This is a genomic window from Sphaerothrix gracilis Ecp01, from assembly GCF_030405905.1.
GTDB classification, from domain to species: domain Bacteria; phylum Cyanobacteriota; class Cyanobacteriia; order Phormidesmidales; family Phormidesmidaceae; genus Sphaerothrix; species Sphaerothrix gracilis.
This window is the reverse complement of the sequence record NZ_JASATW010000032.1, coordinates 1-56,925: the sequence shown is the minus strand read 5'-3', so window position 1 is coordinate 56,925 and position 56,925 is coordinate 1. Positions and strand designations below refer to the sequence as shown.

Genomic DNA, 56,925 nt, shown 5'->3' with positions numbered 1-56,925 from the left:
GTTTAAGGCGTCTCAGGCGCAACCTGTTCTATCTATAATAAACATGTTCAAATGTATAAATTTGTATAACATGTTTTATACGCGCAAACGCCTCTAAATAATACAAGTTGTTTACGCACAAGCAACTTGTATTAAAATTGCCCATTCAATGAGAAGAGAACATGTTAATACGATCGCTGAAAGGTAAGCGAACATAGGGCGATCGCCTATAACGTCTCCATAACGTCTTTGTAATAAGTAAGCTGGCTCTTTGTTTGATAAAAGATAAGCGATCGCTAGCTGTTCTTGAGACACGAGCGTAGTATCGCTCTGAGAACCTACTCAAAAGCGCTAAACGGCAATATCTCTGTCGAATATCTTCAAGTGCGATCGCCCAAAGGAATAAAGAGCTAGGGTTCAGAGCATTAGCCAGCTTAGATCACCGAGAGTTAGGAAGATCCCACTTAGCCTGATATTGGACAGTAGTATAAGAAGCTGGCACATTTGCTCTGATGCAGCGCTAGTCAATCAGAGCGTTACACTAAAACCATTCCCGTAACCTTTATCCTTTAACGAGGTCGCCAGTTGCTATGACTCAAGCGATCGCTCAGCCTCTCAGCTTTCTAGATTTTCTAGAAGCTTGTCCTGATGATGGTAAACGCTATGAACTGGTCAATGGTCAGCTTGTTCAACTGATGGCAACCCGCGCCCACGATGATGTTGCGGACTTTATCTACGATGCGTTTCGCGAGCAGGTTAAGCACAGCCAGCTTAACTATAAAATCAGCCGCTTTGCCTCTGTGAAAACAACTCGCGATGATGGTTTAGTCCAAGGGCGAACGCCAGATGTAAGCGTGATCGATAAGGATCTGTGGACGTCTGACCCGAAGGCGTATGCAGCTTTAGAAGAACCGATTCAACTAGCGGTTGAAGTCAGCTCAACCAACTGGCGCGATGATTATCTCTACAAGCTGGCCGAGTATGAAGCGCTCGGCATTCTGGAATACTGGATTGTGGACTATCTGGCGATTGGCGCAGCTCGCTATATTGGTTCTCCCAAGACGCCTACGATTTCCATCTATACGCTTGAAAATGAAGAATATCAGCTGCAGCAGTTTTGCGGCAGCGATCGCTTGGTGTCTCAAACTTTCCCCGCGCTAACCTTGACAGCGGCAGAGATTGTTGGAGCGGCGGGAGCGTAGGCAGGCGATCGCATCAATTCAGCCAGCAGGCTGGTTACTATTAGAACAGAGCATTGAGTTTACTAGACTCTGCAGGTACTCCCCTCATGATTACGCTTCAGCTTCAACAATTGGATGTTCCTTCAGGTCAACGGCTGCTCATTCGCAATTTAGACTGGCCGCAATTTGAGCGTATTTTAGAAGAACTGGGTGAAACCCGCGCCTCGCGGATTGCCTACAGTCACGGCACGTTAGAAATCAGAATGCCTTCTCCAGAGCACGAAGTTGATAAAGAGCTATTGGGCGATCTGGTTAAGATTTTGCTAGATGAGCTAGAAATTGACTGTGAGTGTTTTGGCTCCACCACCTTTCAGCAAGCCGCTATGGAGAGCGGCATTGAACCTGATCAGTGCTTTTATATTCAGCATCAGGCGCAAATGCGCGGCAAGCGGCGTGTTGACCTGAGCATTGATCCGCCGCCAGATCTAGCTATCGAAGTAGATGTTACTTCCAAAACTCAGCTTGATGCTTATGTAGCACTGGGCGTGCCTGAACTCTGGCGCTATGAGAAAAATCGGCTGAACATCTACACGCTGCAGGCCGGAGAATATCAATTAGCCATTACCAGCCCGACCTTCCCAGCCCTGCCCATTCTGGAGCTGGTCGCGGAAGTCTTTGAGCAGAGCCTTCAGAGCGGTAGAAGCCCTGCTTTGCGAGCTTTCCGCAAGAAGATTCTCCAAATGATTGATTGAACGGCTCTGCCGAATACAAGGTTATGAACCAACCATCATCTGTACCCCCCATGAACCCTGGGACGCAGGAACTTTGAAGCGACCCTATCGCGGCGGAAGTACGGCAGCTAGAGCGCTTTAGATAAATTGCTACCAGCAAAGTATCTAAACCGTATTTTGAAAGTATTTCAGCCGCGAGGCCGATCATGCCCAACAAAATAATCCCGCCGATCATGCCTCCTGGTCCCAGCAGGGCTAGAGCGGCTGTAATCGCGGCGGCTCCGGTTAATCCAGTCGTTGCCATCATAATGAGCAGAACAATGACTGGCAAACCAAGCCCTGCAGCTTTGTGTACAAACTCATCCATCTTATAAAACCTCCGGTAGGGATAGGCGATCGCACCTGCACTGCCACACTTCGTTGACCCTATTGGGCTAGAAAAATCTTGCTCTATCACCGCAAAGACTGCCATCAAATGCATACTGCCAGGAGAAGCTACAGCAACCTTGATAGGCCAAACCAGAGCAGTCGTCGCCAACGGCATAGCAGGCTGTTAGTACATCTGTAGAAACAAAGACCACTGGCGTATCAAAAAACGCCGTTGCTTCAGGATCTTGGGCCGGATAATCCTGCTCTGTCCACATCAATAAAAACCACGAGCGCTTGTCCTCAGCCACCCAGGTTTCATAAGTGATGCCAGCACTGTCACCTGAAGTTTTCATAGCGAAGCCAGCAGCTTCCAAACCAGAGATAGATTGGGCAATCGCGGCTGTGTTGTGGGTAGTGTTAGTTTCTAGCTGACGAGTGGCCGCCTGCATTGAACCTGTTAAGGCTAAAGCGATCGCAGAAGAAAGCAGCGGAATAGCAGTTCGCATCGTAGCAAGATATATGAGATTGATCTCTGTATGCCCATTTCTTGCGTAAATACGACGATTTTGATTTGACGTGAATTGATTTTTTGCCAAAAGTAAAGGTGTTCTAATGCTCTAGCTGTGACAGAGATACAACAGCTACGCGATTGCTACACGGCGTTGTTTGGTTATGATCTGCAAGCGCTATACCAAGTTTTGAAAGCACAGGAGCAAAGCAGCGATCGCCGCACTGCAAAGTATCTCTAACGCTCTCACCACTTGCCTCCGCGAGATCGCAGCTTCGGCTTGCTCAACGGTGGCCTGAACACGGGCGATCACGGCGGCGTCTTCAAGGTAGCTGGGGTAGAGCGGCTGAGTGGCCGGTGGCAGCGGGGCGCTGATGGTGGAGGTTTGCAGCCGTTCGAGAAGGAAGCAAACAGTCTTTTATCGACAATGAAACGAGTGGGAATGAGAGACAATAGAAGCACAGGGCGATCGCACTATTGAGCTTTGGCTTAGTCTCTAGGCGATCGCAAATGCAAAGCTTACAAGCCTTGTTGGGAGTTATCTCCATGACTTACACGCAAGCTAAAACTCTTTCTTTTGAAGCGTTCATTGCTCACTATGGTGATGACTCTCGCTACGAACTGATCGATGGAGAACTCCGAGACATGGAACCGACCGGGCCACATGAAGCCGTTGCAGGCAAAGTCGCAGGCTGGCTCTATTCTGAAATTCTCCGACTCAATCTCCCTTGGTTCATTCCTAAAAACTGTCTGATTAAACCGCCTGCGGCTGAAGCAACCGCTCTCAGGCCCGATGTGATTATTCTCGATGAAGACAAACTTCCTCAAGAACCACTCTGGCATCGCGAGCCCATCATCACCAATGGCAGCACCATCAAGCTAGTTGTTGAAGTGATTAGCTCTAACTGGCAAGATGACTATGCTCGCAAAGTTGAAGAATACGCACTGCTCGGCATTCCTGAATACTGGCTTGTCGATTTTCGTGGCCTGGGTGGAACCGCTTTTATTGGTAAGCCCAAACAACCTACTTTCACGCTCTGTCATCTCAACGGGGATGAGTATCAGCAGCGGCAGTACAGATTGAAACAATCTATCGCTTCACCGCTATTCCCTGAATTGAAACTCGCCTTGGACGATGTGCTCCCTCGATAGTGCCTAGCCTCAAAATAAAGGCGATTGCGGGCTGTTTCCGTAACAACACAGCATCGTCTGGCACTAGAAAATTTCACTCGTGACACGCCTCAACAGCGATCGCTGACATGACTTATAGGTCAGCGATTGAGCAAAAGAAGGCTCAGGAACTGCCGGAGAGCGATCGCCTATCCCTACAAAAAAGCTCCAGCGATCGCTGGAGCCGGAGGAGGAAGGGTTTGATCTGACCAAGCTAAAAATTTAATGGCTGTAGCGAACACCGCGATAGGTTAGCTCTACCGGCTGTCGCCGCTGCAGGGTCTGCACTTGGCGAATGGTGAAGTGATGACCTAGAAAGATACCGGGCTGCTCTGAAACAGTGGTTTCTAAGCTGGGGGCTGTTGTTTGGTAGCTTTGACCGCGATACTTCAATTGCATGATTTCAACTCCTAGAATGGGGGACTTGTTTGAGGTGTTCTGTTTCACCTGTTTAGAACTTCAGGGTCGGCTCCGCCTTTTACCATCGTTTCCCTGTGACATTGAGCAGATAAGCGTGTGTTTCTGGTTACTTGGGGTCATGACTTAGCGCACATCGCTGATTGAACTGGGCAAAGCCGCGATCGCCTCTCTACCCTCACAAAAAAAGCCCTAGCCATAGAGACTAGAGCCTTGATGCGGCGATGATTGAGACAAGGAGCCGCGCATCAAGCTGGTTAGAGACGAAAAAGCCCCCGCTGTTGAGTCGCTGGGGGCTTTTCTCTGGTGGGCGCGGCGTGTGACTCGAACGCTAGCCGATGAAAGGCTTAAATGGCTTTGTTGTTCAGGTGGTCGCGGCGCAGCTGGTCAAACTTGGTTTCTTCCTTATTGTCCAAGTGCTCAGAACGCAGCTGGTCGAACTTATCAGTGGACTTGCTCAGGTTCTCACGACGCAGGCGGTCGAACTTGGAGAAGTCTTCTTTGTTGTTCAGGTGGTCGCGGCGCAGCTGGTCAAACTTGGTTTCTTCTTTGTTGTCTAAGTGTTCAGAGCGCAGCTGATCGAACTTATCCGAGGACTTGTTATCGAGATGCTCTTGGCGGGCCTGGTCAATGCGGCTGGCTGATTCGGCGGTGATGGCCTGGGCCGGAGAGATAGCTGCGGCAGAGAGGGCAAGAGAGAAGATAGCGAAGGTGATGCGTTTCATGATTTAGCTCCTTAGTTTGCGTTTTTGACTTCAATCATCTTGAGTCCTACTATGCAGGCTCTCTCTGAGACTTCTCTGACTCCAACCTGAGAATGACTTAATGGCTAACTGAGAAGTCTGAGAGTAAGCTGACTGGCGGCTCATGTGTCTAAAGGTAGGCAGCAATAGGGCAGATTTCGGGTAGCTCAACGGCTGCTTCGGGCGATCGCCGCTGTAAAAGTAATTCGTAATGGCAGTACTCTTTGGGCTTAGTAGGGCTCTAAGCCTCTATCCTGATAAACACTACTGAGGTCTCAATCACTTTCTGCTCTGGTCTATGGCTAACGACATCATTCGCGATTTCCTGATTCAGGCCGGTCGCTTTCCTTTGCTCAAGCCCCATGAGGAAATTGAGCTGGCTAGGCAGGTGCAGCAAGGCTCTCAGCAGGCTAAACGCCGCATGATTGAGGCCAATCTCAGGCTGGTCGTCAGTATCGCTAAGCAATATACGGAGCGCAACTTACCCCTTGAAGATTTGATTCAGGAAGGGACGCTCGGTCTTGCCCGCGCGGTCGAGAAGTTTGACCCTGATAAAGGGTTCAAGTTCTCGACCTACGCTTACTGGTGGATCCGCCAAGGGATTACCCGCGCTCTCTCGCAAACCAGCACGACGATTCGATTACCGATTCATGTGCGCGAAAAGCAGAGCAAGGCCAAGCGGCTTTACCGCGATTTCTCCCAGCAGCAGGGCCGGGTGCCGACAACAGCTGAATTTGCCCAACTGCTGACCTCAATCGGCTGGTCTTTTGATGAGTGGCAGCAAGCTCAGCAGCTTCACCGCACTGCTAGTCTCAATATGCGAGTGGGCGATAGTGACAATAATGAACTAGGCCACCTCATTGCTGATGATGCTGATGTGATGGCGACCTTGGAGGCTTGGGATCGCCCTCGGCAGATTCAAAGTCTTTTTCAGGCGGCTGACCTCTCTGAGCGAGAGCGGACTATCGTTATGCTCAGATATGGACAGGAACTGAGCTTCCAAGATATCAGTCAGCGTTTTCAGCTCAGCCGTGAGCGGGTTCGGCAAATCTGTAACCGCTCTATTCAACGTATTCAGGAAGCTCACAGCGCAGAATTGAGCTCTAGTTAGCTAAAGGTGCTAGCTAACTAAAGTAGCTTTCTGGCCATTCATATGCCCCATAGGCGTCTTCATTCCACTTGATGACTGATAGGTCTTTGCCGACGTTCTGGCGGTAGGTGTGGCCTTGGGCTGCGCTGTAGGCTTCTAGCTCATCGTTGTTCTTCACCCACATGTTGATGGCTTGCACGTTCCCTTTTGCAATCTTGCGCAAGGAGCCGGCGTTGATGGCAATCTGCTCTTCTAGCGGTCTACCAGCGTTATACTCCTGGATGGCTTCGACGCTGCGGCGCAGGCGCTCTTCAAAGGCTCCCCGCTTTTTGCTGCTAATCAGGTCGGCGTTGGGGGTGCTGCGGATGTCTTCAACCGGCGATCGCCTCGGTTTAGTACCTTCGGGGTAGAGGTGGATGAGTTCTCTGCTGGAATATTCTTCAAGCACTTCGATCCGCTCTTCGGCGGCTTTCAGGCGTGCGCTGAGCCGTTCGTTTTCGGCTTTGAGCTTTATAGTCTGTTTGGCCAGGGCGATCGCTTCAATGACGTTCTCTTTGGTGCTGCCAGTACCGAAAAGGGTTTCTAGATCGTCGATGATTTGTTGGTCAAGGGTAGGGCGTTTAGTGATGCGGCTCTTGGGCTGGATTTTGAGGGGAGCGTCTTCTCTGAGGCCCTTAGTCGTGACTTCGCGGCCTTGAGCATTTATGCAGTAGTAGTCGTCGTAGTTGGCGGCGGTACCTTTGCTGTCGTGAACGAGTTGGAGTTCGACGAAGCGTTGGAGCTTTTGGCCTTCGCTGCCGTAGAGGTGATAGCCAATATTGGTGCCAGCGGCTCTGAGGTTGTGGGCGCTCAGTTCAGTTTCGGTGAAGGGTGGGGCGATGATGGTGCCGTAGACGCGGTTGACGGCCCGGTTGATCGTGCTGTTTTTGCGGCTGTCAATTTCGGCGGGGCGGGCGTCTTTGAGGGTTAGAACATTGGGGTCGCGGCGGACGCGGTTGAGGGCGTCGATAAACAGCATGGTGTCGGTGAGGCACCAGATCTCGGCGGTGACTTTGCTGCCGCGCTTTTTCAGGGTGGTTTGGATGTGCAGGCGGTATTTGGAGAGGGCTTTGAATTCGGCGAGCTGCAGGATGTCGCTGGGGCGGGTCTGGGAAGCCATCAGCAAGCCGGCGACGACTTCTCGCCAGTCTTTGGAGTGGAGAGCGCTTTCGGTGGCGGCTAGGGCCGCGTCCATGTCGAAGGGGGTGGAGTTATCTTGATCCGTGTCGGTTTTGGTTTTGTTCTGCTGGCGGCGGACTTCGTAGTCCTCTGCCGGGGCCATCATCAGGTTCAGCGCTAGGTGTTGCGTGATTAGGCCCTTGGAAGTTTGGCGCTGAACTAGCAGGGCATCAGGGATCTTTCGCTCGGCAAAGCAGGCTTGGATCGCTTTGCGGTAGGCGCTCATGTAGGTGGTGCGGGCGCTGGCGCCGCTGTAGTGCGCTAGAAACCAGGCCAGTTCGTCATCACAAATCTGCTTGACGGTTTCAGGTTTAGTCGCTTGCACTAGCTTGGCCAGAAACAAACAGATGTGGTGCTGCACTTCTGCGTTGGAGCGTCTCAGACGGGCGTATTGTTTGAAGTCTTCGACGCTTTGGGCGGTGGCAGTAGGCATATACTCATGTTCTATATGTGGCGCGTCTTTATTGTATAGAACATGTTCTTCGTTTTCAAGTTGAGGAACTTGTCTTTGACGTTTGTTTCTCAGCACCGCGTCGAACATGTTAGACATGGCTCACGATCTCCTTGCCTAAGGCCACATATTCTCCCCAGGCGATGCGGGCATTTTCATCGGTGACATCGTAGACGGGGACGCCTTTGAGAGCCGCTTTTTGGTAGGCGACAAAGCGGCGAATGCCTTGTTTGAAGACCGGGATGCCGACGCTCTTGAGGCCGCTTCTGGCCTGCTCGGTGGTGCTGCGCTGGCGGCTGTCAATCATGGTGAGAACGACGCCGTAGCGTTTGAGCGTCGTCAGGCTATCGACGGCGTTGAGCACCGCTTCTATAGCCATTGAGTCTACCGTACAGGGCAGCACTACCAGATCGGAGCCTTTGGAGAATTCTTCAATATCGGCTTTATCTGGGTTGCCTTCGGTATCGATGACAATATGTTCCATTCCCTGGGAGGCTCTGGGAGCTGACATCAGTGAGCAAACCTCAAACGGCAGTTGGCCGCGTTTGCTGACGCCGAGGCAAAACTGGTTTGGATCCCCGTCAACCACTAGAACCCGCTCTGACTTGAGCGTCATGCTGAAAAAGGCCGCTAGGTGCAGGGCGGTCGTCGTCTTGCCGATGCCTCCTTTGAAGCCGGCAACTGTAATTATCATGTTTTACCACAAATAAAACATGTTCTCAGTATAGAGGAAATCAAAAGGAAATAAACAAAGGGCGATCGCTCTCTTGGTTTCTTCGTCAAGAGCGCGCCTGTTTTTTCTCTAAATTCTGAGCGATGAATAAGCTTTATCAGCCTAGAAATACTCTCTTACAAAGGCAATTTGTTCTAACTTGAGGATCTTGTTTGTGAGGAAAGCCACGTTCGCCGCTCTAGTCTCTGCTTCAGCTCTAGCTGGCCTCCAGCTACCCGGTCTGGCTCAAGTAGATGAAACCATTAAGTCAGGGCCTGAAATCAATCAAATTTCTCAGGAAACAACACTGCTGATTATTGGGGTTGAAGGCAATAACAGGGCGCATGGTTCCGGCTCTTTAATTGCTAAAGAGGGCGATCGCTGCGTAGGGGTAACCAATGCTCATGTTGTCGCTTTTGAGGATAGCCGAGACTTTGAGTTTGCAGTCAGAACCGCTGATCGTGAAATTCATCCTGTCAGCGAGATTCGTGCTTTTACTCAAGAAGACCTAGCCCTAGTTGTCTTCGAGTGTGAGCAAGATTACGAGCCTATTCCACTAGCAACTTATCAGCTCTCACCTGGACAGGATGTGTACCTCTCCGGTTGGCCAGCAGACTCAACTCCAGACGGTAGCTACGTCAGACAATTTACTAGCGGATCGATCTCGACCTTATTGGATCGACCCGTGAGCGGATACCAGGTTGGCTACACTAATGTGACAAACAGTGGAATGTCGGGCGGCCAAGTTTTAGATGCTGCTGGTCGCCTAGTTGCAATTCATGGTGTAGGGGCGATTCAAGATGCACGGGGAATCGCAGCACGGCTGAACGTTAGTGAAAGTGTGGCCTCTGAGCTAGCCGATAAAACGGGTTTCAACTATGGCATTCCAGTGACGACCTTTTTGGCAAGAGCATCTCAAAGTGGTCTCAACTATCCTTTCAATATTGTTTACTCAGCACCGCAAAACCCTGCTAACGGCCCCGTTGCTCAGGGAGACTATACTTATCAACCAGATGCCAGCAGGGCAAACGCATACTCGAAGATAGGTGATACTTCAGGATAGCTGTTGAGACAGAAAAGCCGATGAATGTCCCCATCACTGAGTCAGGGTCGCTGTTAGCCCACTTCGAGCGGTTAGAGGATCCCCGCGTCGAGTATCTAGTAGAGCATCGACTGATAGACATCATTGCGTTGACGATATGTGCCGTCATCTGCGGTGCCGATAGCTGGGTAGAGATAGAAGCTTATGGTCATAGCAAGGCTGAGTGGCTCAAAAGCTTTCTATCTCTACCAAACGGGATACCCTCGCACGACACCATCAGTCGTCTGTTTGCGATGCTGGACCCAGATCAATTGCAAAACAGCTTTGCCAGTTGGATTGAGGCGATTGCGCAGCTAAGCGAAGGCGAGGTTGTGGCAATAGATGGCAAAAGCGTGCGCCGTTCCTACGACCGAGGCAAAGGGAAAGGGGCAATTCACATGGTCAGCGCTTGGGCTAGCGAAAACCGCTTAGTGCTCGCTCAGCTCAAAGTTGATAGCAAGTCCAACGAGATCACAGCTATCCCCCAGTTGCTGAAGGTGCTCGACCTCAAAGGCTGCATCGTCACCCTTGATGCAATGGGGGCACAAACGGCTATTGCCCAGCAGATTGTCGCACAGGGGGCAGACTATATCCTCTCGCTCAAGGGCAATCAGGGGCACCTGCACGAAGATGTTGAGCAGTTGTTTGAGTGGGCTAGCCGGCAACAGTTTGAGGGCATTGCCCACGAGTACTATCAGAGCCTCGATAAAGGGCATGGTCGCATCGAGATTCGGCGTCACTGGCTGCTGGAGTCGGTTGAGCACCTCATTGGTGCTGAGCGCTGGCAAGGACTCAAGCGCGTCGGCATGATTGAGTCGCAGCGGCGTATTACTGGCAAGCCTACCACCGTTGAGCGTCGTTACTACCTGCTGAGTCTAGAGGGCGATGTCAAACGCTTTGCCCTAGCAGTCCGTAGCCATTGGGGCATTGAGAACCAGCTTCACTGGTGTTTGGATATTGCTTTTGATGAGGATAACTCGCGTATCCGTTCAGGTCACGCACCAGAAAACATGAGCCTGATTCGGAAGATCGCCCTCAACTTGCTCTCTAGAGAGTCCTCTGTCAAAGTCGGCAAGAAGGCTAAGCGCCTCAAAGCCGGTTGGGACAACGACTATCTGCTCGAAGTCTTAACTGCTTGAGCATGCGTTTTCCCTGCAGATGCCAGCGATCGCCTTGACTTTAACAATGTCTTGAGCAACGTCACGCAGACATTAGACACCTTAGAACATGGCATTGGCACCGTTTGTCGATTGTTTGGGTGCTAAGTCTTAGCTGTACAAACTTTAAAAGGGCGATCGCTTGAAGTTTTGCTAAGCCCAAGATTACAGGAGAGGCTTGGCACATGAGGCGTTTACGCCCTTTAAGGCTTTTAGCTTAGTAGATTGATATAGCAATTCAAACAATTTGCATACTATATAAATAGTAAAAACAGTATAAACAGTTAATTCGATTCTCGCGGTCGTCCAGTTTTGACTTTTTCAAGGTCTTGGACAACAGAGCAAAGGTCTTCATCGCATAGGTATGTGAGGGCGTGCAAGCCTGCGCGGATGACTTCGCTTTTGTTGGCGCTGATGGCAAGTCCTAGACAGCGCTGCTTGAGCTGGGCGATTAGCTCATAGTCATCGGGTGGAAGGCTGAAGCTGTCGCGGATCACTTTTTGCGATCGCGGTTTGGTTGTTTTCGGCTGAGGGGAGCTTTCTGGTTCTGCGATAGAAGTCTTGGGCTGGGAGGACTGGCTAGTCTGAGTGCTTAGCAAACTTTCGGCTTTTTCAAAGCGAGAACGAACGGCTTCGTCTTCAGCCTTAAGAGACTGTGTCATGCGGGACTTCATGCTGGGCTTGGGCATTGTGTTTTGAGCGTTGAAACAGTTTTGAAGATATATACAATTAATACCGTATATACAGTTTATACGGCTGCAGCATCAAGAAATTGAGCGAAATAGATATACGGTATAGACTTTATAAATCGTTTTAACCATAAAAACCGTATATACGGTTAAAACCATTTAAGCCATAAACAATGACAGCGAAGATTATCACTATAGCCAACCAGAAGGGCGGCTCTGGCAAAACGACGGTCAGTATGCAGCTTGCTGGCACGATCGCTAAGCGTGGCTACAAAGTCTTGGTGGTGGATGCGGATCCACAGGGTACGGCTACGCGGTGGGCGGCTTCAGCGGATGATGAACTGCCTTTTCCAGCGTCGGTGGTAGGGCTGAGTGCGGCGAGTGAAAAAGTGCACCGAGAGGTCAAGAAGTTTATTGGTGATTATGAGTTCATCTTGATTGACTGTCCGCCAGCGGCAGATTCTCCGGTGCCGCAAAGTGCTCTGCTGATTGCCGATTTGGTTTTGGTTCCGGTGATTCCTTCGCCGCTGGATATGTGGGCAGCGGTGGGGATTAAGCAGGTGATTTTTAATGTCAGCGACTTGAATGAGGCGCTGCAGGCGCGAATTGTGCTGAATCAGTGTCAGCCGAATACAACGCTGGCTAAGGAGACATTAGAAATTTTGCCTGAGTTTGGTATTAAGCTGGCGCAAAGTCAGCTTCGGCACAGACAGGTTTATCGGCAGTCAGCCGTGTTTGGGCAAACGGTGCAAAATTTTGGCAGCAAAGCGGCAGCAGCGATTGACGAGGTGAATGCGCTGACTGATGAGGTATTCAAGCTTCTTGGCGTTAAGCAAAAACGATTAAAATAGTAAATACCTTATAAACCGTATATACGGTTTATAAAAAAAAGCGCAGAGGGCAAGAGGGCAAAAAAGCAGAGGGCTACTGAGTCCTGGGCGCAACGCACACCACCCGAAAACCGAGGTCGTCGATCGTGATGCCGGGATAGTTCCTGACGCGGAAAGCAGAGCGACAGTTCCTAGCATCGCGGTCCCAAGAACCACCGCGCCTTACTCTCTCTAATTTTCTCCTGCCAGAAGATAACTGGGTACCGCCATCACTGGGAGCACTTTCGTAGTTCTCATGCCAGTGATCTAAACACCATTCCCATACGTTGCCATGCATGTCATGTAAACCATAGGCGTTTGCCGGAAAACTACCGACAGGGGTTGTTTTACCACGTCGTTCTCCCCGTGGCCCGTTGCCATAAGCATCGCCCCGATAATTGACTACCTCGGTCGTAATCGTCTCGCCAAAGTGAAAGGGCGTAGTCGTCCCGGCGCGACAGGCATATTCCCACTCGGCTTCGGTGGGCAGACGGTATTCACGGCCCATTTTTATAGAAAGTCGCTGGCAGAATTCAACGGCATCGTTCCAAGAGACACATTCCACTGGGCGATCGCCACCTTTGAAATGCGACGGGTCTGGATTGAGCGATCGCTTGACCTGAGGATAAGCCGCTACCGCTCGCCACTGCACCTGAGTCACCGGATAGCGACCCATCAAAAATGTCGGCACCGTAACCGAGTGCTGGGGGCCTTCTCTTGATAATCGCTCTGGCTCGCGATCGGGCGATCCCATTGTGAAGGTGCCGGAGGGAATTAGCATGAGATCTAGGCTGATGCCGTCGCCTAGGTTCTCAGTAAAGCAATAGTTCTGTTTACGCTCTCGGTGAGTGATCAGGTTTGGCATGGAGAAGGAATCTAGAGGGGAACAGGCAACTCTTCAGCTAGGCTTACCAAGCTACCTGCTCCGGGTTTATTTTTGGATGCTGGTGCATCGCTGGAATAGGTCTGGACTTTTCGTAATAACGCCCGACAGATATCCCACCTGCCAGTTCTGACTCTAAAGAGTGCTGGGCGCAACGCAGACCACCCGAAAACCGAGGTTGTTGTTCGTGTTGTCGGGATTGTTCCTGTTGCGGTAAGCAGAGCGACAGTTCCTAGCATTGTTGTTCCAAGAACCACCGCGTTTTTGCGGCCTATCCCTTTTGTGGAATAGCGGCTTAGCAGTGGGGCGAATCAAACAGTAGACGAGTTTGATAGCGCAAAACGTCAAGCGGAGTATTGAGTTTTTGAAGCTGAGACATTTTTTCTCTAGCATAGCGAGCCTGAATCAAGCCTTCGAGCAGATCGTATAGCCCCGAAGCGATACGATTGCCGAGGTTAAATTTATGATCGCGAGGTAAGCGATTGAGAATAGGAATGTACCACTTGATCAGGTCGTATGTTTTCTGAATGATGGGTACCTCTGACATGGTCTCAAGACGGCAGAAAGAAAGCATTGTCAATCTACTGCCAATTCGCACAGACTGAAGGTAAATTTTCCTAAAATATTTATACCTTATAAACCGTATATACAGTTTCTTGCATAAAAGCGCAAAGGGCTAGAGGGCAAAAGAGCAGAGAGCTACTGAGTCCTGGGCGCAACGCACACCACCCGAAAACCGAGGTTGAGGATCGTGAAGTTGGGATAGTCCCAGCTGCGGTAAGCAGAGCGACAGAACCTAGCATCGGCGTTCCAAGAACCACCACGTATTACTCTTCCCAATTCTCTCTTGTCAGAAGATATCCAGGCACTGCCATCACTAGAGACACCTTGGTAATTCTCATGCCAGTGATCTAAACACCATTCCCGCACGTTGCCATGCATGTCATGTAGGCCATAGGCATTTGCCGGAAAACTGCCCACACGAGTTGTTTCACCGCGTAATTTTCTTTCCGGCCCATTGCCGTAAGCATCACCTGCGTAATTAGCCACCTTAGTCGTAATTGTCTCGCCAAAGTGAAAAGGCGTGGTTGTACCGGCGCGGCAGGCATATTCCCATTCGGCTTCGGTGGGCAGACGGTATTCACAGCCTGTTTTTATAGAAAGTCGCTGGCAAAATTCAACAGCATCGTTCCAAGAGATACGTTCCACTGGGCGATCGCCACCTTTGAAACGAGATGGATCTGCTTCTAGCGATCGCTCGACCTGGGGATAAGCCGCTACCGCTCGCCACTGCGCCTGAGTCACCGGGTAGCGACTAATGAAAAACGGCTCAACCGTGACCTCGTACTGTGGCCCTTCATCGTCGTATCGTCCTGTCTCGTTTGGTGGAGAACCCATTTGAAACTGGCCGCTCGGAATCGCCACCATTTCTAAAGCCACATCTGGCGCTAGCAGTTCCGCAAAGTAGAAAGCCTGCCGCTGCTCTCGCCGCGTAATTTTGTCACGGGCGTTGACAGTCACCGTCTCAAACTCAAAGGGCTGTAGCTCATCTGAAACGGTCGCTTCATCCTCAGCAAAGGTAAAAGTCACCACCTCAAACTCTTTTAGCTCCAGTACAAGGCCCGCCTGGGTTAGCGCCGCCACAACAGAAGGCGTTTCATCAATCGGCTCTCCCTCAGCCGTCTGGTCAGCCCAGTCCAGCAAAATAGGCCGAAACGAGGAAGGCAGCCAATCCGCGTAGCTCTCGACCAAAGCGGCCAAACGCAGCCGTTCTTTGAGATCTTCGGTGGATGCCAAGTGCTGAAGCTCTCGCTGAATGGCTTCATAAGCCGCGCCAGGGTTGAGACAAGCTAGGGCTGTCCAGTGGGGATGATCGCCAAGCCGCAATGGGCGATCGGTATTTTCAATCCCTAGCCGGTAGCTAATATAAGCCGTCATGAACGCTTCTAGTTCATATAAGCGCGGCTCTCCAAAGCGACTACGGAGCCGCTGAAGCAGATGCTGACGGAGTTCTCCAGCAATCTCATAAAGGTCGTAGCCCACTGGATGCCATAGCCCTGAAAGCAAAACATCTGCCGCCCCATACCAGGGGCACGCCATCACAAAGTTTTCGCGCAGACAGTAAACCAAATCCGTCGTGAGCGCCAACGGAAACGCCGCATGACAGGCCAGATCTAGCGCAGCCGTGCCATAGCGCTGCTCAAACGCCTGAATTTGGCGCTGGGCTATCGATTGCGAAGGCTGGGAGGAAGTGACCATAAGGGCATCTTAGCGGGCGATCGCGCTTGAATAGCCATTTGTAAACTGCTCTGGGCCAGCGGCACCATGCGCCCCGTCAAAATCTTATCAATGAGCTGAGCTGAGGTGTGTGCCCAGCGATGGCGCGGCAGCGGATTAAGCCAAAGCAAATCATGCACACAGGGAAACACTCGCGTCAGAAAGCGGGTAATGCCTTGGACAAGTGGAGCGCGGTAGGTACCTGTCGCTGCACCGACCTCACTCACGACTATCATCACTGTACTGGCTCTATGCAAACGCGAGAGCACTGTACTCAAAGCCGTGGCCTGACTGGGAAACTGCCCGTCATACAGATAGTTATCCGGGTAGCCGGTAAAGCGATAGATTTGACCAGGGCCGATTCTGCCCTCTTGTAAAGCTGTCAGTAGTGGCTGCAGCGCCGGGCGAAAGGGACGCATAGCTTCGCTATCGTCTACTAGCAGTAGTAGATTGGCCCGACGAACTCGGGTAGGGCGCAAGACGACTTCGCTAAAAAAGCCAACCCGACTGATCTGATCAACTGTGGCCTCTAAATCTAGCTCGTAGGCAGAGCTGTCTTCTAGCTGGCGCTGCTGCAAGCGTTTCCATAGGGGGGCGATCGCCATTAGCGGCAGTGGTAGATCCACAGGGGTCAACTGAAAGTGAGTTTGCTGCTTTGATGGCTGAACAGCAGGAGGCCGGGTTTTGGCCGCAACGGGAGCTTGAATTTCAGAGGCAGCGTCTTGAGAGACTGTCCGGCGGGGCGGCACCTGTGGCAAACGCGATTGAAATGATTTCTCTGGAGCGGGTTGGCGGGGCACAGGCCGATCAGGTGGCTGGAGCTGCTGGCGGCGCTGCTGCACGTAGCGATCGAAAAGCTGATCAAAGCGATCGGCATCAAAGATGGGGTCAGGCTTGAGCCAAAGGAGTTTGCACACGCGCCTAAGATCTGACCAGCTCTTGAGACCAAAGCCCTGATTGAGTGCTTGTTGCAGCAGATCGTATTGCTCTAGAGTCAGCGCTAGCCCTGCCTGCCGGAGCTGCTGAAATAAATCTAGAAACGGCGGTGTCAGCTCACTCATCGCCTTGAGCCGGGAACTGCGTTCGGTAGAGATCCTGATCCGGCTTCGTCTTGAGCAGAATGCCCAACAGGGGCGATCGCTTGGCTAAGTTTTTTAGAGCGGCGGTGGCCTCTGCGACGGGTTTGTTGAGTAGCGCCATCAGAAACTCTAGAAACTCGCTAGTACCGGGCGGGCGGCTCCCTGGCTGATCGCTCAATAAGACTTTTACTTGCTCAAAGTGGGCGATCGCCTCTTTGACCAGTTTTTGGCGATCGGCGGGTACCCGGCCAAAGCGCTTTTTGATAATGGCTAGTAGTTGAGCCTGATCGGGAAAGGTGACATAGAAATAAAGGCAGCGCCGCAGGAATGGCTCAGGTAGAGGCTTTTCACGGTTACTGGTAATGATGATAATGGGCTTCTGCGCCGGTGAAGAGATAGACTCTCCTGTTTCTGGAATTTCAAAGCGTAGCTCGTCCAATTCAAGCAGCAAGTCGTTTGGGAAGTCGCTATCGGCTTTGTCGATTTCATCGATTAAAACCACAGGGCGATGCGACTGCACCTGCAAAGCCTCTCCTAGCGGGCCAAACTCGCGGTATGATTTGCGATCCTTTAAACGTTCTTTGAGCTGATCGCTTTCTCTTTTACCTAAGTAGTCTTGCAGACGCTCTGGATCGGAGCCGACGAGCTGGGCATCTCGCAGACGGGCTACCGCATCGTAGCGATAGAGTCCATCTCGCGCTCGGCCAATCGACTTCACGTTCCAAATGAAGTAAGGCCACCAAAGAGAGTTTTCTCTTTCATCAGCTTGTTGAGACAAATTCTTTTGGGTCAGCTCATAGGCTACAGCGCCCGCTAGGCGTGTTTTGCCGCAGCCGGGTTCTCCCTCTAGCAGTAGCGGACGCTGCAGGGCGATCGCCAGATTAACCGCTTCTTTGAGATCATCGCTGGGTATGTAGGGATGGTAAATACGTCCTTTGAGATCTTCGACGCCTGCTTGGGGCGGCTGGTAAGCATCAGCGCCGGTGTAGGTGTAGTCAAACTCAGGCTGATTCATCCGGCTAAATTCCAGTAGGGGAGCATCTGAGCAATATCGATCTGACCAAAGGCATCACATATATCTTCGAGCTTATACAGAGGCGGACTGCTATCGCTTGTTAAAAGGTCAACTTGCTCTTCATACGGTTTAGTCGAACGGTCTTGTAGTAACTTGGATACCGCCTGAAGCCTTAACCAGAAAGTTATATCAGCGGCTTCAATACTTCGTAAAGGTGGTAGCTCCACAACACAGTCTGAATATGGACAGGTATAGCTAGCCGATTCAGTCAGGATGAGAACAAAACATCCCTTTAGCAAGCAGGGAGTCTCACTCATCTGAGCTTGTAGAGGCTGCCAGAACTCTTCAAAAAATAGCTTGAGATTTCGCCTCAACCCATCAATTCCGTACACGACCATCACAAATGGCTTAGTTCGAGCGCGATCGCATAAAGCTTGAAAAATCGCAATTCTCTCCACGGTCGATCCATCAACCGTTGATACGTTTAGCTTTTGGGCTAGACTTATCCAAAACTCATCAAAGTTTCGACGTAGTGTCGTGCTAATTTCCAAGGGATACCTTTCAGCAATCTCGTAGCTAGGAATTTTCAAAAATAATCGCTTAGCTAACCACTTCTGAATTCGAGGATCATCTGCTCTCACTAAAAATGCTTTAACTGTTCCGTGACGTAAAGTATCACGGAAAGCCTGAGATTGTTTGTCATAATCGAGCTGATGCAAGCACTCGTCTAAATGCTGCTCTGGAACAATCTGAAATTCAGAACCGCTTGGAATACCAAGCTGCGATCGCCAATCACAACATTTCAGATAAAGATAATCAAATAGATCAGGAAACTTGTTGTTTTCGCTTTTGTACGTGACCTCAGCATCAAAAATTTGATAAACCTTAGTCATATTACGTTTAAAGTTGGTCAAGCTATTGGGATCGTCAGGATCAAGCTTTTCCAATGCTTTTTCATCACCATACTTGCTAAAAACTTCAAGGTTTTGATAGCTAAATCTTAGCAATAGCTTTTCTGTGGGTGCCTTTGGCAGTTCGTAGTCATAGGCAATTTTTTTCAAAAAGTCGTTCCATAGCTCATCAAGCACCATACCAGCAAGCTCTATCTTGTGTAGTCTTTATTTTAAGTAGAATATTTTTTCTACAGCTCAGCACGGGTCAACTTTGTTTTCAACTCAGGTCCATAGTGAGTCTTTCTTTTTGAGCGCGATTTGTAGAACATATTGGTGATTTTCACAGGTGTTTATTCTTGCGATCATCGTGTTGTCGATGCAAATACAAGTAAAACACCATGACCAACAAGCCTCTGCACTTAAAAAGCCAATCCACCCGCTATTCTGGCATAGCGGTAGAATCAGCCGCAAAGCAGGAACTCCTGCGTCAAGCCCGGTGGGAGTTTAACCTACACTTCACTGTATTGGCCGTATCTCTACTAATCAGTACAACAGGTGGAATCCTACTGCTGGCCGGTAAGACAACAGAAGGCGCAGCCACAGCTTCTGCCGGACTGGTCTCAAGCACTTTCTGCGCTCAGCTTGGTAGGGAAACTCAGGAAAAGCTAGAGCGGCTGACGCCACCCGACCAAAACTCCGACCGGACTTCATCTTAAAGACGCATCTCGATTTGGGACATGATGGGCGATCGCCTGATGATTTTCTGAGTAAAGCGATCGCCCTACTGTCTGCAAACTCCTGGGGCAGGCCCTAGCTAAATTTGTGTGCGATCGCCTACTGATAGAGTCTTTGTGTCATCACCACTCAAGACATCACGCTTTGACTCCTTTTAAGGTTACGCGACCGCAATTAGCCGGAACTCTAGTGTGACCTGATGTATAACTACCTTAGTAGGGCTTAAAGGTCAGTTTGTGAGCCAGCATGATAGCCACGCCAAATATACTCCACGTATTTTTTCGACAAAAACAGAACAGCTAGCCGCGCGTCCTTTTGCCTCGCCTCGAACTTCAACATCGACGCCCGACCTGCAAGCCAAAGTTGAGAGATCTAGGGCTGTTGGATTTAATCCTGACAAAATCAGTCTATTTCCGGCTACCCAGGTCAGTACAGGTGACAGCATTCCTACTTTACAGAAGGATGATAACGAGAAGTCTAAGACTGGCCCCGGTGAAGTTGCTCCACCTACCTATGGCGGCGTCGTACCGATTCCAACGGGGTTGGATGCAGGGCAATGGTACAACCTAGACCGCGAATATAATCCAACTGATCCAAGCCGCTCTTTCTGGAAAGCATCTGTTTACAATACGCGAGAAAACAACTATTGGGCCTACCGCAGTATTGCCCAACGACATGCTTTCTATAAATTTGCTGACGCTTATCTCAACTCTGTAGACAAGGCAATTAAAAGCCAGTGGTTTGAAGCGGCTGCAATTGTCACTGGAAAAAATGCCGTAGGCGCTGCTGAGCGCATTAATCTCTGGTATCTCTCTGACAATACTGATCAGTTTTTACAAGCTGGCAATAAGTTCTTGTTCAAGTACAACATGAAGAACTTTAGCTACCTGATGCAGGGTAAAGATATTCCTGGTATGGAAGGACTGCGCGGTCAAGATCTAGACAATGCCTTAGTTGAGTTTGAGCAAACTAAAGTTCAAGAGTTTACTGATAATTACAGCGGCGATGGCTCTATTGAAGATATGACGGCTGAAATCAACAGCGCTTTCGATGCCTACCTAGCCCCTGATCTAGTGAAAGCGGTGATTGAAGAAAGCTTTGAAAACAAAGGCATTGAGTTTGATTTTAAGAAGTATCGACACCGGGTTATTTTAGGGCAGCAAATGGTTGATAAGCTCTACAAGCAGGAAAATCATTAACATAGCTTCTAGAACATAAAGCGATCGCCCTTTACACAAAGTCTTCGCGATCGCCCGACTCAGCCACTAAGCCTGAAAATTCCGTGAGCAGTCCTTGCATTTATAGCGCTTGCGGCCTTTGCTGCCCTTGCCGTTACGGGTCAGATTCTCTGAACCGCAGTCGGGGCAGGTGACTTGGGCCACGATCGCCTGATGACCTTCGCCAACGGCAATCCCCTCAGCTTTAGCCCGGTCGTACCAGTAGCCGGGTGGCGGGGCCTGCATCAGGAAGGTGTCGCCGCCGTTCGGCAGGCGCACCAGCAGCACGTACTGCTGCCTAGCGGCGAGACGGGCTTCGTATTCTTTGGTCAGGGTTTTGCGCTTGGCGTCGAGGATCTTGCCGTCAAGTTCGCCGCTGTCTTGCAGGACTAAGGCAATGTTGCCGCCGGTGTAGAGGTTCAAGGACTGCTCGAAGTCGTCGCGGTTGAGGCCGATGCGAGAGCACAGCGGGCTTTGGGTGACGTAGAGCACTTTGATGCCTTTGCCTTTTTCCAAGGTCAGTCCTCTGCCGACTTTGAGGCCGGTGCGAATGGCTTTCTCCACACTTTTGGTCACGTCGCCTTTCTTGTTGCCGTCGGCTTCGAGGGCGTCGTCGTGCAGGATCTCTAGCTCGTCGATCGCGAATAGATGGGGGTCGTAGCTGGGTAGTGGTTCACCTTGGTCGGCGCACTGGCGGGCTTCCGTCAGGCGAGCTTCAATCAGGCGGCTGAGTTTGGTAACGCCTGTCAGGCATTCGCTGAAGCCTTTGTAGTCGGGGGAGTGGCCCTGCCAGGGGGTGAAGGGATACTTGGGATCGAGCAGCGTTAGGCCCATCTGTCCCCGGTAGAGCAGCCGGTAGATGTTGAGGATGTTGTCGAGCAGGGTGGACTTGCCGCTGTCGGTGGGGGCGTTGATGCGGACGTGGTTGGCCTGGGCGATCGCCTCTAAGAGCTTGTCTGATGGCGGCTCAGTGATCTCAACGGGCAGGTCGATGCGGGCGTCTTTCAGCTCAAAGTGGATGCAGCCGGATTCGATCTTGGGCTCTGGTTTTTTGACTAGCTCAAAGGCAAGCTGGAGAGATTCTAGGTGGTCTTTGATGCCTTCTAGGGTGGTGGCTCTGGGACGCACCCAGATCAGGGATTTATCGAGCTGGGCTTGACAGCGCTCGGCGTCGAGGATGATGCCACGGGCCAGGTAGAAGTCAATCAGCTTGTTGCCGATGATGTCGGCTTTGCTAGCACCCCGGAAGGGGGCGGGGTTGCGGTACTGGCGCAGTTCACCGTAGAGCTTTTCGGTTTCTTCCTGCTTAGCCCGGTAGGCTGCGCCAAACTCGGCGCGGGCACCGCCGAACTCTTGGGCGTATTGGGCTAGGGCGGCGTCTAGCTCTTCGTAGAGTTCTTCGTAGGGCTGTACTACTTTGCTGAACTCTTCCTGCAGCCGGGTGTCTCTCTGGGCGATCGCGGCTCTGAGCTCTTCGATCTGGGCATGGAGGAACTGTTCGCGCTGGCGGTGTTCACTCTTGAAGTGTTTAATCCGCTCCAGCTTGTCGGCTTCGAGGGCGTGCTGCCGTTTTTCTAGTTCGGCTTGGAATTCGGCGCTCAGCTGGGCCTGAAGCTGCTGGCGATCGCGCTCTGACTGCTCGGCTTGTTGCTGGCGCAGGCGCTGGATCGCGGTCTCGGTCATGTCGGCTTTGATTTCGGCGGCGGTGGCGCGGGACAGGTACTCTGGGCAAAGCTGCTCGTATCTGGCAATCATCTTTTGGCCTTGGTGGGCAGCGGCAATCAGTTCGTGGTTGCACTTGAGCAGCTGTTCGCCGCAGGCGTGCTTTTGCTGTTTCTCTTGCTCTAGGGTTGTCACCTGTAATTTGAGATCGTCTATCTGGCGGCTGCCCTGATAGATTTGCGCCTGCAGGTAGGCTCTCTCGGCTTGGAGGGCTTTGGCAGCTTGGTCGCGAAGGTGTTGCTGCTCGGCGGTTAATTGCTGGAAGCGCGCTCTGATTGACCCACCCACCAGCAGCGTGGCGGCGCTGTAGCTGCCCGTGGCCAGGGTGGCGAGTTGTCCCAGTTTGCGGCTGGCGGGCATGAGGCAAAGGCTTAGCGACAGGGCTAGGGCTGAGGCGGCGGCGACCTGATGGTTGAAGATTGGTTTCATAATGGAGATATCCGTTTTAGGGCGGTGATGGCGGGACAAAGGGCGCAATCCTTTGTCCCGCTCTGGGTTAGCTCAGCACTTCGATTTGTTTGGGCAGCAGCTCTCGTTTTTCGGCGAGCATCCGGCGGGCGTGTTCGATGTCTACCTGTAAGCCTTCGAGCCGCAGGTCCCAGGTTTGTTGCTGCAGGGGCAGGGTGGCCTGTTCCCCTTGCAGGGTGATATTGAGTCCTTCTAGCTTGGCCTGTTCGATCTGGGTGGTGGTTTGGGCCTGCTGCAGTTTCACCGTTTGGGTATTGAGCTTTTCGTAGAGGACGGCGTTTTTGGCGGCTGAGAGCTGGCCTTGGACGCTGATGCCTTCAGCCACCTGGAGTTCGTTGGACAGCGTCAGGTTTTGCTGCACAATTTTGACGGCGCGGATCTGGCCTTGGATCTTCTCTAGCCGCTGGGTGTATTCCACTTCGCTGATGGAAGGGACGGGGCTGGAGGCGGTAAACAGGTCGCTGGGCAGGTAGTCAGCGGCTTGGAAGTGAGTGGCTGCTGTTGAAGTTCGAGCCGGAGTAGAGACCATGCCAGACTTCGGCACTCTGGTTTTGGCTCTGGTCTTGGTGGTGGTTGCCATGATTGTTGCGTCCTAATTTCTTAGTTTTTTGTGGCTGAGGTCAGCCTCAGCGGATAGCCTCAGTTTCTTGAAAGCCAGACGGGCTTACAGTTTCGGGTGTCGTGTGAGATGGACTACGGACATAGCCACAAATCAGCCAGCCAACAATCCCCACGGCAATTACGCCGATGAGGATGACTCGCCAGCACCAGCCTTTCCCGACAGGGTTCCGGCTTCTGCAGCCTGCACAGTCGATTTGAATGCAGCCTGCTTAGTTTCTAGGGCGGCGTAGCCAAGCTGGACGCCGCGAAGCTGGAATTCTTGTAAAAGAAGCTGATCGCTGACGCTCATCGCTTCGCGATATTGAGCGTTGAGCTGCTGCGATCGCTCATATTGCTGCTGCATCTGGCTGATCACCTGTTGTTGCTGAGTTTCAAAAGCGGCTAGGCGTTGCTGCTGTAGGGCTAGGTAAGTAGTGTCATTCCCAACTGGAACGGGACTCGAAACTGACGGCAGAGGCAACGATGCGCTGATGTGCAGGGTTAAGCCTTCGGTTGGCTCACTCACCAAAACCTCAGTTGGGCTGAGCGGAATATTTTTGGCTAAAAATTGCTGGCATGCAGCGGCTTGAGCTGCTTCCGACAGTCCTTCAGATGTGTCAAAGCCATTTTCATTCAGCCAACGGCGCACGCTGGTCTTAGGCAGTTTGTGTATTTTGCAGAATCTACTGAGCGATTGCATTGTGTAAAGTCCTTTGAATCATTACTAGTACTGGCTTGGAACGAGTTGAAACAGCTCTGCACAGAGCCAGATAGAACCAAGCCTGTTTTTATGCTGTTTCTATTTGTTCCAAGCATAAACTATCATAAAAGTAACTTAAGTGCTATAAAAAAGCTATCTTCGGAAGAAGATTATAGCGAAGCCGTTACGGACTAGTAGTATTAGGCTAGATAGATAGATGGCTCAAGCCTTTGTGAGTAAGCGATACTTTGTCACGCTACCTGACGGGATAGCTGCGGCCCTCGACAAGTGGGCTGAGTCTGAGAACAACAAGCCAACAACTCTAGCTGCTTTCTTGATAGAGAAAGCAGTTAGAGAGGCAGCAGATAAAGCGATCATCCCGCCTATTAGTCAAATTGAGAGTAAAAGTGAGAGTTCATGACCACAGATCGATTAGACCGAATTGAGGCAATGCTAGAAGCGCTAGGTCAGCGTCATCTGGAAGCTAACGAGAGACTCAGTCGTATCGAGTCAATCACAGAGAGCAACGCTAGAGCAGCCAATGAGAGACTCAGTCGTATCGAATCAATTACAGAGAGCAACGCCAAAGCAATTACTGCTAACAGCAGCGCGATCGCTGAAACTCGCAAGATAGCTGATAGCAACGCTTGTTCCATCGAAGCTTGGGCACAAACGATTCAAGACGACCGAGCCGATCGCGAAGAAGAAGATTCCCGTATTCGCATCGATCTAAGAACCACTCACGACATGATCAGCGGACTGATACAAGAGCGGCGTACTGACTGGGCCGAATGGCGACGGCAGCAAGAAGAAAGAGATCAGCGCTTTACCAATCTGCTAGAAGACGCTAGAGAAGATCGCAAAGCCAATCAAAAGAAGCATGAAGAGATGCTAGCCCGCATGGATACTGACCGCCGGGAAAACCAGAAAGACCATGATGCAGCGCTGGAGAATATTCAAGTGCTCTTAGTCGAAATTGCCCGTCTCTGGCAGCGACTAGAAGCTTCCTAGTAAAGCCAGCGCAGATCGCCTAGAATTAACCCCAAACGCCCCTAAAGGAGGTGATGTCTACTGAAAGTTCCTGAAAGCAAGTCCCTAAACACGAGAAAACGCTAGCAACGACACCGGCAAGTGAACTGCTAACGCTCTCTGAGACCAGAAGCCATGTCCCGAAGGACAGTGGCACGGGATTTGTTTATTAAATTCTCATCATCATACTAGCGCTATTGGATCGTTTTGAACAAGAGTGCGCCTGTTTGCTGTGCCATTTTTTTTGAAAATTTCCACTTCGACTTGTTAAAAGTGGCTTTTTCCAGGCAAACCCAATGACGCCACAGCCTAGCCCCGGTGATGAGAACGCCTCATTTCTGCATCGCCCAACGCTAATGACTTTGAAACATGCCCTTCGAGTTTCAGCCGGAATGCTGTAGCCGTTCAACCACTCTCAGCATTGATAGGGAAAGCGATCGCCCCTTACACATTCACCCTCACCACTGGCACGAGCTAACAGTTGACAGCGCTATTCTGCCTGAGATAGCGTCTCTCAACTTCCGCAGCTTGTCAGGCGACGGGATTATCGAGTGGCTAGCAGGTGATGAGCTAGCGCAGCTCAGCGGCTACTCCAGCCAGTACGTCACCACCCCGGTCAAACGCATCTTTGAGCGCTACCAGTCAGTTATCACGGGCGGCTGGGCCTTTTCAGGACTCGATCCGCTGCGCCGCTTTGGGCCGATGGAATGGGGCTGCTTCAAGCCTGATAGCCCTCGCCTCAGCCAAGACGGTAAGCCCGTTAAGTACGAACATCCCGCTAAAACTCAGACGCGGCTGTTCATTCCCAGGCCCTCTGGGAACGTGGGACTCAAGATTGCCCGCAGACACGGTCTTGAGAGCGCCTACAGAACGCGGATCCCAGACCTCAAGCTAGGCGACTGGGATGAAGGCTTTTTTAGCTGGTGGCTGTCACTCGATCCTGACATTGCGCCAGTTGTGATCACAGAAGGCGCTAAGAAAACCGCCTCCCTGCTCAGTCAAGGCTATGTCGCCGTCGGCATCCCCGGTGTCTGTCAGTGGAACATTCCCAAGACCCGCGAACTGATACCTGAACTCGAAGTCTTTGCCGCTGCCGGGCGAACCGTCCGCATTTGCCTGGACGCGGATACCAAACGCAGTGCCCGCCGCACCGTTGAGCGTGAAACCGCCAAGCTGGGCGCTGCCCTCAGACGCTATGGCTGCAAAGTCGAGGTGATGAGCTGGGATCCCAAACTGGGCAAGGGCATTGATGATGTCATCGCTAGTCACGGCCCTGAAGCTATCGAAACAATCTATGCCTCGGCCATTCGCTTTGAATGCTGGGCACTTAGAAGGCAATCCGCCTTGACGTTCCAGCCTAACTGGGTGGCCCCTGACGGGGTGAAGTATCTAGAGAGCGACCTAGAAGCAGACTGGTTTGACGAAGAACCTCGCCTCATTCCCTTTCCCAAAACCGCCAAGCTACTGGCAATGAAAGCGCCCAAAGGCACTGGCAAAACTACCGTGATTAAACGGCTAGTGGCTGAGACTCACGCTAAAGGTCAACCTGTTCTGTTTGTCTCCCACCGGGAACAACTGACTCAGGCGCTCTGCGATCGCGTTGGGGTCTTAAGTATCTATGACGTCAAGGACGCCAGCCAGCAGAACCGAGAACAGGCACAAGCCGATGTCCTTGCTCACGGCATGGGTCTTTGTATCGCCTCGCTGCACCCAAACTCACAGGCCCAGTTTAGAGCTGCTGACTGGGAAAACGCTCTCATCATCATCGACGAGACTGAGCAGGTTATTTGGGAAATGCTCAACTCCAGCACCTGCCGCAAAAATCGCATCGCCATCATCCGCGAGTTTAGATCCCTGATGGAAGCCGTGCTCTCACCTGAGAGTGAAGGCCGAGTCATCCTGGCTGACGCTGACCTCAGCAACTACTCGGTCAACTTCATTCGCGGTATAGGGCAGCAGCCTCACATAGAGCCGTGGTTGGCGCTGAGCCACTGGCAAGCAGGCGGTTATGACTGCCGCTCCTACGAGCGCCCCGAAGATCTGCTGATGCAGGCTGAGGCTGCTATTGAGAGAGGGGAAAAGATTTTGGTGATGACCGACAGCCAGAAGGCCAAAGGCCGCTTCAGCACCAGCGCCCTGGCCGCCCGCTGGCAGCAGATGTACCTGAACAAGCGGATTCTGGTACTCGATAGCAAAACCCTTCACCGCAAAGACCATCCCGCTTATGGGGCGATCGCCAGTGGCAAGCTAGAGGAGCTGCTGAGCCAATACGACATTGTGATCTGCTCCCCCTCAGTCGAGACCGGCATCTCCATCGATCTTAAAGGTCACTTTGATGCGGTCTACGGCTTCTACGCTGGTGTCCTCAGCGAGAACTCTATCCGGCAGTCCCTGCTCAGACTACGCGAAAGAGTACCGCGTCATGTCTACATCGCTCCCCACGGCTTAGAGAGAATTGGCGGCAGCGAAACCTGGTACAAAGCCCTGGCTGAAACCCAGGAGAAGTGCGCTAGAGCCACGCTGAACCTGCTCTATGAAGCAGGTTGTGACGATATCGAGAGTAACCTGAGTCAGGCGGCCACCGTCGCCTGGGCCAAGATGGCCGCTCGTCACAACACCGGCAGCGCGGCCCTGAGAGAGTGCGTCCTGCAGGGACTCAGAGACGAAGGCCACCGCGTCACTGAAGTCACTGGTACCGACGACGAAGCCCGCCAAGAGCTAAAGGCAGAACTTAAAGCTGAAAAACATGACCGGCTGAGAGAACGAGCACAGGCCGTTTGTGAAGCCACCAGTGTTGATACCTCAGAGCTAGAAGCCCTAGAGCAGTCCCGCTCAGTCGATAACCTAGCCCAAGAACTCGCCTTGCAAAAAGCCCAGCTCCAGAAGCGCTACCAGTTAGAAGCGATCACCCCCGATCTTTATATCCTCGACCAGGTCGGCTATGGGGCCAAGCTGCGTTTGCACTACTACCTCACCGTTGGCCGGGAGTATCTTAAGAACCGCGATCGGGCCAAAGTTAACAAGCTGCTCAAAAACAGCGATGGCGCAATCTGGGCACCCGATGTTAACCGGGCTACGCTCATCACCAAGATTGCTACCTATGAATACTTCAACGTTCTAGACATTCTGGATCTAGATGAGCTGTCGGAGCACATGCCTCAGGTCAGGGTGCTGGGGGAAGCGGTTCAAGGTCAGATCGCCAATATTCGGGTTGCCTCCGGCATCAATCTCTATGGCACTACCAAACCCGATGGCTCAATTGACTATATCGAGATTGTTAGACGCTTTCTCAAGCCCCTCGGCTTTAACTTGCCGCTGTGCCGTCGCGAAGGGCCGAGGGGGGAGCAAGTGCGGATTTACCAGCTTGAGCAAGTCGATTACAAGACCTTCAAACTTGAGGGAGAAGCGATTACTTATCAAGTTAATCGCCATGAAATTTACCAGAGATGGCTAGAGAAAGACGCGATTGCAGAAAAACAGCCTGAAACCCCTGTCATAGAAAGAGTAGAGGCCGTAGTCAGTGACAAATCGGTAGTCAGTCAGGGTAATAAGAAGTCTTTAATTAGCTCCGGTGACTACCAAACCAAACATCCCCCCGCTTCCTTTGAAGAACGGCAGATTGAAACCTCGCTGAGCCAGATAGAAAGCATTTGTCTAGAAATTCTCCAGACCTGCGACTGTTGGGGTCAGTATCTCAGCGTCCAAGCTACAGTTGGGATGCAGCGGCTAAGAGCACTCTGGAAACGGCTGAGCAACCAACAGCGCCACCGAATAACTCTCATGCAGCCAGAGGTCATACCAAGCGATCGCGTCAAGCCCGAACCTAAAAAACTCGTATGCAGACGTTCATCAACTGCCGCTCAAAACAACATGTACAGGTTTTGCATTGCCTGACCCAAATGTACCTTTCAAGGCTGACGAAATCTATGACCAAATAGCCCCATTTTTCCCCCATCTAGCCCCACAAATTCCCCATTCAGCCCCACAGCTTCCCCATTTGACACCGCAGAAAAAATGAAAAAAGTCTGGTTTTTAGCTGTTTCAAGCAGTCTATATTTCTAAGCAACCCCATTTTTCCCCCATCTAGCCCCAGATTTACCCCACAAACTCCCCATTTAGCCCCACCGCTTCAAAAGGCACTGACAGTTTTTTTGCCCCTCGATCTTAAAAGCCTAAGAACATTGAGTCGCTTCAAATAGGTCTAACAGCTTCTCAACTAGCAAAACAAAGTTGTACTCTAAGCGATCTTGTTTGCCGTCAACTTCATCGCTGGGCCGAGAGAAAGTAATCTCTAACTCGTCTTCAAGAATGAACTTCAAGGTCAGCAACTGAGCCTGGATCGCTCCCAGGCGTGGCTCTAAGTCAATTGATCTGTGGTCGGCTAGAGCCAGCTCTCGGAGGAACTTCGAGAGACTAAGCCCACGCTGATGAGCCTTACTGACAATGCGTTCTTTTTCCGCAGAGGAGACTAGAATATAAATCCGTTCTGTTCGAGCCAAGATGAAAATTGAGCCTAGTTTAGATATTTACTCAGATGCTATCAACAAAATAAAAATGTGGCTAGTTTTAGACAGAAAAAGGGATAGAACCTGGCGCTAAAAGTGGTATGCGTCATCTTTGCATTGCCTGACTTAGTTGCGGCAATTTCTGAAGGTGAAAATCTGTATTCAGATGTATCTATTTTGATTCAAATGTATTCAATTTTATCCAAATGTATTTAGATTGATTCAAATGAATTCAGATAAAGAGGTCTAAAAATAGAGAAATGACCCTGTTTTTTCTCTCAATGGCAAATACTTGTATTCAAATGTATTCAAAAATATTCATTGTGATTCAAGTGTATTCAAATAAATATGAAGCAGAAATGGCGTTTGTTCTAGGTTTAACAAGTAGATTACATTATTTAACTTAAGCCCAATCTCTTCAGCAATACTCTGCAAAAGAACGAACAGCTCAATCATTGCTACAGTTCTCTAGGGCGTCTGCGCTGTGGCCTTGCCCGCCGCGCTTGTCTAGCCGCTTCTTGTCTAGCGGCTGCCTGGAAATGCTCTACATGATCAACCGTCAGCTTCGAGCCTTTATCATGCCAGTGGTTATTTGAATCCCGCTGAGCCATTAGAATCAGCTCTTTAGTCTCGCTATGGTAAATCCCTAGCTTGGAGTCTCGCTGTCGCCACGCCAGCCTGTGCTCACCAATATCTAGCAACTCCACACCTTCCTGTCGTTGCGTGCCCCGGCTATGAAGTAACATCTGCCTGAGAACTGGCGCGAGTGTCTCCACGCGCTGCTGTTGTCGTCTTTCTTCTACAGATTGAGATGACTCTGCTGTGATCTCTTCAGATGACGGTTTAACCTCTACGTTTGGTTGTGGTCGCTCTGCTGTCGTTCCTAGGGTCTGCTCAATAGCCGTCATTGAGTACGCCCGGCCAAGCTGGCTACCGGCAAAAGCAATACCGTCCTTCTCTAAACTCCAACCGCGATCGCTGACCTGTACGTCAATGCCTTGCTGCGCTAGAGCATCTGTAATGGCCTCAACTGAGCTAGCTTGCTCAATTGCCTCATCAAGTACCTCCTGAAGCTGACTTTTAACAGTTGGCTGAGGTGGCTCAGCGCGTGGATGTTTAGGATCCTCATATTGAGCTTGTTCAGCAGCCAGACGATGTACTTGCCCAGATGAATCCCGGCAGCGATCGACTTCCCAGCTATTGGGCTCAGCAGTCAGGCCCATCTCCTGCTCCACGTCACGGATGGCACTTTGAAAGCGGTAGTAGTCCCAAGAAGTCGGAGCGGCAGTGCCGTCGCTTTTAACTCGATTGACTACAAGATGAAGGTGAGGCCGAACCTCATCAGAGTCCGGATAAGTCGTATCCTCATGCAGATAGGCCACGGACTGACACTCCTCTAACCCCGCTTTCTCCAGAAAACTAACCGCAAGCTGGTTCCAATCAGCCCGTGAAGCCAGCTCATCGGCTTGAGCTACTGAGATAGAGATGTGATAGCAAGGCTTTTCAACGCGATCGCTTTTGGCTGCCCTAGCTTCCATTGCTGCGGCTACGACGAGGGGATTGATGGGTTGGCCTAGCAGAGCATTGAAGCAGCCGGGCGTAGAGGTATGAACAATCTGAGGGGGCTTATCTTCTCTCACAGCTACGTAGCGATGGGTAGCGCGAAAATCCTTAGTGGTCTGGGCGTTAACGATTGCCATCAATCTGTATTGCTGAGTTTCGATCAAGAAGCGCTGTCCTTGCTCAGTAAGCAAGAACAAGGAAAAACGAACTAAATCAATTTTTTCTCTTCTGATGCTAAAACAAAAATATCTAGATCGAATTGATAATTACTCGACCAAAAGAAGGAAATTTAAAAGCCTGTACAGATTTTGCATTGCCTGACCTAAATTGATGTGAAAACAGTTTTATTTATTGACCCCAGAACACACCGAAATCCACCAGAACGCACCAAACCAGCCCAAAACACCCCAAAAATCACCAGAATTCCCCAAGTTGCCCCAAGAAAAAATACGAAAAAATGGCCTATTTTGGCTTTCTTTTCTAAAGTCAACCCCAGAACACACCGAGACACCCCAAATCACACCAGAACACCCCAAATCACCCCGGAACACACCCAGCAGAAAAAGCCAATTTATATTACACAATCGGCCCATGCACTAAAGTATACAACTCTGATTCTTCTATCAAAATCTGGGCGAGGAAACGAGATAATAATACTCTGAGTACGACATTGCTCCTCTTGATAGCACTAAGCTTTGTTATAGAAAGGATCCAGAAGAGCTGTTTCAAGAACGTAATCAGGCACAGCAAAAACTAGAACGGGCGCAGGCCAAACTACGAGAGCGGGGCATTGATCCCAGTGAACTTGAGTAGAGGCCCCCTTGCCCTTAACGATTTTTGTGTCACCTTATAATTGCTGTTTCAACAGTAAGAGCAAATCAAACAGTATTCTGAGATGCCACCCTCCCCAGGCGGCAGAGGTGGCCGCTAGCATTGTTGGCAAGCAGGATCGGGTCATTGTCACAGAGTCCCGCACCCATGAGGGGTTGCTCAGCGGCTCAAAGACCTACACGGAGAATATTCGCGGGACACACATTGTCATGCCTTCGGAGCTCCAGGTGCTTCCGGAGCTGGTGGGTTATCTCGATATTGCGGATGGGTTACCGCCTGCCAGGGTCAAGGCGCAGTATCAGGATTATCCCAGGGTGAATCAGCGAATCGTCAAAAACTTCAAGCACTAGACAAAGCAATAAGTAGAACAAACAAAATTCAGGATCTTATAGAAGACCTCGTTAACGAAATTGGTGGATAGTTTAGGATTCATCGTCTAACGGGTGTCCTCAACCAGGCGCTAGGCAACGAACGGCAGTTGCCAGAGCGCGAACCCGCCAATCTAGAAAGTGTGCTCGATGCCTGTCCCAGTTTAGAGTTCATCATTGATGGCACCGAACGCCGGATCACTCGCCCCAAAAACAAAGCCGACCGCAAGCAGTACTACAGCTGCAAGAAGAAGTCCCATACGGTTAAGAATCTAGTGATTCATGACCGCAAGGGCAAGGTGCGCTACTTAAGTGACACCTATGAAGGCAAGAAACATGACAAAGCGATTGCCGATAGCGAGCACCTGTCGTTCCCTGAAGGCAGTACGTTATGGCAGGATACGGGGTTTCAGGGCTTTGCCCCAGAGGGGGTGACGATTCAACAACCGAAGAAGAAACCTCGCAACCGCTCTCTGACAACCATTGAGAAGATGAACAACCGAAGTATTTCCAGCCTTCGTATTGAAATGGAACACCACATCGGTGGCGTCAAACGCTGCCAAATTCTAAGACAACCCTTTTGCAATTGGCTTGACCACTACGTCGATGACGTGATACAGACTGCCTGCGGTTTGCATAACTTCCGCCTGACACACCGAGCAAAGCCAGGTCGTCTAATGGGTCAAGCCGCTTGCCCCCGAGATAGGAGGATATGGTGACTTCAACCGATTCCTCTCTTATTTCCGATAAAGTCTAATGAGATTATCTTGACTCATGGTGTATTACTTATCTGGTCGTTTCACTTGCCAGAAGGATACGCCTTTTTTTTCCCTCCTCGTAAACCACTTTTGGTTATAACTCTACCTAGAATCAGCAACGCCGATGCTCTTTGGAAGGATTTAACAGATAGACTAGCCATTGGGAATTAGCTGATTGAGCGTTTGCAGTAAGATTTGCTCGTTATAGGGCTTAGAGAAATAGGCAGTCGCGCCTAGTCCCATCGCCAACTGACGGTGTTTTTGGCCGCTGCGGGAGGTGAGCATAATCACAGGAATTGTTTCAAAGGTTACGTCTGCTTTGGCCTTGGCGAGGAAGCCATAGCCGTCAAGCCGAGGCATTTCAATATCGCAGATTACCGCTTGGGGAGAGAGTCCTTCCTGAAGTTTATCCAGCGCATCTTGCCCATCTCTAGCCTGTTCAACCCGATAGCCTGCTTTTTCTAGCGTTAGCGCTAGAAACCGGCGTACATTGACAGAATCGTCCACAATTAGCAGGGTAGGGCGGGCGATCGCTGGGCTGGCCAAGGAGGGCGCTGGCTGACGGTTGACTTGCTCAGCTAGCTGATAGGACAGGTCGGGTCTAGGTTTAGACTGGATATCGGCTGATCGCTGGTTACTGGTAATCCACCGCAGCAGCTCCGGCACGCTGACTAAAGGTACGACGCGGCCATCCCCCAAAATGGTGCAGTTGCTAAAGCCAGACGGCAGCGGTAAGTTACCTTCTACCTGACGAATGGCGACTTCCTGCTCTCCCCAACAGCGATCAACCTGTAGCCCTACGCACTGACCGCCATAGTTGACGACCAAAACAGTGAGAGTATCGATCGCGGGCGGTGTTTCTAGCTTGTAGGCTGGACGGGGCCCATTGAATATCAGCCACTGGGACAGCCGCACCAGTGGAATGACGCGATCGCCCCATTTGAAGCCTTCGCTTTGAGCCGTAGGCAAAATATCCTCCGGCGGCAGCACTAGAATTTCCTCCATCGCGTCGGTGGAAATAGCTAGGGCCATGTTCTGGCTCTCTGCCAGAAGAATGCGGGCAATGGAGAGCGTCAGCGGCACTGAAAGGGTAAAAATCGTGCCCTGACTCGGTTCAGTCTCGACGGTGATTTCGCCGCGCACCTGCTTCAGGTTGCTGCGCACCACGTCCATGCCAACTCCGCGCCCTGATAGATCAGTCACCTGCGCTGAGGTGGAAAAGCCGGGTTCAAAGATGAGGGAGAGTAAGTCTTGCTCACTGGCTGCCGCCAGCAGCTCCGTATCTAGGCCCATTTGCTCAGCCCGCTGACGAATTTTCTCCAAATCAATGCCGCGACCATCATCTTTCAAGGTGATGACGGTGCGGTTATGGTGGCAGGCGGCGCGGATAGTAATGAGCCCCTGACGGGGCTTGCCGCTGGCGCTGCGGGCGGTAGGCGTTTCTAAGCCGTGATCAAAAGCGTTGCGCAGCAAATGCATCAGCGGATCGGCCAGGTTCTCTAAAATATTGCGATCGACTAGGGTACTGCCGCCAACAATTTTGAGTTCTGCTTCTTTGCCATGCTGCAGACACAGCTCTCGCAGCGCTCTCGGAAAGCGCTCTAAAATATCAGAAAGGGGCCGCATCCGAATTTGAGTCAGGCCGTTTTGCAACTGCTTGCCTGTTTTATTAAAGCTGCGCCCGGTTTGCTCGGTTTCCGCCAGCTCCAGTTCTACATCGCTGGTCACCTCCTGAATCTGCACGATGGTTTCCATCATTTCCTGAGAAAGCAGATGCAGCTCGCTGTAGCGATCCATCTCTAAGCTGTCAAAGCCATTGTCTATGACAGTTGTGGGCTGGCTGTGCTCCCGGCTGCGAGCGGGCGAGGTAGCGACCAGGGCCGCAGATGGCAGAGTGGGCTGGCGAATTATTACCTGGTCGTAGGCGGAGCGTAGCTGGCTGTTAGCGGTCTCTAACGTGCCCACCCGCTGCTTTAGCATGTCCACCAGGCTACGTAGCCGATTGACATTCAGGGTCAGGCTGTTGCGCTCAATGGTGAGTTCGCTCATGAGATCATTGAGCAGATTGAGCCGCTTTACCGACACGCGGACGGTAGTGTCAGGTTCTTCAGCGGATGCAGCCGTGTCAGGCTGCACCTCTAGGGCTTTGAAACTGGGAGAAGGCGTTGCGGAGTCGGGCCAGAGGCTGGCGCCAGCCGTTTTTGCCAGCTCAGGCTGCGCTGCTGCTGGAGAGGGCAAGTCAACGCCAGCACTGTCTGCCACTGCCGGAAAATCAAACTCAGCCGTTCCAGTCATCTCAGCGGCCTCTGTAACCAAGGCATCGGCGACCAAAGCGTCTGCCGCGGGCAGCCTGTCAGCTTTAACTGCCGCCACCTGAGGTTGTTCAGCCGTGGGAGTGTCTTCTAGATCGACAATTGTTTGGGGCAGGAGAGAGAGCTGCCCGGTGAGGACGAGCGCCTGCGATCGCCGCCAAGCGGCTATAGCCTGCTGGGCGATCGCGCCATACTGGCCGGGGGTAGCTTCTAGCTGCTCTACTACAGAGCGACACAGAGAGATAAAGGCCGGTAGCTGCAACATCTCCCCCAGTCCTTCTAGCTCCTGCGCCAGAATCATCACTTCTTCATTGAGGCAGGGCTGCTGCGGATCGGCTAAAATACTCTCTAGCCGCTGTAGACAGCCTTCTACCTCTGTTTCAAACAGCATAGGCAGAATATCTTGCCCTTCCTCTGGCGACAGCATAGAAGCGGCATCTTCGGCCTCTGGCTCGCCCAAACGCTGGTGAAGCTGCTCAAAGATAGGCTGCGCCTTGTGGGCAAGCCAGGTAGACTCAACCGGCTGCTGTTGCTGGTTCCAGACAATCACCTGCCCCAGACAGTCCACTGCCGACAGCAGAAGCTGTTCCAAGCTGGCGTCAATTTCGAGCTGCCTTTGAATTTTCAGCACCTTGAAGGAATCTTCTAGCTGGTGGGCTAGCTGACTCAGCACTGAGTAGCCCATCATGCCGGAGCCACCTTTAATCGAGTGGGCCGCTCGCAGCGCCCCATTCACTTTATCCGTATCTACCTGCCCCTGCGCGATTCCCAGCAGAGCTGCTTCTAAGTCCTTGAGATATTCTTGGGCCTCGTCGAGAAACTGCCGCTTGATTTCTAGTTCTTTCTGCTCAGACATCGATTATCCCTCGGCGTGAACTTTGAACGTGCCAACTGAAGCCTGGAGCGCTTCGGCTACGGTGACGGTAGAGCGCAGTGCATTAGAGACCTGGAGCGAGGAGCCAGAGGTATGCTTAGACACCTCAGCAATCATCTGCATCAGCTGAGATACGGAGGTTGAAGTTTCTACCTGAGATACCGTCGCGGTGGAAATTGACTGGACTAGCTGGTCAATTTGGCGAGAGACATCCACAATCTGATCGAGGCTAGCCTTGGCCTCTTCCACTAGCTGCGTGCCCTCAACCACCTGGGTCGTGCTTTGCTCCATTGCTTCGACCACCTGTGCCGTTTCTCGCTGAATAGCATCGACAATTTTTTCAATTTCCTGGGTCGCGGCGGCGGAGCGATTTGCCAGTTCCCCCACTTCCTCGGCTACCACCGCAAAGCCCTGTCCTTCTTCCCCGGCGCGGGCGGCCTCAATGCCAGCATTGATTGCCAGCAGGTTAGTTTGTAGGGCAATTTGATTGATTAGGGAAACGACTCTAGAGATTTGTTGGGACGATTCACCCAGGCGCTTTACCTTCTTGGCAGTCGTGCCAATAGTTTCTCGTAGCACTAGGATATTTTGTTCGGTGCGCTCCATCGCTGTCCCTCCCGATTCTGCGGTGACGGAGGCGGTGTGAGCCACCTGAGCCGCTTGACGAGCGCTTTCAGCTACCGACTGAATTGACTGGGTCATGACCTCAACTGAGCTGAGCGCGCGGGCGATGTCTTCTGTTTGGCTGAGGGCCTCATCGGCTAGCTGACGAATGGCCTCTTCGTTTTCACCAACTGACTGGTTGACCTGCTGGGCGGTTGTCTTTACCTGGGTGACGATTTGCCGCAGATTTTCCACGATTGAGTTGAAGAAGTCAGCTACAGTGCCAATTTCGCCGGTGGTGACATCGGCGCGAACGGTGAGGTCGCCGCTAGCGGCTCCTTCTACATCGCTGAGCAGATTGATCAGCTGGGTTTGGAGGGCTTCTTTTTGCTGCTGCTGCTCGGTGGCAAGTGATCGCGCCTGTTGGGCCGCTAGCGCTCGCTGGTTCAGCAGCTCGCAGCGATCGAGGGCCAAACCGACCTGGGTGGCAACCTGCGTGAAAAAGTCAATTTCAGTCTTAGTCCACTGGCGAGCTCTAGAACATTGATGGGCAATCAGCAGGCCCAAGAGCTGGTCGCCCTGATTGATGGGCGCCACCAGATTTGCTTTGACTTTGAACGGCTCAAGCTGTTTGAGATGGCATTCAGTCAGTCCAGCTTCATGGATATTTGCAGTAGCCTGAACTCGTCCTTGCTTGTATTTTGCAACGTAGTTCTGCTCGAAGCAGGGATCGTAGATTTTGGCCCCTAGCGCCGGCGGCCAAGGTTCAGCCACAGACTCTAGGGTAATCGTGCCTTTCCAGGTCTGATCAAAGCGGTAAACAAGGACGCGATCGGCCTGGAGGGTCTGACGCACTTGGCCCACCGGCAACTGGGCTAACACATCCTCAGCCGTTTCAGCCTCTAGGGTTTTGAGGGTGATGTCGCGCAGTGCCTGCGATCGCTCCGTTTCAGCCAGTCGCCCTTGCAGATAGACGACCTGATCGAGCATACTGCCCAACTGCAACGCTAACTGCCGCATGAAAGTAATTTCTAGGCTCTGCCATTTGTGGCTTTCAGCGCAGTGATGAGCAATGAGTAGGCCGAAAAGGTTGCCTTCATTCAGAATGGGCACCACTAGGTTGGCTTTGATTTGCAGCCGCTCCATCAGCTTGAGGTGATCGGGGTGGAAGCCGGCGTTGAATACGTCATCATTGGCGACGACTCGGTCTTTCTGATAGCCCTCAATCAGCGGTTGGGGAATGCAGGGATCTTCGATTTGATCATTGAGGGCCTGGGGCCAGCCTGGCGCAACGGACTCATGCGAGATGTAGCCGCTCCAGTCTGGGTTGAAGCGATAGACTACCACGCGATCGCACGCTAGAGAGCTGCGGGCCTCCGTCAGGGCTTTACTGAACGCCGGCGTCAGGTCTTGCTGATCGCGGATGCGAAAGGCCGCAATCTCAGACAGCAGACGGGCCTGCTCGGCAGCGCTGGTCTGCTCCTGCAAAAAGCCCTTAATCCGTCCGACTAGGGTATTGAATGTGTTAGCCAAAGTTTGGGTTTCCCGCGCTCCGCAGGGTACAGCGGTGGCCTCCAAGTTACCCTTAGCTACTGCCTCAGCGGTACTGGAGAGATAGCGCAGCGGGCCAGAAAGCTGGTTAGCTAAGCGCAAAATAACGGCTGTGGCAACGCCTGCGGCGACCAGAGTAACGAGAATAAAAACAAGCACTAGATTTTGACCTGCTGCTTCTAGCTCATCGTTGGCGATAGAAGCGATCGCCATCATGCTCGTATCTTCAATGCCAGAGAGAAAATATTTGCGCTCTTGGCTGGTGAACGTTACTAGAATTCCCTGATTGGCTGTCTCGTCTAGTTGAGTGATCGCCAGTTCACCCAGATTGTATTGAGCCTGTAGCTCTGCTTCCAAGCTAGCTATATCCATGCCCTCTGATAGGGTGCTGTTTAAGGCGGCTGCCACCTCGCCAACCAAAGTGCCGCCGGTAATTTCCGAGGAGGTGGTTAGGCCAGCGGCTGTGACAGTCTGCAAGATTTTGCCCGAGGCCGCATCTAGAAGCTGCACCTGCTGGGAACCCTCAAAGCCGCTGCGTCTGAGTATCTCTGGCAGTGCTTGCAGCGTGGCTGAATCAGCAGCTACGACGGCTTTGACCACGCCCAAAAAATCTCCCGTCTCTGGGTCAGCAATGGCCTGGCTAAACTCGATGCCAAAGGTCTGGGCCGATTCATCAAAAATAGGCTCTGAAATCCAACTTGTGTTGCTTTGCGCTCCCTGCCACCAGGCTTCATCGCTCTGCACAAAGTCTGAAGTCGGGCTGCTATAGGCCACATTGAGGCCGCGCTGTTCCGTAAAAAACAGCTCAGCTAGTCCAGCGGTAGCCGCTGTTTGGCTCAGATAGCTATTAAGGTCTGCATTCACCCGCAGCAGCTTGGTTTCAGCGAAGCGCTGTTCCGCCTCTGCCAAAGAGAGATCACTCAGTTCTGGCGATCGCTCACCGGCTGACTCAGCCGCTTCCACGACCAGCGGATTGTCCGCTACGAGCTGAGGAATTTCCGCTAGCGCGTCGAGGGAGTCGCGGGTGAGTTCACTGGCTAGAATAGCTTTGCTGCGTACTTGCTGAGACAGGTCTGCTTCTAGACTTTCATGAATGACCCGGTAGCCTACCGTACTGGCGATCGCCAGCGGAATTAACACCGCCGGCAGAATGCCGCGTAGAAGCTGAAACCGCAGGCTTTTGGCCTGACCGGGTTGGTTGGAGGCCAACCGCCAGGTTAGCTCAGGCGGCTCGCTGCTGAGCGGCAGGGTTTGAGCTAAGTGGTTAGAGGCTGAGTCGGCGCCAGCGGCACTGACCTGCTTGAAAGGAGTAGCACGATCAATCATGAGAGTAAAATCCTTGGAGACGGTTCGGAGACTGAAATGAAAAATGGGAAAAGCGGGTCTTCTGGAGCAGTTCTGGCCGCTGCCGTGAGCCTGCTCAACATGCAGGTGCGGCGATCGGGTCGCTGGAGAGATAACGGCTCTCCTAGCAACTTTTGAAAACTGGAATTTGGCGCAGGTGCCCTTGAGGACGGACAGCACCGTTTAGAGCGGTGTCAGCGCTTCTGGATTTCGTAGCAGCGAGGCTTGACTGACGGCTGCCGCATCTAGAACCAGTAAAATTCCTTGTTCTTGCCAAATGCATCCCTGTAGGTAGGGCACCAGTCCAGTCGTGGTCTGTCCTAGCGGCGACTGAATGCGATCGCGCTCAAACCAAACCATGCCGTCAATTTGCTCAACCGCTAAGCCCAGTCGCAGTTGGCCAACGCAAATAATGATTAGGCTGTACTGCTGAGCTGCCGTATCCAGGTGATTTAGCGCCAGTAGCCCCGCTAGATCAATCACCCACAGCACCCGGCTACGATAGTTCATCAGCCCTAACATGCAGGCAGGCATGTTAGGCATTGGTGTCAAGCGCAGCAGCGGTAGGGTCAGCACCTCCTGAACATGCTGCATTGCAAAAATAGCCGGAATTTTGGCACCCAAATGAAACTTGAGAAACGCTTCGCCCACCGCTTTTTGGGTGCGATTGGGCAGTGGAACAATGGCTGAACTATTCATGCAACTTGCAACTTTAAAGAGTGACTGACTTGACGGCCCGAATGAGCTGTTCTTTGGAGAAGGGCTTGGTGATGTAGGCATCAGCGCCCTGCTTCATGCCCCAGAGCCGATCGATTTCCTGATCCTTTGAAGAACAGATGACCACTGGAATGCTAGCGGTTTCCTGATTTTTCTTGAGGTGACGGCAAAGCTCGAAGCCGCTCATACCAGGCATCACTACGTCAGTTACGATCGCAAAGGGTTTAATCGAGACGGCTTTAGCAATTCCTTCCTGGGCTGTTGTGGCGCAAACAACGTTATAGCCGCTGTCATGCAGGTAGTGACGCATCAACTCCATTTCAGAGCGCGTATCTTCAATGACCAAAATTGTTTGGGTGAGAGTAATACTCATCAGCTGAGTTCCTGAAAAATGTAGGCAACTGTCTAAATTTCCCTGTCAGCGAGACGATCAGGCAGAGGCTGCTGACCTAGATGCAAATCCGTTAAAACTGGAGTGAAACGGAACTGTTTAGCGTCAGCTTCACTTTTAATCTGGCTGTCTGACGCCCACGACCCTACCGCAAATGCTTAAACATAATTTTGAGCAGAGCGGGCTGGGTAAACGGCTTGGTTAGGTAGCCCGAAGCGCCTACCAGCTTGGCTTTGGCACGATCGATTAGGCCCGTATTGCCTGTCACCATGATGATGGGCGTCTGCTTAAACAGCGCATGTCGCCGTAGCAGTGAGCAAAGCTCGTAGCCATCTAGATTGGGCATGGTGACGTCTAGCAAAATCAGGTCAGGCTTGTTGCGGATAATCTTCATCAGAGCGCTGACCGGATTTTCAATGCGCAACACCTTGAAAGATTTGTCGTCTAAAAACGCTTCGATCGCGTTCAGCACAGTAGGACTGTCATCAATACAGGCGACGGTATAGACTTGCTTCGGTGCAGCGCTAGCCGGCTGCGGCATCCCAGGCGATCGTGCTGCTGACTCAAGCGGTACGGCTTGCCTTGTCTCAGTCGGAGGCGCAGGCATAGGTGCTTTTTTGGCCGTCCGGTCTGCTGTTGCCGCCGATCGCTGATTAAACTTGCGCACCTGACAGGCTTCAACCACCGAGCGCAAATTTAGGTGACAAAACCGGGGGAGCTGAGCCAACTGACCTTCGGGCAGAATATCGTAATTGCCCATCTGTAAGGGCAAAACGGTTTCTAGCACCTCTTTTGCCAGCGCTTCAATCAGCTCTGCCGCTTGGATCGGCGTCAAATATTGCTGCCCAACTAGCCAGCAGATAGCTTCATAGTCCCAGCAGCGACTGCTATCTTCTTCAATCGGCTTTTCGAACAGCAGCCGTACCTGCACCCGCACTGGGCTGACTAAGCTAGGGATTTGAGCATTCAAGCGACGCAGATAGCGATCGAGGCGATCGAACGGGCTGAGAGAGTTAGAAGCATAGATCAGCTGGCCTTTTTCTAAGTACAGTCGCCAGCGATTGGTTTCGTCAGTGACTTGTAAACAACCGCTCACCTGTTGACTTACAGCTTGCGCTAAAACGCTGAGTAGGTGAAGTTCTTGGGGAGCGCGATAAGAGTAGCTATTCATAGCAAGGACACTTGTTCTTGTGCGCATTTCAGCTAATTTGCTTAAGGAGTATGGAGCGGATCAGGCAGGTTCTCAATTGAAAAAATGTGCCTTTTCAACTGCAACTTTGTCGATGGACAAGTTAATCAAACCCAAGTGGCTTGAGAACTTAGCAGATTGAACACCCTGATCGTGAAAGCGCGTAATGCCCTGACTTTTTGACTTGTAAGCTCTACCTAGCTGGATGGGGCACCAGCTCAACGCCGAAAACTCAGTCAGGTCGAATCAGCCCGACGTTTTTGATACTGGTGCAATTTCGGGTAAATCGCAATTCAAAGTCTTTAGGTTCATGCTTTCTTGACTTTTAAGTAGTAAATTTTACGTTAATTCAAATTAATCCTTGTCATCTATTTGAAAGGTGATATAGTTATAACTTCCAAAACTGCAATTTAGTATTTCATAAGCAATAATGCTTATCGAGCTAAAGCAGGCTTTTTGATCCTTTTCTCGATCTTTTTAGTCTTCAAAGAGCTCTTCTGAAGCAAAAACAGTTTTCGGCAAAAACAAAGCTATCCCCAAGCCGAAATATTTTTGTTTACAAGAGCAAGTTTTCTACTTAGCTGATTTTGGTAAAAACTTCAACTGGCTAAGCCGTATTTAAGCCATTTTGCGTAATTTTGCTGAAAAACAGGCTTAATAGTCCTGGCTTTCCTTGTTTTTTTGTGAAGAGTTAGGTTAGTTTGCGTACTGAAGGCAAAAGCGTTGCCTTAACCAGGCTGGGGCAAATGCCTGACGTTAAGGCCAGTGCATCTTGATGCTCTTTTCTGAACTCAACAGCCAAAACTCAGCTATTTTTGAGCTAATGCTTTACCGCAAACTGCAATAGCTTTGCTGCATCCACTATTTTCTTAGTCATAAGGCCGGGTCAACCCATCTAGCGCTTGCAACCGTTGGTGGATAGCGAATACCGACCTCGTTCCTAGCTGTAGCTGTAAAACCAAGAATCGGTATAGAAACAGTTTTGCTCAGGGCGCGGGGCAAAGTGACGCTCATGACTTGCCAAGATTTTTAATCTGCATCTGCTCAAAACTTCCCTGTAGCGCAGGCCGGAGGTCATCACCTCTGAGCCTATCAGTTCAGCCTGCTCGAACTAGCTTTAGCCGTCGCTGCTCTGACGGCTCAGCTGGTAGCGACTTTATCTAAAATCTTGCTCCCAAATTGATGATGAGAGAATTAGCCCCCCCTTTTTTACCGAGGCCAAGCGATCGCGCTGGCTCTAGTACCAGAACTCTGCTGCCGGGATTAGCCCTCGGCCTGATGCTGACGGGTACCGCCTACCTGCCGCCTGCTCAGGCGGAGACTTCGGAGCCGGACTCTTCAATGGCGATTGCGGTGGCAGCAAACGCTGCTAGCTTATCGCCTAGCTCTGCTATCGCAACATCTCCAGTCACGCCCAAGGTAGCTAGCCTCCCGGCAGCCCCCGTACCGCTGGCAGCGGCCTCAGAAGCTGCGGCTGAACCGTCTTTCCCAGCCAGCCAGCCTGACGCTGAGAATCGAATGCCAACGGTGATTGGAGCTGAAACCCAGCCAGCGGCTGAGTCTCTGCCGCTAGCCATAGACTTAGCCCACAGGCCGAGCGATCGCGCTGTTAGTTTAGTAGAGCCTACCGAGACGGCTGAAGCCGCCACTGCCTCAACCGAAACGGCTGAACTGCCCATGGCGGCACCTCCACCGCTGCAAAACTATCAGCCGCTGGTGCAGTATCAGGCGGCGGCAATCCTACAGGATGACGAATTTTCGGGCCGTTTGCGAACGACGGCTATCTATGCAGTCAGCGAACAGATGCTGTTCGGGGCCACAGTCGATTTAACAACGGGTAATACCTTTGCCGATTCTAGAGAAGAAGGTCTTAGCCTGAACGAGCTGTACGTCTCTGCCGCGCCGCTCGATTCTCTGCCCAATCTGCGGCTGGTGGCAGGGCTACTGGATTTGACTTCGTATTTCGATCGCAACAGCTTTGCCAAAGACGGGGCTACCCACTTCTTCAATCCCGTCTTTCAAACCAATCCCGCTCTCAGCGCGGCGGGTATAGCCACTCGGCCCGGTCTGCTGGTGAACTGGAGCGCTACTGATCAGGTTGAATTTAAGGCCGCTGTCTTTTCGTCAACCCGTGACTTGGGTGAGTTTGACCTTGACGGCTTTGCCACTGAAATGGGCTTTCGAGCCCAAAACCTGATTCTGCGGGGCACCTTTGCCACTGCCCGCGATGCTGGCTCGGCAGATGGCTTCAGCGAAATCTTTCAGTTTGATCGCGGCTCAGCCTTTGGCCTGCTAGAGGATGACCGGGAAATAGCCTATGGCCTCAATGCGGAATACTTCATCGAATCGCTGAATCTGGGTCTGTTTGGCCGCTATGGCTGGTATGAGAATACTGATTTGGGCCGCGATGGCCGCAGCTTTAGCCTCGGCCTCAGTGCTTTAGATGTCTTTAGCGAACGCGATCGCCTGGGTTTGGCCTACGGTCAGGCTTTATCTAATGACGCGGCTCGCCGGGGTAAAACACCGGACGTGTGGGAGCTATTTTACGACGCGCCGCTGGTCAGTGGTCTACGAGCGGGGGTGAGCCTACAGAGCCGCGCCGAACTGTCGGAAACCGTTTTAGGACTGCGTCTGAGAGCAGACTGGTAGAGGAGTAAAGCAATGAAGCTACAAAACAAATTTATGCTGGCGCTACAGGCGCTTTCTCTGACAGCGTGTTTAACGCTGATCAACAGTTTGGCAGCTCGTCCGGTGCTGGCTCAAACCAGCGCCGTCCAAGCCGGCTACGGCTTTTTAGAGCGGGGCTGGGTAGACGATGCAATTCGAGAATTCCAGCGGGCACTGGAGCAGCAGCCCCAGTCTACTGCCGCTCAGCTTGGACTGGCGATCGCCTACCAGCGGGCTGGACAGGACGCCCAAGCCTGGCAGACCTATCAGCAGATTTTAGCCCTAGAACCCAGTAACCGGGAGGCGCTGGCTGCCATCGGGCAGCTAGGGAGCTATCGACCGGAGTGGCAGGCTGAGGGCATCGCGGCGCTGACTACATTACTTCAGCAGACCCCGACCGATGTTTCCCTCAGGGCGCAGCGGGCGCTGCTGCTGGGCTACCAAGGACGCTTTGCTGAGGCGATCGCTGATTATGAACAGGTTTTAGCCGCCAGTCCCGCGCCAGAGACGGTGCTGGGCGCTGCCCAAATCTACACCTACAGCGGCAACTATGCCCAGGGATTGACCCTGTTTGAGCGCTACTTGGCAACCGGGCGATCGCTGCCAGCCGCTGGACTTATTGCCTATGCCGAAACCCTGCAGCAGACGGGGCGACCTGCCGAGGCGATCGCGCTGCTCAGCCGCCAGTTTCAGACTGCCTCCGACTCAGCTGATCTGCGGTCAGCTTTAGCTGTGGCCTACCAGCGTAACCAGCAAACTGCCGAGGCTTTGAATATTCTGGCACCGCTGCGTGATCGCCCTGAAGCCACCTTGCCTTTAGCACGGGCCTTGAGCCAGATTGGCCGTCAGACTGGAGATATGGTCCTATATCAGGAGGCCGCTTTGCTCTATCAGCAAGCTCTAGCGACCTCAATTGAGCCTAGCGTAGGCTTGGTCGCCGAGGTCGCCGAGGTGCTGAGCGAAGTCCCTGCCCTACAGCCAGAGGCCTTGCGGCTCTATGAGCAGCTTTTGGCTCAGACCCCGGCTCAGCCCGCTCTGCAAATCAAGCGCCTGCTTTTGGCCTACGAGCTGGGCCAAGTCTCTCAGACTGACATGCAAATCCAGCTTTTGAGCCTGCTGCAGCCACTACCCGCTAATGCAGTACTGCAACAGCAGGTAGGACAAGCCCTCATTCGCCTAGACAATCCCGCCCCTGCTCTGCTGCCGATTTATCAGTCTCTAATGGATGCCGCTGTGCCGGTGGACTTCCTAGCTTTCCGCGTGGCTCAAATGCAGATGATCCAGGGCAACTGGCAAGCGGCCAGAGCGGCGATCGCCACCTATCAGGCTACCCCAACAGGCCAGCAAGATCTGGCCCCTGTTTTGCTCTTAGCTGAGCTAGAGCGGCGGCAGGACAATCTGGCAGCCAGTATTGCCCAGTACGAAGCGATTTTGAACCAAACGGAGTCGCCCACAGTCACCGAAACAGCCCTATTGGGGCTAAGCGGAATTTATCAAAGCCAGCAGCACTGGTCGCTGGCTTTAGCCACCTACGATCGGCTGGTTGCGCAGCAGCCTCAAAGCAAGCGGGGACGGTTAGGACAGACTTATTTAGCCCTGCGATTGCAACGTCTCAGCGTGGCCCAGGCAGAATCGGTTCTGCGTGACTGGCTCGCGGCTCACTCCAATCTAACGGCCAGCGTCGTTTCACCCGAACTACTAGATTTGGTAGGCACCTTGCCGCCAGAACCCGCCCGTCAAACCCTATACGAGACTTTATTAGCGATCACCCCCACCCACATCGGCCTCAACCGCCGCTATGTGCAACTGCTGGCCCAGACGGACAAAAACCGGGCGATCGCCTATGTACAGCAGCTGACGACAGCTCAGCCAACGGCAGTGGGACTGTACTTTGTTCAGGGGGAAATGGCTCAGGTGTTAGGAGAACTGGACTTGGCTAGCCAAGCCTACACGGCAATTTTGACCCAGCAGCCGGAAAATACGGATACCCTCGCGGCCCTAGGCGGCGTCCGCTTTCAGCAGCGACGGCTAGAGGAAGCAATCGCTCTCTTCCAGCAGGTTTTGGCCTTGAAGCCGGGAGATTGGCAAATCCGCCGCATTCTGGCAGAGCTGCGGCTGGCCCAAGATCAGCCCATTGCCGCCCTACAGCAGTTTGCTGAGCTACAAACTGACAAGGCTGCCATTGAGGTGACTTCCCCGCTGGCCTACCGGATGCAGGATATCCGACTCAACTTTCTGCGCCGCCGTGGGTTCCAGCCAAACTGGGAGCGATATTAAGCCCCGTTCTGAATTTTGTCTTGCTATCAATGGCGATTGCTGCCCTGACCATACTCATCGTGAACGCCTCTACATCCTTATGTTGAATCCTTTTGGCAATTTTGCCATGTTCCTGTACCGCCCACTGCAGCTAGGCTTTGTAACGAGCTGCCTACTGCTGCAGGCCAGCTTGCTAGCTGCCTCTACCCAGGCCCAGTCTGCAACTGACAGTAACGCTGACGTCCCGGCTCAGCCAGAAACTCTAATCGAAAGCCTGCCGTTGCCTGTGGCCCCAGCTGAACCGCCCATTGTGGCTGCGGCACCAGCCGGTCAGTACGTGCTGGAGTTCAACCGTAGTCCGGTGGTGGAAGAGCGGCTGAGGTTTGAAGGCATTTATGACGAAGCGAGACTGTGGTTTACTCGCCCTCGTAACTGGCAAGCCCAGACAATCAAGGTGCTGCTGCGCTATCGCCATTCTGCTGCCCTCTATGCTACCCGCTCTAACATGACCGTTTTGGTCAATGGCACCAGCATTGGTAGCGTGCCGCTTAACCGCAAGCAGGGGGAATTGGGGGAGGCCATTTTTGAGATTCCAGCCCGCCTGATCCGCGACTATAACGAGGTGGTGGTAGCGGCTTTGCAGAACAACTCCCCCACCTGCACCCAAGATCCGTTTGATCCTTCCCTGTGGTCAGAGGTGCTGCCAGACTCCAAGCTGGTGTTTGACTTTGAGCCGCAGCCGATACCGCTGGACTTTGAGCAGTATCCCTATCCGCTGGTGGATACCCTTAGCTTAGAGCCGAACAAAATCGCATACCTCAAGCCCAGCACGGTAGCAGAAACCTGGCTCACCGCCGCCAGTCGCCTGCACAGTAGCCTAGGCCGTACTGTTGACTACCGCCCGCTGGAGACGCGCCTGGTGGATGAGCTGGGCAAGTTAGAAGCGGACGAGCGGCTAGTGGTGATTGGGACGTTGGCTGAGCAGCCAGCTTTGGCAGACCTGGCCTTGCCTCTGCCTTTGAAAGCAGATAAGTTTCTAGACGGTGAGGGCCAGCCCCTCCCGGATGATATCGGCGTGCTGGTGCTGACCACAGCCTTAGAGCAGCAGGTGCCGGTGCTGGTGGCAACGGGTAACGGTGCGGCAGGTGTGGCTAAAGCGGCTCAGTTCTTGGTGCACAGTGAAGCGGCATCGATCGCCACCGGGCAAGCTATTTTGGTGCAGCAGCTAGCCGAAGCCCCCAGTCCTGAACCACGCCGTTGGCCAAAGTATCTGCCGACAGAACCAAGCTTTGAGCTGCAAGAACTGACCACTTTCAACCAGAAGACCTTTGAAGATGTCACCGTTTGGGGATCACAGGCTCCGGCCCTAGAGTTTGACTTTCGCGCCCTGCCCGATGATCAGTTCCTGCCCGGTAGCTTTATGCGCCTCAGCTATAGCTATGGGCCGCAGGTGAATCCGCTTACCTCTCAGGTAGAGGTCACCATTGACGGGGTCGCCGTTGGCGGTGAGCGATTGCGCTCGGAGGATGGGGGCTATAAGGAAAGCATCAAGCTCAATCTGCCAACGGAGTTGATTCAGCCCCACTCAAAAATGCAGGTCAACTTCCGCCTCGACCCGCGCGAGCGTCGGTCTTGCAGCCGCGTCACCGATCAGCAGCTTTGGGGGACAATTCACGGCGATACCCAGTTTCAACTGGCCCGCGAGGTAGCAGCTTGGCTACCTGACCTGAAGCTGCTGCAGTATGGCTTTCCCTTCGCCGCGCCGCAGGATTTGTCCCAGACGGCGATTGTACTACCAAATCAGCCCAGCAATCGCGATTTGGCGGTCATGCTAGAGGTGAGTGAGCGCTTAGGACGGCTGAGTCAGGCGAAATCCGTTCAGCTCTCAGCTTACCGAGCCGATCAGCTCGATCCAACCACTCAGCAGACGCAGCACCTCATCGCCATTGGCACTGAAGACAACTTTCCGCTGCCAGAAGCCTTTGAGCAATCAGGCTTTCAGCTCGGCAGCGCTCTATTGCGGCAGTGGCAGCAAAGCCAGATTCAACCCCTCTCTGACGAAGAGGGGCTGGTAAAGCAAATGCGATCGCCCTGGAATTCCCAGCGAATGCTGTTGGCCCTGAGTGGCCAAACCGAGACTGGCCTAGACCATGTGCAACAGCTCTTCAACCGCGACGCCCTGTTTTATCAGCTAGAAGGCGATACGGTACTGATTCGTGCAACCGGCGCAGATGTAGAAATCTACGATCCGGCGGCCTACAGCCTAACCGTTTTACGTCAGGCTTCCCAGCAGCGAACCTCCTTGGAAAAAAGTCCACGACAGCTCTGGGTACGACTCCAGCGCCACTGGCTATTCTTAGCAGCGGGCACGATCGCAACAGCGCTAGTGTTTTACGGCATTGCCCAGCAGCTCCTCAAACGGCTCTCTCAACCGGATGCTTAGCGTCTCGTTCTCTTGGTCCCATCGCTTGCAGCTATCAATATTGTTTGAGATTTATTTACCGCCTATGGTTAGCTACCCCTCTCCCAACCGCTTTGGCTCATTGCTGCGGCGCTACCTGCGCCCGCTATGGCGTTTCATTAGCTGTCAAGCCCATACCTGGCTGGTGGATCGCTTACCGACAGGTTTTAGCTGGGTGTTGCACTGGCTCAGTCGTCAGCAGCTCATCCTGCTGGCAATCGCAGTTGCAGTTCTCTGTATGCCGCTGATTACCACTCGTCCGAGCGTTTGGCAACAAGGTCTGATTACGCTGCTGCTGATTGGCATGGGCCAGTTTACGCTGCGGTTAGAAGAACAGTCTGGTTTGGAGCGCACTGCCGAAGCCTTGCACCTGCTGCTGATCGCGCTGAGCCTGCTGACAACTGCCCGATATCTGTTCTATCGCAGCCAATATACGCTCAATTTTGACAACTGGATTTCCAGCTTTTTCTGCCTGCTGCTGTTTAGCGCTGAACTTTATGCGATCGCCACGCTGGTACTCACCTATTTTCAAACCCTCAAGGTGAAGCAGCGCCGCTCAATTGATCTATCGACTATTCCAGTGGAGCAGTGGCCCCAGGTAGACATCTATATTCCAACCTACAACGAAGATGTAGAGATCGTGCGCAAGACGGTCTTAGGAGCAATCGAAACCGACTATGCCCGCCAGAAAAAGCAGGTCTATGTGCTAGATGATGGCCGCAAATATCCTGAACGCCGGGCTCAGCTTCAGCAGATGTGCACCGAACTCGGTGCGCAAATGCTGGTGCGAGACAATAACGATCACGCCAAAGCCGGCAATATCAACACGGCGCTGCAACGTACTAAGGGCGATCTGGTACTGATTCTAGACTGTGACCACATTCCTGCCCGCGACATCCTCAGGGAAACCGTTGGCTTTTTCGAGAATCCCCAAGTGTCGTTGGTACAGACGCCCCACTGGTTTTATAACCCTGACCCCTTTGAGCGCAATTTGCTAACTGAAGGCCGGGTGCCTGTAGGCAACGAGCTGTTTTATAAGGTGTTGCAGAAAGGTAACGACTTCTGGAATGCAGCTTTCTTTTGCGGCTCAGCAGCAGTAATTCGCCGCCAGCATCTGCTGCAAGTAGGCGGCATCGCCACCGAAACCGTAACGGAGGACTGCCATACAGCGCTGCGGCTGCATTCGCTGGGCTATGAGACGGTTTACTACGACAAGATTATGGTGGCGGGGCTGGCTCCAGAGAAATTTTCTGCTTTTGTCGGGCAGCAAGTGCGCTGGGCTAGGGGGATGGCTCAAATTCTGCGACTAGAAAACCCCCTATTCAACCGCAAGCTGAAGCTACGGCTGCCCCAGCGAATTTGCTATTTCAGCGCCACTTCTCATTTCTTTTTTGGCTTTCCCCGGCTGATGTATGCCATTGCCCCTAACCTGTTCTTGCTGTTTGGCATCAGCGCCGTCAAAGGTCTGGGTTTAGAAACCCTGTTCTATGCCCTGCCCCACATTGCCCTCTCTATGCAAGCTAACCACATTCCCTATAAGCATGTGCGCTTTTCGTTCTGGAATGAAATCTACGAGTTTGCCTTGTCATTTCAGGCCGGAATTGTGACGCTGCTGGCGCTGGTAAATCCTAAGCTAGGCTCTTTCAATGTCACCGATAAGGGCCTGACCGTCAGCGAACGCAGTTTTGACTTAGATACAGTGCGCTACCTGGTAGTTTTGGGGACCATTACGGCGGCTTCGCTACTGACAATTCCCTTCTGGCTGATTCTCAGCCCTGATGATACCCAAGCGGTTTTAGTCAATGCGCTGTGGTGCGTGTTTAACCTGCTGTTGGTGATTGCCGCCTGTCTCGCTGCTTTCGAGCAGCCCCAACTGCGGCAAGCCCATCGCCTACCCCGCCAGCTCAGCGCCGTTGTGCACAGCGAAGGTCAGAGCTGGCCTGGCAAGACCATCAACGTCAGTGAGAGCGGGGCCCAAATCTGTATGGATGTCTGGCCTAATGTGGCCGATCAGGTGAAGCTAGAGCTGGTGGGGGACTATGGCTCGCGAGTGCTATTGGATGCCGCTATCATCCGAGCGGTGGCAACGCCCAAGCTACAAACGGTGCTGTCCCTGAAGTTTGACAACCTCAGCCGTACTCAGCTTGACGATTTAGTTATAGTAATTTACTGCGATGTGAAACAGTGGTATTCCCAACACCGGGCCGAACGCGATCGCCCGTTTCAGTCGCTGGGCTTTATCGTCACTAGCTTAAAGCGGGCTTTCAAGGAGTTTCAGCCAGAGCGCGGCGTCAAGATACGCAAGCAGGTCAGGGCTACGGCGGTGCTGTTCTGGGAGGGCTGGGGTGAGCAGGCGCTCTCGGCTCAGGTGAGCGAAATCAGCTCTCAGGAGCTGCGGGTAGAACTGGAAACCGAAGCGGATCTGCAGCTTTCCCAGCTAGAGCAGACCCAGCCACTTATCGGCCTGCTAGTGGGCCAAGCTAAAAACGATCCAGAGGCCCAGAGCTTACTCGCCCGGGTTGCCTATATTGAACCCCTGCCGCTAATGATGCCGGTGACCTCGCCGACCAGTCAACGGCTTGCCCTGGAACTTCGCTTTCCAAGCGATCTCAACGCTAAGCAGCAGCGCAAAATTAAACAGCTCCTGCGATCACTCAGCTAGTTCTCACCCCTGTGCCACCACCCGATGCTCCTTAGCCGACTTTCTCACCATGTCTCATCGATTAGAAAAAATTTTGTCTAATTGGCAACGACTTTGCTTCCTTGCAGCTAGTTGCTTGCTTATGACCATTGCAGCTAGCTGTTCTTCAGGAAAAATCCTGAAGCCGCGATTGCAACCTAGTCCTAATTTGGCCAGTCTCGATTTGCAGATAGAACCGGCTTCTCAGCCAGGAGGCTACATCCTTTCGGGAACTGCTGATTTGCCAGATGGTAGCAAAATTACGGTGATTGCTATGCGCTATCTGCGGCTCAAACAAACTTCTGCCAAGACTCAGCAGTCCCAGACGACCTATTCTATCTTGGACTATGACGTGGTAGATATTGACGGCAAGCGCTGGCAAACTCAGCTTGCCCTCTGGCGAGTAGCTGCTAATGGACAGTTTCAAGAAGCTTGGCAAATCCATCAGCCTGAATTGGAGCTAGCAGTAGAGCCAGAAGAGCAGGTAGTGTTTCTGACAACCCTAGCGTCGATTGATGATTTCAGAGCGAGTGAGCAGCAGTTGGCCCGGCGGGAACTGGAATTTGCTAGCCGGTTTGTCCGTACGACTGAGGCGGGTCAGCCTTATTTGCAAATCGGTGAGGCGATGCAGGTTGATTTGCCCCAGGAAAAAACTCACCCGGTGGCAATATCCCCTGAAGATATTAATGGCGGCTGGGGCAATCGCTTTTTGGAACTGCCGGATCCGCCTAATACGCGCCAGCTTGAATTTCCCGATCAACGACAGACGAATGCGCCGATCTTGCAGGGTGAAGTGCTTTATTGAAAGCGATCGCAGAACGGTATCCCGCTCAGGATTGAAATCACAGGCTCAGAGGATATTCGGAAACCCGGATAAGCGTGTAAGCTCAGGCCAATCTGCATGGCATGATGCGAATCATGGCAATATGGAGCAATGCCTCAGAGGAAGCTAGCAATCTCTCATAATAGATACGTGGGCATTGCTGGCCCTAACTGCTTAAAAATTTACTGACTATTCCCCGACAGAATAATGATGTCATCACTGCCGCTGTAGTTGCTGCCATCCGGCAGAATAGCTCCCTCTAGCTGAATCCCCTGCAAATTTGCCCTCTGCAAATTGGCATCGGTCAAATCCGTATAGCGCAGATCTGCTCCCTGCAGATTCGCACCTGATAAGTCTGCTTCTCGCAACACCGCCCCATAGAGACTAGCTCGCGTCAGATTCGCATTCTGTAACGTGGCCTGATTCAGCGCCGCTTCTCGCAGCTCCGTTTCAGTTAGAATCGCTTCGTCTAGGTTGGCTGCAATCAGGTTGATTTGCATCAGTTGCGATCGTGTCAAATCAGCCCGTCTCAGATTGACCTGCTCAAAATCAGCGCCGGTGGCGTTCGCCTCAACTAGTTGAGCCGCTTCAAGCTGAGCCTGTTGCAAAACCGCATTGACAAGCTGACTCTGAGAAAAGTTGGTCCGTTGCAAATTTGCCTGACTGAGATTAGCGCGGCTGAGGTCTCTGTCGCTGAGGTCTATCTCAGCCAGATTGCAGCCTATACACTGATTTGCGGTTTTGAGCTGCTTAAGGGGATGTGGGGGCTGATTCACCGGCTGCGTAGACTCAACCTGAATGACCGGGTTGGGGACAACTCGCTGTTGGGCAGCAGGTAAGGTATAAATCGTTATTGGTACAATAGCACCGACCATTAGCGTACCAAGTAAAAGCGCATTAAAATTCATTGGTTTAAGGCTACATGACGATATGAAATGAAGCGATTGAGATATGTTTTAGCCCTACTTTATTGAGCTTAGTCTCTTCTTCTAATTAAATTGGTAGTTTCCGAATGCTGCCCTAGAAGTATTGTAAATTTAGTGTGGAAAACCCTAGCGCGATCGCTGCAAACTTTGCCTAATATTTAAATTTATACCGATCTAATACGTAAAGAGCTCCGTATAATAGAGTAGAGCTTCGCTCAGAATTTGCCTACAAATAAGCTTGCTGACTTCATCCACTGGATGACTGCTAAAAATCAGCAGCTTTTCCATCATTAATAGCCTTTGATTTTTGATTGATTACATGTGGGGGTAGTCGCTGTTCCCTAGATCATCATTTTCTTAGAAGTCAACTTTTTCTGCATAATTAAGTCAGACTTTAACTCAAAATCAAGTTCAGAGCTAAGCTGTCAAACACTGAATTTTTCTATAGCTTTAAAGGTCTGAAATAGTTTATTTAGCTAAATTTTTTAATCGAGGTGCTGTTTTGAAAACATTCTTTAGGCGAAGATAAAATAATGGCTTATGCTCACTCTTCTCTTTAAAGAAAGAGAGAAATGTTAGGTCAATTATTGAACAAGCAAGCAAGCAATTAATTTAATCTTAGTTATTAAAGCAATGCTTCAGGTTTAGCTAGTAACATCAAACATCTTGTTCACTCTAATCGTTCTTCAATTAATCGAATATGCGCGATTCTCCTGTCCGTAATATTTTTCTACCTGCTGCTCTAGTCGCCGGTTCTGTATTTTCAGCTCTGATGCTGCCCACCATTTTAGAAAAATCAACCAACAGTCCGGTTAAGTCACTGCCGGTTCTCAGTCAAGCGGCTCAAATGAACTTGGAACAAATTCATAAAGACGCAGCAATTCCATATATTGGTACTGCCATTGTGCTCAGCGCCGGAGCAGGCGTGATCACCGCTGAATTAGCTCGTAAGCACTGGACTAAGGGACAAAAGGCTGCTCAACTGGCTACTCAATCTACGCAAGGACAGCCGATTCCTAGTCACACCCAAGCTCTAGAATCCGGCTTCAAATCTGAAGCGATCGCTGGCCAAACGGTTACATGGCCGTCTACTGAAACCTTCATAGAAGCCTGGCCGGAGATATTGGCCTCTGATGAGGCGACCGCAGCGATTGTAGAAGCAGAGGCTAGCCACACGGTCATCATTTTTCCAGGACAATATCAGCGCTGCCGAGTTCAAGTTCCCCGTTTACCAGAGCAGCTTTATGCGATTGAATTTGACGAGCAGTTTTACAGCTTGCTCAGTGCTGGTATACCTAAAAACGAGGCTCTAGAAGCCGTTGATCAGCTAGCTCAGGAAAATCGAGCCGCAATTTTGACTCGAATGAACCAGGGCTATGCTGTTTGGGTACTTGAGCCTCAGGCTCAGTTCGTCTCAGCAGCATAAATAGACTCTGGCACACGGCTAGAGTCACCCTTATTGATACTTAAAGCTTGGGATAAAAAACATGAAACCCGAAGAATTTTGGCATCAGTATCAAGCGGGCGAAAGAAACTTTAGCAATTTAACGCTGAATGCAGTTGACTTTAGCCACCACAGGCTCAGTCGGATCAACTTTTGGCGCTCTCGGCTTACAGCGGCTAGCTTTTTCGAAGCGATTTTGACTCAGGCTGATTTGAGAAATGCTGGGCTACAGCAGGCTGATTTGATCCGGGCTGATCTTGGAGGCGCTAATTTGCGAGGGGCTGATTTGAGGGCAGCTCAGCTCGATGGCGCCAACTTTCAAGCAGCTATCTACGATCGCACCACCCGATTTCCCACAGTGACAGGCCCCTGGCAGACCCAAGGCTATGAGATTGGGCCAGCGGCACAGCTAGTGAATGCGCAACTCAGTGGTGCCCGGTTGGAGGGAGCAGATCTCACCGGAGCAGCCTTAAACAATGCCCAGCTGCCGTCCAGCAATCTTTTTGGGGCAGCGCTACAGCAATCTCATCTAGCTGGAGCCAATCTCAGCCAGGCCAATTTGTCTGAGGCTGATTTCACGGCAGCCAACCTGAAAGGGGCTAATTTGAGCCAGGCGGATCTCAGCTATGCCCGGCTCTCTAGAGCCAACCTAATTGCGGCCAATCTGACAGCAGCGGTTTTGCAAGGGGCCAACCTGCAGCAGGCCCTCTATGACGCTAGTACGCAGTTTCCAGAGGGTTTTAATCCGCAAAGGGCTGGAATGCTTTGGATCGGGCCAGGAGCCTGCCTTTGGCACGCCGATCTAAGCGGAGCCTGCCTGGCCGGGGCTAACCTTAGCGGCGCTGTGTTGCTAGGAGCCAATCTGGTGGCGGCTGATTTATGGGGTGCCAATTTAGCTGAAGCCGACCTCAGCGGCGCTAATCTGACACAAACTAATTTGTGGGGTGCCAATCTGCGGGGAACAGATCTCCGCAACGCCATTTTGCCTCGAACCGCTGTTCAGGAAATTGACTTGACGCAGGCGGTGCTAACGGAGGCTGCTGCAGACCAGCTGATGGTGGGATAGCCCCCATCAGTAGAGAGCTACTTGTCTGATAGGCCTAATGCAAGCGTAGCTGCGAGTAATACCAATTCTCTAGATACCGGCTACAGATAATGCCTCGAGTATGGAAGCTCTCCCGGTTACCGAGGCCACTGTGTCTGCTGTCACACCCGTGGTGTCGCGTTTCAGGCTAAGTGGGATTTTCCCAACTCTTAGTGATCTAAGCTGGCTAATGCTTTGAACCCTAGCTCTTTATTCCTTTAGGCGATCGCGCTTGAAAATATTCGACAGAGATATTGCCGTTTAGCGCTTTTGAGTAGGTTCTCAGAGCGATACTGCGCTCGTGTCTTAAGAACAGCTAGCGATTTCTTCTCTTTTATCAAACAAAGAGCCAGCTTACTTATTAGAAAGACGTTATAGAGATGTTATAGGCGATCGCCCTATGTTCACTTGTCTTTCAGCGATCGTATTAACATGTTCTCTTCTCATTGAATGGGCAATTTTAATACAAGTTGCTTGTGCGTAAACAACTTGTATTATTTAGAGGCGTTTGCGCGTATAAAACATGTTATACAAATTTATACATTTGAACATGTTTATTATAGATAGAACAGGTTGCGCCTGAGACGCCTTAAAC

Annotated in this window: 45 protein-coding genes and 1 pseudogene; 22 read left to right on the top strand and 24 right to left on the bottom strand. The window is 52.0% G+C overall.

Annotation, left to right across the window (positions count from 1 at the left end; genetic code table 11):
* The first annotated feature begins 569 nt into the window (after positions 1-569).
* Both QJQ48_RS24145 and QJQ48_RS24140 read left to right on the top strand, forming a co-directional pair.
* Complete coding sequence (locus tag QJQ48_RS24145) at positions 570-1,181, top strand: Uma2 family endonuclease (RefSeq protein WP_346293808.1); 612 nt, start codon at positions 570-572, stop codon at positions 1,179-1,181.
* An 86-nt stretch (positions 1,182-1,267) separates the two neighbouring features.
* The gene (locus tag QJQ48_RS24140; RefSeq protein WP_346293810.1) at positions 1,268-1,912 is read left to right on the top strand and encodes a Uma2 family endonuclease; all 645 of its coding nucleotides are present in this window, start codon (positions 1,268-1,270) and stop codon (positions 1,910-1,912) included.
* A gap of 413 nt (positions 1,913-2,325) precedes the next feature.
* On the opposite strand, the gene QJQ48_RS24135 is transcribed toward QJQ48_RS24140, so the two are convergent.
* Positions 2,326-2,766, bottom strand: coding sequence for a hypothetical protein (locus tag QJQ48_RS24135; RefSeq protein ID WP_346293807.1), 441 nt, complete (start codon positions 2,764-2,766; stop codon positions 2,326-2,328).
* A gap of 255 nt (positions 2,767-3,021) precedes the next feature.
* On the opposite strand from QJQ48_RS24135, the gene QJQ48_RS24130 reads away from it, so the two are divergent.
* Positions 3,022-3,249 carry a hypothetical protein gene (locus QJQ48_RS24130; RefSeq protein ID WP_346293806.1) on the top strand — a complete coding sequence of 76 codons (228 nt, stop codon included), beginning with the start codon at positions 3,022-3,024 and terminating at the stop codon, positions 3,247-3,249.
* A gap of 65 nt (positions 3,250-3,314) precedes the next feature.
* Complete coding sequence (locus QJQ48_RS24125; RefSeq protein ID WP_346293809.1) at positions 3,315-3,920, top strand: Uma2 family endonuclease; 606 nt, start codon at positions 3,315-3,317, stop codon at positions 3,918-3,920.
* A gap of 63 nt (positions 3,921-3,983) precedes the next feature.
* Here the strand turns inward: QJQ48_RS24125 and QJQ48_RS24120 are convergent, their stop codons facing one another.
* From QJQ48_RS24120 to QJQ48_RS24110, 3 genes are all read right to left on the bottom strand, one after another.
* A complete protein-coding gene (locus QJQ48_RS24120) occupies positions 3,984-4,151 on the bottom strand; it encodes a hypothetical protein (protein ID WP_346293805.1) in 168 nt (55 codons plus the stop codon).
* Between the two features lie 9 nt (positions 4,152-4,160).
* Positions 4,161-4,337, bottom strand: coding sequence for a DUF4278 domain-containing protein (locus QJQ48_RS24115; protein WP_346293804.1), 177 nt, complete (start codon positions 4,335-4,337; stop codon positions 4,161-4,163).
* Between the two features lie 365 nt (positions 4,338-4,702).
* A complete protein-coding gene (locus QJQ48_RS24110) occupies positions 4,703-5,080 on the bottom strand; it encodes a hypothetical protein (RefSeq protein WP_346293803.1) in 378 nt (125 codons plus the stop codon).
* Between the two features lie 316 nt (positions 5,081-5,396).
* On the opposite strand from QJQ48_RS24110, the gene QJQ48_RS24105 reads away from it, so the two are divergent.
* Positions 5,397-6,209: a sigma-70 family RNA polymerase sigma factor gene (locus QJQ48_RS24105; RefSeq protein ID WP_346293802.1), complete on the top strand. Its 813-nt coding sequence runs from the start codon at positions 5,397-5,399 to the stop codon at positions 6,207-6,209.
* 13 nt (positions 6,210-6,222) lie between these two features.
* Here the strand turns inward: QJQ48_RS24105 and QJQ48_RS24100 are convergent, their stop codons facing one another.
* Both QJQ48_RS24100 and QJQ48_RS24095 read right to left on the bottom strand, forming a co-directional pair.
* On the bottom strand, positions 6,223-7,839 hold the full coding sequence (locus QJQ48_RS24100) for a protelomerase family protein (RefSeq protein WP_346293801.1): 1,617 nt from the start codon (positions 7,837-7,839) through the stop codon (positions 6,223-6,225).
* A 109-nt stretch (positions 7,840-7,948) separates the two neighbouring features.
* A complete protein-coding gene (locus QJQ48_RS24095) occupies positions 7,949-8,551 on the bottom strand; it encodes a ParA family protein (protein ID WP_346293800.1) in 603 nt (200 codons plus the stop codon).
* Positions 8,552-8,744: 193 nt separating this feature from the next.
* On the opposite strand from QJQ48_RS24095, the gene QJQ48_RS24090 reads away from it, so the two are divergent.
* Both QJQ48_RS24090 and QJQ48_RS24085 read left to right on the top strand, forming a co-directional pair.
* A complete protein-coding gene (locus QJQ48_RS24090) occupies positions 8,745-9,632 on the top strand; it encodes a S1 family peptidase (protein WP_346293799.1) in 888 nt (295 codons plus the stop codon).
* Positions 9,633-9,652: 20 nt separating this feature from the next.
* Positions 9,653-10,789: an ISAs1 family transposase gene (locus tag QJQ48_RS24085; protein WP_346293798.1), complete on the top strand. Its 1,137-nt coding sequence runs from the start codon at positions 9,653-9,655 to the stop codon at positions 10,787-10,789.
* A 302-nt stretch (positions 10,790-11,091) separates the two neighbouring features.
* On the opposite strand, the gene QJQ48_RS24080 is transcribed toward QJQ48_RS24085, so the two are convergent.
* Positions 11,092-11,469 (bottom strand): hypothetical protein, encoded by a 378-nt coding sequence (locus tag QJQ48_RS24080; protein ID WP_346293797.1) that lies wholly within the window; start codon positions 11,467-11,469, stop codon positions 11,092-11,094.
* A gap of 200 nt (positions 11,470-11,669) precedes the next feature.
* Between QJQ48_RS24080 and parA the strand changes: the two genes are divergently transcribed.
* Complete coding sequence (gene parA, locus QJQ48_RS24075) at positions 11,670-12,347, top strand: ParA family partition ATPase (RefSeq protein ID WP_346293796.1); 678 nt, start codon at positions 11,670-11,672, stop codon at positions 12,345-12,347.
* Between the two features lie 73 nt (positions 12,348-12,420).
* Here parA and QJQ48_RS24070 read toward each other — a convergent pair whose 3' ends face one another.
* The 6 genes and pseudogenes from QJQ48_RS24070 to QJQ48_RS24045 form a co-directional block, all read right to left on the bottom strand.
* Positions 12,421-13,230: a formylglycine-generating enzyme family protein gene (locus QJQ48_RS24070; protein WP_346293795.1), complete on the bottom strand. Its 810-nt coding sequence runs from the start codon at positions 13,228-13,230 to the stop codon at positions 12,421-12,423.
* A gap of 328 nt (positions 13,231-13,558) precedes the next feature.
* Positions 13,559-13,795: pseudogene (gene avd, locus QJQ48_RS24065) on the bottom strand (diversity-generating retroelement protein Avd); the annotation flags it as partial.
* A gap of 152 nt (positions 13,796-13,947) precedes the next feature.
* A complete protein-coding gene (locus QJQ48_RS24060; protein WP_346293794.1) occupies positions 13,948-15,507 on the bottom strand; it encodes a formylglycine-generating enzyme family protein in 1,560 nt (519 codons plus the stop codon).
* Complete coding sequence (locus QJQ48_RS24055) at positions 15,474-16,586, bottom strand: hypothetical protein (RefSeq protein WP_346293793.1); 1,113 nt, start codon at positions 16,584-16,586, stop codon at positions 15,474-15,476. The genes QJQ48_RS24060 and QJQ48_RS24055 overlap by 34 nt, the downstream gene beginning before the upstream one ends.
* A complete protein-coding gene (locus QJQ48_RS24050; RefSeq protein WP_346293792.1) occupies positions 16,579-17,619 on the bottom strand; it encodes an AAA family ATPase in 1,041 nt (346 codons plus the stop codon). Before QJQ48_RS24050 ends, QJQ48_RS24055 begins: the two co-directional genes overlap by 8 nt.
* Positions 17,616-18,710 carry a hypothetical protein gene (locus tag QJQ48_RS24045; protein WP_346293791.1) on the bottom strand — a complete coding sequence of 365 codons (1,095 nt, stop codon included), beginning with the start codon at positions 18,708-18,710 and terminating at the stop codon, positions 17,616-17,618. The genes QJQ48_RS24050 and QJQ48_RS24045 overlap by 4 nt, the downstream gene beginning before the upstream one ends.
* A gap of 200 nt (positions 18,711-18,910) precedes the next feature.
* On the opposite strand from QJQ48_RS24045, the gene QJQ48_RS24040 reads away from it, so the two are divergent.
* Positions 18,911-19,228, top strand: coding sequence for a TRADD-N-associated membrane domain-containing protein (locus QJQ48_RS24040; protein WP_346293790.1), 318 nt, complete (start codon positions 18,911-18,913; stop codon positions 19,226-19,228).
* Positions 19,229-19,483: 255 nt separating this feature from the next.
* Positions 19,484-20,446 (top strand): hypothetical protein, encoded by a 963-nt coding sequence (locus QJQ48_RS24035; RefSeq protein ID WP_346293789.1) that lies wholly within the window; start codon positions 19,484-19,486, stop codon positions 20,444-20,446.
* A 66-nt stretch (positions 20,447-20,512) separates the two neighbouring features.
* On the opposite strand, the gene QJQ48_RS24030 is transcribed toward QJQ48_RS24035, so the two are convergent.
* The 3 genes from QJQ48_RS24030 to QJQ48_RS24020 form a co-directional block, all read right to left on the bottom strand.
* Entirely contained in the window at positions 20,513-22,615 is a 2,103-nt protein-coding gene (locus QJQ48_RS24030; RefSeq protein ID WP_346293788.1) for an IS1/IS1595 family N-terminal zinc-binding domain-containing protein, read from the bottom strand.
* A 67-nt stretch (positions 22,616-22,682) separates the two neighbouring features.
* The gene (locus tag QJQ48_RS24025; RefSeq protein WP_346293787.1) at positions 22,683-23,234 is read right to left on the bottom strand and encodes a hypothetical protein; all 552 of its coding nucleotides are present in this window, start codon (positions 23,232-23,234) and stop codon (positions 22,683-22,685) included.
* Between the two features lie 159 nt (positions 23,235-23,393).
* Positions 23,394-23,903 carry a hypothetical protein gene (locus QJQ48_RS24020; protein ID WP_346293786.1) on the bottom strand — a complete coding sequence of 170 codons (510 nt, stop codon included), beginning with the start codon at positions 23,901-23,903 and terminating at the stop codon, positions 23,394-23,396.
* A 268-nt stretch (positions 23,904-24,171) separates the two neighbouring features.
* Here QJQ48_RS24020 and QJQ48_RS24015 point away from each other — a divergent pair, with 268 nt between their 5' ends.
* The 3 genes from QJQ48_RS24015 (at position 24,172) to QJQ48_RS24005 (ending at position 28,877) form a co-directional block, all read left to right on the top strand.
* Positions 24,172-24,375, top strand: a complete 204-nt coding sequence (locus QJQ48_RS24015; protein ID WP_346293785.1) for a ribbon-helix-helix domain-containing protein — start codon at positions 24,172-24,174, stop codon at positions 24,373-24,375.
* Positions 24,372-24,965: a hypothetical protein gene (locus tag QJQ48_RS24010; RefSeq protein ID WP_346293784.1), complete on the top strand. Its 594-nt coding sequence runs from the start codon at positions 24,372-24,374 to the stop codon at positions 24,963-24,965. The genes QJQ48_RS24015 and QJQ48_RS24010 overlap by 4 nt, the downstream gene beginning before the upstream one ends.
* A gap of 387 nt (positions 24,966-25,352) precedes the next feature.
* Positions 25,353-28,877: a plasmid replication protein, CyRepA1 family gene (locus QJQ48_RS24005; RefSeq protein ID WP_346293783.1), complete on the top strand. Its 3,525-nt coding sequence runs from the start codon at positions 25,353-25,355 to the stop codon at positions 28,875-28,877.
* A gap of 278 nt (positions 28,878-29,155) precedes the next feature.
* Here QJQ48_RS24005 and QJQ48_RS24000 read toward each other — a convergent pair whose 3' ends face one another.
* Positions 29,156-29,482, bottom strand: coding sequence for a plasmid mobilization protein (locus tag QJQ48_RS24000; protein ID WP_346293782.1), 327 nt, complete (start codon positions 29,480-29,482; stop codon positions 29,156-29,158).
* A gap of 464 nt (positions 29,483-29,946) precedes the next feature.
* Complete coding sequence (locus QJQ48_RS23995) at positions 29,947-31,188, bottom strand: relaxase/mobilization nuclease domain-containing protein (RefSeq protein WP_346293781.1); 1,242 nt, start codon at positions 31,186-31,188, stop codon at positions 29,947-29,949.
* Positions 31,189-31,890: 702 nt separating this feature from the next.
* On the opposite strand from QJQ48_RS23995, the gene QJQ48_RS23990 reads away from it, so the two are divergent.
* Both QJQ48_RS23990 and QJQ48_RS23985 read left to right on the top strand, forming a co-directional pair.
* Complete coding sequence (locus tag QJQ48_RS23990) at positions 31,891-32,232, top strand: type IV secretion system DNA-binding domain-containing protein (RefSeq protein ID WP_346293780.1); 342 nt, start codon at positions 31,891-31,893, stop codon at positions 32,230-32,232.
* A gap of 128 nt (positions 32,233-32,360) precedes the next feature.
* Positions 32,361-32,969 carry an HARBI1 family protein gene (locus QJQ48_RS23985; RefSeq protein WP_346293779.1) on the top strand — a complete coding sequence of 203 codons (609 nt, stop codon included), beginning with the start codon at positions 32,361-32,363 and terminating at the stop codon, positions 32,967-32,969.
* Between the two features lie 192 nt (positions 32,970-33,161).
* On the opposite strand, the gene QJQ48_RS23980 is transcribed toward QJQ48_RS23985, so the two are convergent.
* The 5 genes from QJQ48_RS23980 to QJQ48_RS23960 form a co-directional block, all read right to left on the bottom strand.
* The gene (locus QJQ48_RS23980; protein ID WP_346293778.1) at positions 33,162-36,176 is read right to left on the bottom strand and encodes a hybrid sensor histidine kinase/response regulator; all 3,015 of its coding nucleotides are present in this window, start codon (positions 36,174-36,176) and stop codon (positions 33,162-33,164) included.
* 3 nt (positions 36,177-36,179) lie between these two features.
* A complete protein-coding gene (locus QJQ48_RS23975; RefSeq protein WP_346293777.1) occupies positions 36,180-39,674 on the bottom strand; it encodes a methyl-accepting chemotaxis protein in 3,495 nt (1,164 codons plus the stop codon).
* Positions 39,675-39,875: 201 nt separating this feature from the next.
* Positions 39,876-40,391 (bottom strand): chemotaxis protein CheW, encoded by a 516-nt coding sequence (locus tag QJQ48_RS23970; protein ID WP_346293776.1) that lies wholly within the window; start codon positions 40,389-40,391, stop codon positions 39,876-39,878.
* Between the two features lie 13 nt (positions 40,392-40,404).
* Positions 40,405-40,782, bottom strand: coding sequence for a response regulator (locus QJQ48_RS23965; protein WP_346293775.1), 378 nt, complete (start codon positions 40,780-40,782; stop codon positions 40,405-40,407).
* 163 nt (positions 40,783-40,945) lie between these two features.
* Positions 40,946-41,971 carry a response regulator gene (locus QJQ48_RS23960; RefSeq protein ID WP_346293774.1) on the bottom strand — a complete coding sequence of 342 codons (1,026 nt, stop codon included), beginning with the start codon at positions 41,969-41,971 and terminating at the stop codon, positions 40,946-40,948.
* A 1,203-nt stretch (positions 41,972-43,174) separates the two neighbouring features.
* On the opposite strand from QJQ48_RS23960, the gene QJQ48_RS23955 reads away from it, so the two are divergent.
* The 5 genes from QJQ48_RS23955 to QJQ48_RS23935 all read left to right on the top strand — a co-directional run bounded on the left by QJQ48_RS23955 (position 43,175) and on the right by QJQ48_RS23935 (position 52,858).
* A complete protein-coding gene (locus tag QJQ48_RS23955) occupies positions 43,175-44,638 on the top strand; it encodes a porin (RefSeq protein ID WP_346293773.1) in 1,464 nt (487 codons plus the stop codon).
* A gap of 12 nt (positions 44,639-44,650) precedes the next feature.
* Positions 44,651-46,933 (top strand): tetratricopeptide repeat protein, encoded by a 2,283-nt coding sequence (locus QJQ48_RS23950; protein WP_346293772.1) that lies wholly within the window; start codon positions 44,651-44,653, stop codon positions 46,931-46,933.
* 79 nt (positions 46,934-47,012) lie between these two features.
* Entirely contained in the window at positions 47,013-49,355 is a 2,343-nt protein-coding gene (locus QJQ48_RS23945) for a cellulose biosynthesis cyclic di-GMP-binding regulatory protein BcsB (protein ID WP_346293771.1), read from the top strand.
* 64 nt (positions 49,356-49,419) lie between these two features.
* Complete coding sequence (gene bcsA, locus QJQ48_RS23940) at positions 49,420-52,035, top strand: UDP-forming cellulose synthase catalytic subunit (protein ID WP_346293770.1); 2,616 nt, start codon at positions 49,420-49,422, stop codon at positions 52,033-52,035.
* Between the two features lie 121 nt (positions 52,036-52,156).
* Positions 52,157-52,858, top strand: coding sequence for a hypothetical protein (locus tag QJQ48_RS23935; protein WP_346293769.1), 702 nt, complete (start codon positions 52,157-52,159; stop codon positions 52,856-52,858).
* A 200-nt stretch (positions 52,859-53,058) separates the two neighbouring features.
* Here QJQ48_RS23935 and QJQ48_RS23930 read toward each other — a convergent pair whose 3' ends face one another.
* A complete protein-coding gene (locus QJQ48_RS23930) occupies positions 53,059-53,751 on the bottom strand; it encodes a pentapeptide repeat-containing protein (RefSeq protein WP_346293768.1) in 693 nt (230 codons plus the stop codon).
* A 751-nt stretch (positions 53,752-54,502) separates the two neighbouring features.
* Between QJQ48_RS23930 and QJQ48_RS23925 the strand changes: the two genes are divergently transcribed.
* Both QJQ48_RS23925 and QJQ48_RS23920 read left to right on the top strand, forming a co-directional pair.
* A complete protein-coding gene (locus QJQ48_RS23925) occupies positions 54,503-55,228 on the top strand; it encodes a hypothetical protein (RefSeq protein WP_346293767.1) in 726 nt (241 codons plus the stop codon).
* 61 nt (positions 55,229-55,289) lie between these two features.
* Positions 55,290-56,312: a pentapeptide repeat-containing protein gene (locus QJQ48_RS23920; RefSeq protein WP_346293766.1), complete on the top strand. Its 1,023-nt coding sequence runs from the start codon at positions 55,290-55,292 to the stop codon at positions 56,310-56,312.
* The last annotated feature ends 613 nt before the right edge of the window (positions 56,313-56,925 follow it).

Bases quoted from the DNA above. Each gene is read 5' to 3' on its own strand.
- QJQ48_RS24100 (WP_346293801.1), bottom strand. From the start codon at position 7,839: ATGCCTACTGCCACCGCCCAAAGCGTCGAAGACTTCAAACAATACGCC.
- QJQ48_RS23970 (WP_346293776.1), bottom strand. From the start codon at position 40,391: ATGAATAGTTCAGCCATTGTTCCACTGCCCAATCGCACCCAAAAAGCG.
- QJQ48_RS23965 (WP_346293775.1), bottom strand. From the start codon at position 40,782: ATGAGTATTACTCTCACCCAAACAATTTTGGTCATTGAAGATACGCGC.
- bcsA (WP_346293770.1), top strand. From the start codon at position 49,420: ATGGTTAGCTACCCCTCTCCCAACCGCTTTGGCTCATTGCTGCGGCGC.
- QJQ48_RS24040 (WP_346293790.1), top strand. From the start codon at position 18,911: ATGACCAACAAGCCTCTGCACTTAAAAAGCCAATCCACCCGCTATTCT.
- QJQ48_RS23930 (WP_346293768.1), bottom strand. From the start codon at position 53,751: ATGGTCGGTGCTATTGTACCAATAACGATTTATACCTTACCTGCTGCC.
- QJQ48_RS23935 (WP_346293769.1), top strand. From the start codon at position 52,157: ATGACCATTGCAGCTAGCTGTTCTTCAGGAAAAATCCTGAAGCCGCGA.
- QJQ48_RS24145 (WP_346293808.1), top strand. From the start codon at position 570: ATGACTCAAGCGATCGCTCAGCCTCTCAGCTTTCTAGATTTTCTAGAA.
- QJQ48_RS24045 (WP_346293791.1), bottom strand. From the start codon at position 18,710: ATGGTGCTTGATGAGCTATGGAACGACTTTTTGAAAAAAATTGCCTAT.
- QJQ48_RS24015 (WP_346293785.1), top strand. From the start codon at position 24,172: ATGGCTCAAGCCTTTGTGAGTAAGCGATACTTTGTCACGCTACCTGAC.
- QJQ48_RS23955 (WP_346293773.1), top strand. From the start codon at position 43,175: ATGAGAGAATTAGCCCCCCCTTTTTTACCGAGGCCAAGCGATCGCGCT.
- QJQ48_RS24060 (WP_346293794.1), bottom strand. From the start codon at position 15,507: ATGGTCACTTCCTCCCAGCCTTCGCAATCGATAGCCCAGCGCCAAATT.
- QJQ48_RS23995 (WP_346293781.1), bottom strand. From the start codon at position 31,188: ATGGCAATCGTTAACGCCCAGACCACTAAGGATTTTCGCGCTACCCAT.
- QJQ48_RS23950 (WP_346293772.1), top strand. From the start codon at position 44,651: ATGAAGCTACAAAACAAATTTATGCTGGCGCTACAGGCGCTTTCTCTG.
- QJQ48_RS24095 (WP_346293800.1), bottom strand. From the start codon at position 8,551: ATGATAATTACAGTTGCCGGCTTCAAAGGAGGCATCGGCAAGACGACG.
- QJQ48_RS24115 (WP_346293804.1), bottom strand. From the start codon at position 4,337: ATGCAATTGAAGTATCGCGGTCAAAGCTACCAAACAACAGCCCCCAGC.
- QJQ48_RS24105 (WP_346293802.1), top strand. From the start codon at position 5,397: ATGGCTAACGACATCATTCGCGATTTCCTGATTCAGGCCGGTCGCTTT.
- QJQ48_RS24080 (WP_346293797.1), bottom strand. From the start codon at position 11,469: ATGACACAGTCTCTTAAGGCTGAAGACGAAGCCGTTCGTTCTCGCTTT.
- QJQ48_RS24085 (WP_346293798.1), top strand. From the start codon at position 9,653: ATGAATGTCCCCATCACTGAGTCAGGGTCGCTGTTAGCCCACTTCGAG.
- QJQ48_RS23960 (WP_346293774.1), bottom strand. From the start codon at position 41,971: ATGAATAGCTACTCTTATCGCGCTCCCCAAGAACTTCACCTACTCAGC.
- QJQ48_RS24010 (WP_346293784.1), top strand. From the start codon at position 24,372: ATGACCACAGATCGATTAGACCGAATTGAGGCAATGCTAGAAGCGCTA.
- QJQ48_RS24070 (WP_346293795.1), bottom strand. From the start codon at position 13,230: ATGCCAAACCTGATCACTCACCGAGAGCGTAAACAGAACTATTGCTTT.
- QJQ48_RS23920 (WP_346293766.1), top strand. From the start codon at position 55,290: ATGAAACCCGAAGAATTTTGGCATCAGTATCAAGCGGGCGAAAGAAAC.
- QJQ48_RS23945 (WP_346293771.1), top strand. From the start codon at position 47,013: ATGTTGAATCCTTTTGGCAATTTTGCCATGTTCCTGTACCGCCCACTG.
- QJQ48_RS24140 (WP_346293810.1), top strand. From the start codon at position 1,268: ATGATTACGCTTCAGCTTCAACAATTGGATGTTCCTTCAGGTCAACGG.
- parA (WP_346293796.1), top strand. From the start codon at position 11,670: ATGACAGCGAAGATTATCACTATAGCCAACCAGAAGGGCGGCTCTGGC.
- QJQ48_RS24135 (WP_346293807.1), bottom strand. From the start codon at position 2,766: ATGCGAACTGCTATTCCGCTGCTTTCTTCTGCGATCGCTTTAGCCTTA.
- QJQ48_RS23980 (WP_346293778.1), bottom strand. From the start codon at position 36,176: ATGTCTGAGCAGAAAGAACTAGAAATCAAGCGGCAGTTTCTCGACGAG.
- QJQ48_RS23925 (WP_346293767.1), top strand. From the start codon at position 54,503: ATGCGCGATTCTCCTGTCCGTAATATTTTTCTACCTGCTGCTCTAGTC.
- QJQ48_RS24005 (WP_346293783.1), top strand. From the start codon at position 25,353: ATGCCCTTCGAGTTTCAGCCGGAATGCTGTAGCCGTTCAACCACTCTC.
- QJQ48_RS24030 (WP_346293788.1), bottom strand. From the start codon at position 22,615: ATGAAACCAATCTTCAACCATCAGGTCGCCGCCGCCTCAGCCCTAGCC.
- QJQ48_RS24055 (WP_346293793.1), bottom strand. From the start codon at position 16,586: ATGAGTGAGCTGACACCGCCGTTTCTAGATTTATTTCAGCAGCTCCGG.
- QJQ48_RS24125 (WP_346293809.1), top strand. From the start codon at position 3,315: ATGACTTACACGCAAGCTAAAACTCTTTCTTTTGAAGCGTTCATTGCT.
- QJQ48_RS24050 (WP_346293792.1), bottom strand. From the start codon at position 17,619: ATGAATCAGCCTGAGTTTGACTACACCTACACCGGCGCTGATGCTTAC.
- QJQ48_RS24110 (WP_346293803.1), bottom strand. From the start codon at position 5,080: ATGAAACGCATCACCTTCGCTATCTTCTCTCTTGCCCTCTCTGCCGCA.
- QJQ48_RS23975 (WP_346293777.1), bottom strand. From the start codon at position 39,674: ATGATTGATCGTGCTACTCCTTTCAAGCAGGTCAGTGCCGCTGGCGCC.
- QJQ48_RS24025 (WP_346293787.1), bottom strand. From the start codon at position 23,234: ATGGCAACCACCACCAAGACCAGAGCCAAAACCAGAGTGCCGAAGTCT.